Annotated in this window: 49 protein-coding genes and 1 tRNA gene (2 of these 50 running past the window's edge); 18 read left to right on the plus strand and 32 right to left on the minus strand. The window is 56.9% G+C overall.

The features are described from left to right. Positions 1-1,038, plus strand: partial view of a xanthine dehydrogenase family protein molybdopterin-binding subunit gene (locus KEHDKFFH_RS03080; protein ID WP_104320566.1) — the final stretch only. 1,296 nt of this gene lie to the left of the window's left edge; only the last 1,038 of its 2,334 coding nucleotides appear in the window; the start codon falls outside the window, past its left edge; the stop codon is at positions 1,036-1,038. 18 nt (positions 1,039-1,056) lie between these two features. Here KEHDKFFH_RS03080 and KEHDKFFH_RS03085 read toward each other — a convergent pair whose 3' ends face one another. Beyond that, positions 1,057-3,144 (minus strand): sensor domain-containing diguanylate cyclase, encoded by a 2,088-nt coding sequence (locus KEHDKFFH_RS03085; protein ID WP_158253181.1) that lies wholly within the window; start codon positions 3,142-3,144, stop codon positions 1,057-1,059. Between the two features lie 280 nt (positions 3,145-3,424). Between KEHDKFFH_RS03085 and KEHDKFFH_RS03090 the strand changes: the two genes are divergently transcribed. Further along, positions 3,425-4,372: an AEC family transporter gene (locus KEHDKFFH_RS03090; RefSeq protein WP_104320568.1), complete on the plus strand. Its 948-nt coding sequence runs from the start codon at positions 3,425-3,427 to the stop codon at positions 4,370-4,372. On the opposite strand, the gene KEHDKFFH_RS03095 is transcribed toward KEHDKFFH_RS03090, so the two are convergent. Then, on the minus strand, positions 4,369-5,142 hold the full coding sequence (locus KEHDKFFH_RS03095; RefSeq protein WP_104320569.1) for a fructosamine kinase family protein: 774 nt from the start codon (positions 5,140-5,142) through the stop codon (positions 4,369-4,371). The two genes, KEHDKFFH_RS03090 and KEHDKFFH_RS03095, sit on opposite strands and share 4 nt — an antisense overlap. A gap of 88 nt (positions 5,143-5,230) precedes the next feature. On the opposite strand from KEHDKFFH_RS03095, the gene KEHDKFFH_RS03100 reads away from it, so the two are divergent. Both KEHDKFFH_RS03100 and KEHDKFFH_RS03105 read left to right on the plus strand, forming a co-directional pair. Then, positions 5,231-5,506 carry an acylphosphatase gene (locus tag KEHDKFFH_RS03100; protein WP_104320570.1) on the plus strand — a complete coding sequence of 92 codons (276 nt, stop codon included), beginning with the start codon at positions 5,231-5,233 and terminating at the stop codon, positions 5,504-5,506. A 40-nt stretch (positions 5,507-5,546) separates the two neighbouring features. Then, positions 5,547-6,167, plus strand: a complete 621-nt coding sequence (locus tag KEHDKFFH_RS03105) for a DUF938 domain-containing protein (protein WP_104320571.1) — start codon at positions 5,547-5,549, stop codon at positions 6,165-6,167. Between the two features lie 72 nt (positions 6,168-6,239). On the opposite strand, the gene KEHDKFFH_RS03110 is transcribed toward KEHDKFFH_RS03105, so the two are convergent. After that, positions 6,240-6,971 carry a DUF6639 family protein gene (locus tag KEHDKFFH_RS03110; RefSeq protein WP_104320572.1) on the minus strand — a complete coding sequence of 244 codons (732 nt, stop codon included), beginning with the start codon at positions 6,969-6,971 and terminating at the stop codon, positions 6,240-6,242. A 267-nt stretch (positions 6,972-7,238) separates the two neighbouring features. Between KEHDKFFH_RS03110 and KEHDKFFH_RS03115 the strand changes: the two genes are divergently transcribed. After that, positions 7,239-7,583 carry a c-type cytochrome gene (locus tag KEHDKFFH_RS03115; RefSeq protein WP_104320573.1) on the plus strand — a complete coding sequence of 115 codons (345 nt, stop codon included), beginning with the start codon at positions 7,239-7,241 and terminating at the stop codon, positions 7,581-7,583. A 110-nt stretch (positions 7,584-7,693) separates the two neighbouring features. Here KEHDKFFH_RS03115 and KEHDKFFH_RS03120 read toward each other — a convergent pair. Then, positions 7,694-7,784, minus strand: a tRNA-Ser gene (locus KEHDKFFH_RS03120). A gap of 378 nt (positions 7,785-8,162) precedes the next feature. Here KEHDKFFH_RS03120 and KEHDKFFH_RS03125 point away from each other — a divergent pair. Both KEHDKFFH_RS03125 and KEHDKFFH_RS03130 read left to right on the plus strand, forming a co-directional pair. Further along, on the plus strand, positions 8,163-8,693 hold the full coding sequence (locus KEHDKFFH_RS03125) for an isochorismatase family protein (RefSeq protein WP_104320574.1): 531 nt from the start codon (positions 8,163-8,165) through the stop codon (positions 8,691-8,693). 66 nt (positions 8,694-8,759) lie between these two features. Next, positions 8,760-9,419 carry a cupin domain-containing protein gene (locus KEHDKFFH_RS03130; protein ID WP_104320575.1) on the plus strand — a complete coding sequence of 220 codons (660 nt, stop codon included), beginning with the start codon at positions 8,760-8,762 and terminating at the stop codon, positions 9,417-9,419. Between the two features lie 28 nt (positions 9,420-9,447). Here KEHDKFFH_RS03130 and KEHDKFFH_RS03135 read toward each other — a convergent pair whose 3' ends face one another. From KEHDKFFH_RS03135 to KEHDKFFH_RS03160, 6 genes are all read right to left on the minus strand, one after another. Then, positions 9,448-9,813 carry a DUF7352 domain-containing protein gene (locus tag KEHDKFFH_RS03135; protein WP_104320576.1) on the minus strand — a complete coding sequence of 122 codons (366 nt, stop codon included), beginning with the start codon at positions 9,811-9,813 and terminating at the stop codon, positions 9,448-9,450. 110 nt (positions 9,814-9,923) lie between these two features. Then, positions 9,924-10,823: a LysR family transcriptional regulator gene (locus tag KEHDKFFH_RS03140; RefSeq protein ID WP_104320577.1), complete on the minus strand. Its 900-nt coding sequence runs from the start codon at positions 10,821-10,823 to the stop codon at positions 9,924-9,926. A 20-nt stretch (positions 10,824-10,843) separates the two neighbouring features. Next, positions 10,844-11,464 (minus strand): flavin reductase family protein, encoded by a 621-nt coding sequence (locus KEHDKFFH_RS03145; protein WP_241956418.1) that lies wholly within the window; start codon positions 11,462-11,464, stop codon positions 10,844-10,846. Beyond that, positions 11,461-12,657, minus strand: coding sequence for an MFS transporter (locus tag KEHDKFFH_RS03150; protein ID WP_104320579.1), 1,197 nt, complete (start codon positions 12,655-12,657; stop codon positions 11,461-11,463). Before KEHDKFFH_RS03150 ends, KEHDKFFH_RS03145 begins: the two co-directional genes overlap by 4 nt. A gap of 3 nt (positions 12,658-12,660) precedes the next feature. Continuing rightward, on the minus strand, positions 12,661-13,488 hold the full coding sequence (locus tag KEHDKFFH_RS03155; RefSeq protein ID WP_104320580.1) for a CheR family methyltransferase: 828 nt from the start codon (positions 13,486-13,488) through the stop codon (positions 12,661-12,663). Between the two features lie 37 nt (positions 13,489-13,525). Beyond that, on the minus strand, positions 13,526-14,455 hold the full coding sequence (locus tag KEHDKFFH_RS03160; RefSeq protein WP_104320581.1) for a chemotaxis protein CheV: 930 nt from the start codon (positions 14,453-14,455) through the stop codon (positions 13,526-13,528). Positions 14,456-14,643: 188 nt separating this feature from the next. On the opposite strand from KEHDKFFH_RS03160, the gene flgA reads away from it, so the two are divergent. From flgA to KEHDKFFH_RS03175, 3 genes are all read left to right on the plus strand, one after another. Then, on the plus strand, positions 14,644-15,345 hold the full coding sequence (gene flgA, locus KEHDKFFH_RS03165; RefSeq protein ID WP_104320582.1) for a flagellar basal body P-ring formation chaperone FlgA: 702 nt from the start codon (positions 14,644-14,646) through the stop codon (positions 15,343-15,345). A 175-nt stretch (positions 15,346-15,520) separates the two neighbouring features. After that, a complete protein-coding gene (gene flgM / locus KEHDKFFH_RS03170) occupies positions 15,521-15,847 on the plus strand; it encodes a flagellar biosynthesis anti-sigma factor FlgM (protein ID WP_104320583.1) in 327 nt (108 codons plus the stop codon). Between the two features lie 7 nt (positions 15,848-15,854). Continuing rightward, on the plus strand, positions 15,855-16,325 hold the full coding sequence (locus KEHDKFFH_RS03175; protein ID WP_104320584.1) for a flagella synthesis protein FlgN: 471 nt from the start codon (positions 15,855-15,857) through the stop codon (positions 16,323-16,325). Between the two features lie 43 nt (positions 16,326-16,368). Here KEHDKFFH_RS03175 and KEHDKFFH_RS03180 read toward each other — a convergent pair whose 3' ends face one another. Then, complete coding sequence (locus KEHDKFFH_RS03180; protein WP_104320585.1) at positions 16,369-17,100, minus strand: cyclic di-GMP-binding domain-containing protein, MshE-related; 732 nt, start codon at positions 17,098-17,100, stop codon at positions 16,369-16,371. Positions 17,101-17,318: 218 nt separating this feature from the next. On the opposite strand from KEHDKFFH_RS03180, the gene KEHDKFFH_RS03185 reads away from it, so the two are divergent. The 3 genes from KEHDKFFH_RS03185 (at position 17,319) to KEHDKFFH_RS03195 (ending at position 20,533) form a co-directional block, all read left to right on the plus strand. Next, positions 17,319-17,939: a peptidylprolyl isomerase gene (locus tag KEHDKFFH_RS03185; RefSeq protein ID WP_104320586.1), complete on the plus strand. Its 621-nt coding sequence runs from the start codon at positions 17,319-17,321 to the stop codon at positions 17,937-17,939. A gap of 4 nt (positions 17,940-17,943) precedes the next feature. Next, positions 17,944-19,827, plus strand: a complete 1,884-nt coding sequence (mnmC, locus tag KEHDKFFH_RS03190) for a bifunctional tRNA (5-methylaminomethyl-2-thiouridine)(34)-methyltransferase MnmC2/FAD-dependent 5-carboxymethylaminomethyl-2-thiouridine(34) oxidoreductase MnmC1 (protein WP_104320587.1) — start codon at positions 17,944-17,946, stop codon at positions 19,825-19,827. A gap of 73 nt (positions 19,828-19,900) precedes the next feature. After that, positions 19,901-20,533: a CBS domain-containing protein gene (locus tag KEHDKFFH_RS03195; protein WP_104320588.1), complete on the plus strand. Its 633-nt coding sequence runs from the start codon at positions 19,901-19,903 to the stop codon at positions 20,531-20,533. Between the two features lie 12 nt (positions 20,534-20,545). On the opposite strand, the gene KEHDKFFH_RS03200 is transcribed toward KEHDKFFH_RS03195, so the two are convergent. The 5 genes from KEHDKFFH_RS03200 to KEHDKFFH_RS03220 all read right to left on the minus strand — a co-directional run bounded on the left by KEHDKFFH_RS03200 (position 20,546) and on the right by KEHDKFFH_RS03220 (position 30,846). After that, a complete protein-coding gene (locus tag KEHDKFFH_RS03200; protein WP_104320589.1) occupies positions 20,546-23,296 on the minus strand; it encodes a hypothetical protein in 2,751 nt (916 codons plus the stop codon). Between the two features lie 145 nt (positions 23,297-23,441). Next, positions 23,442-25,478, minus strand: coding sequence for an NAD-dependent DNA ligase LigA (gene ligA, locus KEHDKFFH_RS03205; protein WP_104320590.1), 2,037 nt, complete (start codon positions 25,476-25,478; stop codon positions 23,442-23,444). Positions 25,479-25,551: 73 nt separating this feature from the next. Continuing rightward, complete coding sequence (zipA, locus tag KEHDKFFH_RS03210) at positions 25,552-26,544, minus strand: cell division protein ZipA (RefSeq protein WP_104320591.1); 993 nt, start codon at positions 26,542-26,544, stop codon at positions 25,552-25,554. Between the two features lie 122 nt (positions 26,545-26,666). Then, the gene (smc, locus tag KEHDKFFH_RS03215; protein WP_104320592.1) at positions 26,667-30,161 is read right to left on the minus strand and encodes a chromosome segregation protein SMC; all 3,495 of its coding nucleotides are present in this window, start codon (positions 30,159-30,161) and stop codon (positions 26,667-26,669) included. Between the two features lies 1 nt (position 30,162). Beyond that, a complete protein-coding gene (locus tag KEHDKFFH_RS03220; RefSeq protein WP_104320593.1) occupies positions 30,163-30,846 on the minus strand; it encodes a GntR family transcriptional regulator in 684 nt (227 codons plus the stop codon). 286 nt (positions 30,847-31,132) lie between these two features. Here KEHDKFFH_RS03220 and KEHDKFFH_RS03225 point away from each other — a divergent pair, with 286 nt between their 5' ends. After that, positions 31,133-32,059: a GGDEF domain-containing protein gene (locus KEHDKFFH_RS03225; protein ID WP_104320594.1), complete on the plus strand. Its 927-nt coding sequence runs from the start codon at positions 31,133-31,135 to the stop codon at positions 32,057-32,059. Positions 32,060-32,062: 3 nt separating this feature from the next. Here KEHDKFFH_RS03225 and rluB read toward each other — a convergent pair whose 3' ends face one another. The 13 genes from rluB to sdhC all read right to left on the minus strand — a co-directional run bounded on the left by rluB (position 32,063) and on the right by sdhC (position 47,160). Beyond that, a complete protein-coding gene (gene rluB, locus KEHDKFFH_RS03230; protein ID WP_104320595.1) occupies positions 32,063-33,046 on the minus strand; it encodes a 23S rRNA pseudouridine(2605) synthase RluB in 984 nt (327 codons plus the stop codon). Between the two features lie 39 nt (positions 33,047-33,085). Next, a complete protein-coding gene (scpB, locus tag KEHDKFFH_RS03235) occupies positions 33,086-33,724 on the minus strand; it encodes an SMC-Scp complex subunit ScpB (protein WP_104320596.1) in 639 nt (212 codons plus the stop codon). A gap of 42 nt (positions 33,725-33,766) precedes the next feature. Beyond that, entirely contained in the window at positions 33,767-34,600 is an 834-nt protein-coding gene (locus KEHDKFFH_RS03240; protein WP_104320597.1) for a segregation and condensation protein A, read from the minus strand. 59 nt (positions 34,601-34,659) lie between these two features. Continuing rightward, on the minus strand, positions 34,660-35,874 hold the full coding sequence (locus tag KEHDKFFH_RS03245) for a tryptophan--tRNA ligase (RefSeq protein WP_104320598.1): 1,215 nt from the start codon (positions 35,872-35,874) through the stop codon (positions 34,660-34,662). 120 nt (positions 35,875-35,994) lie between these two features. Then, a complete protein-coding gene (gene sucD, locus KEHDKFFH_RS03250) occupies positions 35,995-36,867 on the minus strand; it encodes a succinate--CoA ligase subunit alpha (protein ID WP_064228102.1) in 873 nt (290 codons plus the stop codon). Continuing rightward, entirely contained in the window at positions 36,867-38,033 is a 1,167-nt protein-coding gene (gene sucC, locus KEHDKFFH_RS03255) for an ADP-forming succinate--CoA ligase subunit beta (RefSeq protein WP_104320599.1), read from the minus strand. The genes sucD and sucC overlap by 1 nt, the downstream gene beginning before the upstream one ends. Positions 38,034-38,069: 36 nt before the next feature. After that, positions 38,070-39,512, minus strand: coding sequence for a dihydrolipoyl dehydrogenase (gene lpdA / locus KEHDKFFH_RS03260; protein WP_104320600.1), 1,443 nt, complete (start codon positions 39,510-39,512; stop codon positions 38,070-38,072). A gap of 35 nt (positions 39,513-39,547) precedes the next feature. Further along, positions 39,548-40,777, minus strand: a complete 1,230-nt coding sequence (gene odhB / locus KEHDKFFH_RS03265) for a 2-oxoglutarate dehydrogenase complex dihydrolipoyllysine-residue succinyltransferase (RefSeq protein ID WP_104320601.1) — start codon at positions 40,775-40,777, stop codon at positions 39,548-39,550. Positions 40,778-40,802: 25 nt separating this feature from the next. Then, the gene (locus KEHDKFFH_RS03270; RefSeq protein WP_104320602.1) at positions 40,803-43,640 is read right to left on the minus strand and encodes a 2-oxoglutarate dehydrogenase E1 component; all 2,838 of its coding nucleotides are present in this window, start codon (positions 43,638-43,640) and stop codon (positions 40,803-40,805) included. Positions 43,641-43,952: 312 nt separating this feature from the next. Then, complete coding sequence (locus KEHDKFFH_RS03275; protein WP_104320603.1) at positions 43,953-44,657, minus strand: succinate dehydrogenase iron-sulfur subunit; 705 nt, start codon at positions 44,655-44,657, stop codon at positions 43,953-43,955. Between the two features lie 14 nt (positions 44,658-44,671). Further along, a complete protein-coding gene (gene sdhA, locus KEHDKFFH_RS03280; protein ID WP_008174382.1) occupies positions 44,672-46,444 on the minus strand; it encodes a succinate dehydrogenase flavoprotein subunit in 1,773 nt (590 codons plus the stop codon). A gap of 3 nt (positions 46,445-46,447) precedes the next feature. Beyond that, positions 46,448-46,792: a succinate dehydrogenase, hydrophobic membrane anchor protein gene (gene sdhD / locus KEHDKFFH_RS03285; RefSeq protein WP_104320604.1), complete on the minus strand. Its 345-nt coding sequence runs from the start codon at positions 46,790-46,792 to the stop codon at positions 46,448-46,450. Beyond that, positions 46,786-47,160: a succinate dehydrogenase, cytochrome b556 subunit gene (gene sdhC, locus KEHDKFFH_RS03290; RefSeq protein ID WP_064228094.1), complete on the minus strand. Its 375-nt coding sequence runs from the start codon at positions 47,158-47,160 to the stop codon at positions 46,786-46,788. The genes sdhD and sdhC overlap by 7 nt, the downstream gene beginning before the upstream one ends. 477 nt (positions 47,161-47,637) lie before the next feature. Between sdhC and gltA the strand changes: the two genes are divergently transcribed. Both gltA and KEHDKFFH_RS03300 read left to right on the plus strand, forming a co-directional pair. After that, on the plus strand, positions 47,638-48,912 hold the full coding sequence (gene gltA / locus KEHDKFFH_RS03295; protein ID WP_104320605.1) for a citrate synthase: 1,275 nt from the start codon (positions 47,638-47,640) through the stop codon (positions 48,910-48,912). 116 nt (positions 48,913-49,028) lie between these two features. After that, the gene (locus KEHDKFFH_RS03300; protein ID WP_104320606.1) at positions 49,029-49,901 is read left to right on the plus strand and encodes an NAD(P)-dependent oxidoreductase; all 873 of its coding nucleotides are present in this window, start codon (positions 49,029-49,031) and stop codon (positions 49,899-49,901) included. 55 nt (positions 49,902-49,956) lie between these two features. Here the strand turns inward: KEHDKFFH_RS03300 and topA are convergent, their stop codons facing one another. From topA to fadB, 3 genes are all read right to left on the minus strand, one after another. Further along, positions 49,957-52,599, minus strand: a complete 2,643-nt coding sequence (gene topA / locus KEHDKFFH_RS03305; protein WP_104320607.1) for a type I DNA topoisomerase — start codon at positions 52,597-52,599, stop codon at positions 49,957-49,959. 272 nt (positions 52,600-52,871) lie between these two features. Beyond that, positions 52,872-54,047: an acetyl-CoA C-acyltransferase FadA gene (fadA, locus tag KEHDKFFH_RS03310; RefSeq protein WP_062784509.1), complete on the minus strand. Its 1,176-nt coding sequence runs from the start codon at positions 54,045-54,047 to the stop codon at positions 52,872-52,874. Between the two features lie 33 nt (positions 54,048-54,080). Beyond that, positions 54,081-56,228 carry a fatty acid oxidation complex subunit alpha FadB gene (gene fadB, locus KEHDKFFH_RS03315; RefSeq protein WP_104320608.1) on the minus strand — a complete coding sequence of 716 codons (2,148 nt, stop codon included), beginning with the start codon at positions 56,226-56,228 and terminating at the stop codon, positions 54,081-54,083. Positions 56,229-56,664: 436 nt separating this feature from the next. On the opposite strand from fadB, the gene KEHDKFFH_RS03320 reads away from it, so the two are divergent. Both KEHDKFFH_RS03320 and KEHDKFFH_RS03325 read left to right on the plus strand, forming a co-directional pair. Further along, positions 56,665-57,483, plus strand: a complete 819-nt coding sequence (locus tag KEHDKFFH_RS03320; protein ID WP_104320609.1) for a hypothetical protein — start codon at positions 56,665-56,667, stop codon at positions 57,481-57,483. A gap of 155 nt (positions 57,484-57,638) precedes the next feature. Beyond that, a protein-coding gene (locus KEHDKFFH_RS03325) for a universal stress protein (RefSeq protein ID WP_104320610.1) crosses the window boundary here: on the plus strand, positions 57,639-57,671 show its 5' portion. Its footprint extends 399 nt past the window's final position; the window shows 33 of its 432 coding nt (coding positions 1-33); its start codon is at positions 57,639-57,641; the stop codon falls past the right edge of the window.

Below are 57,671 nucleotides of genomic sequence, written 5' to 3' on the forward strand. Positions count from 1 at the left end.
AAATCCAAACCGGACTTTGCCATTGAAGCGGCCAGCATCGCGGAAGCTTTCCAAGGCCGGCCAATCAGGTTGCAGTGGTCACGGGAAGACGATATTCACCACGCCTATTTTCATGCCGTATCAGTTGACTATCTGGAAGCGGGCCTGGACGACAACGGTCAGGCCACCGGCTGGCTGCACCGGACCCTGTCACCCAGTATCGGATCGCTGTTTGCGCCCGACCCGAAACACAAAGGTGAGTTTGAACTGGGCATGGGCTTTAACACCATGCCGTTCTCGGTGCCGGCCCTCAGGCTGGAAAATCCACCTGCACCCGCCCATGTGCGTATTGGGTGGTTCCGGTCGGTTTACAACCTGCCCCATGCCTGGGCGATCCAGAGCTTTGCCCATGAGATGGCTGTGGCTGCTGGCAAGGACCATCGGGATTACGTTCTCGACCTGCTCGGCCCGGACCGGGAGATTCACAACCTGACGGTAGGCGATGGCTGGAACTATGGCGAAGACCCGGATCTCTACCCCATCGACATCGGCCGCATGCGCAACGTCATCGAGCGGGCGACCAGTGAAGCCGGCTGGGGTAAATCCCCGGGCAAGAATCGCGGGTTGGGCCTGGCCTTTCACCACAGCTTTGTCTCTTACACCGCGATCGTGTTTGACGTGGAAGTGGATGATCAAGGTGAGCTCACCATCCACCGCGCAGACATCGCCTTCGACTGCGGCCCGCAGGCCAACCCCGAGCGGATTCGTTCCCAGCTAGAGGGCGCTATCGTGATGGGCATTGGCATCGCGCTGCAAAGCGAGGTGACCTTTGAGGACGGTGTGGCGCAACAGGGCAACTTTGACAAGTTCCTGATTCCCCGCATGCCGGATGCACCCAAAATGCTTCGAGTCCATCTGGTGGACAACCCCGACGAAGCCATGGGCGGCGTGGGTGAACCCGGCCTTCCCCCGGTAGCGCCAGCATTGTGCAACGCAATCTATGCCGCAACCGGTAAACGAATCAGGCGTTTGCCGGTTGGCGACCAGTTGAAGGGCTAGAGTAATGGCAGGGCCTCGTCAGAGGCCCTGATCCGTTTCTATGCGGTTGCGCCCGCCAGTTTTTGCGGCGTACATGGCCTTGTCTGCACGAGCCACCAGCTCTTTGCGCTTGTCTTCCGGGCGCCAGGTTGCAACGCCTATGCTTGCGGTTACACCCTCCGGCATCTGTGTGATCCGAACCCCGGCGACTGCGGCAAGGATGCGCTCTGCAAGAACCACCCCGTCTGCCCTTGAAGCACCGGTAGCCACCACAACAAATTCCTCGCCACCCCATCGACCGATATGGTCTTCCTGTCTGAGTACGCCCGTCACATCGCAGGCAATGTGTCGCAGCAATTCATCGCCTGCCTCATGGCCCCAGGTGTCGTTGACCTGTTTAAAGTGATCAATGTCCAGCAGCAACACGCAAAACGGTAGTTTGTGCCGACGGGCCTTCGCCAGTTCCTTGTCCAGCTCCTGCTCCGTTCGGTAGCGGTTCCAGATACCTGTCAGCGAATCATGGCTGACCGCTTCGCGAAGTTTTTCATTGGCTCTCGCAAGGGCCTGTTGTTCCTCCCGTAGCATCTCGTTCAGCCGTGTAATTTCGCTGGCGGATGCAAGCAGTGCCAGATCCTCGCCCAGATCCGCCGCAGCCAGCCGCTCAACCGGTTTCCAGTGTTCACTGGTGCCTCGAACTTCCTCTTGCCAGATGCTGAAGGTGCGGCGCAGATCCCTGCCATCCCCGGGCGAACTGACCAGAGCATCCGCTTGCGGCCGCCCAGCCCAGTAAAATGTTCTATCGTGTTCACGGCGAAAAAACATCAACCAGCCCGCGGAATCTTCGCCCGGCATAGGTGCGGCAAGCATTCCACAGCAGCCATTCAGGTCGAGGCCGTCAGAAACGGGGTCATCTTTGAGGCGTGAGCTGAGCCAGACGCCCTGTCCATGGCGCCGCTCAAGCCGTTCGGCAAGCGTGGCAACGGTTTTCAGGGGTGGCGTCAAGCCAATCTCGGATATCTCTCCCTTGGTTTTGCAAGCCAGACCGCCTGCCCGAAAAAGCGCCAACCACTCGCTGCCGTACTTTTGGAGCATGTCCGAGGGTGACAAACCGGCTTTCACATCCTCTACCAGAAAATCCCTGGACTCCTGCACCTGCAAAAGAAAACTGGACTCCATTCTCGCCTTGAGAAGGAACAACCGCTGAGTCGCCATGGTCACCAGGGTCCGGGCAGCGTCCCTGAGTGTTGGTGGCAAAGGCGTCGGCGTTGCCGAAATGCAGGTCACCATACCCCAGAGACCTGTCTGGCTTACGATGGCAACCGATAGCAGGGACCTGGCATTAAAATCGTCCAGAAAATTTCGCTGGCGACGGGACGGTGCCCGCAACACTGTGCCACTGGCATCAATCTCGCGGACCACGCCTTCAGAAAGCGTAGCCGATGACATGACCGGAATCCCATCCGCTCCAAGGTCAGGAATGCTGCGCACTTCCCTTGCGGCAAACTTTTCCCGCTGAGACTCCGGGTAGTCGCTGGCCGCGAATCGCTGCCCCAATACCGGTGACAGACCTTTGGCGAGGCTCTCAGCAAGGCAGACACCGTGCCCTTCGTCATCAAAATGGAACACCAGAACCCGCTCAAACCGGGTGATGTCGCGCACGCCGGCCACCAGAATCTCTATCAAGGAGTCCGGTGTTGGGGCCCGGGAGAGCTTGGTCAGCCACTGGTTGACCGTTCCCATCAAGCGCCGGTTGCCAAGCGGCGTAATCGGTTCAATCTCTACAACGACTGAGTTGCCGGACTGGAAGGCATTAACCTGCAAACGCGTTTTACGCCCATCAATGACTTTCTGGATTGAAAGCGGACCACTGAGACGGTTGGCTGCGCGCAATTCCGTGCGGATCTTGCCTATCAGCCTCTTCCCGAGGGCATGTTCAGGCCTGTGATCGAGCAAATCATCAACGGCCACCCGCAAATATTGCTCCGCGTTCGCACTGCACTGAAGCACCCGGGCGAGGTCTTTATCGAGAACCAGCAGACAGCCGCAGGGCTGGATGCTGAGGGGTGTATCAGGTACAGACGGCGGAACCGACGACTGGAAGGCCTGAACAAGTGTATCGGATTTCAAGGTAAACGGAGGCTCCAGCAAGGCGTAAATACAATAAACCGGGGCCCTGTCCGTGGAGCACAACATCCCTGCAAAACCGGCGTTGAGATGACTTAATTATACAGCTTTCCCGAAGCCAGCCTATGTCGTTTTATCAACTATTTGGTATGACAGTTATTAGTTCAAGCATCGGACCGTTAATCGCCCCTTGAATAGGACCTTCGTGGCATTCCGGTAGCAGGCTAGGTAGTGCAACCCTTATAATCGGTACCCTCAATATCCTCCTGAACGGCCGGCCGTGATGACTCTGATTGACCTGTTCCTGCAAACGATGGAAACAACGCTGCCTGTTTTTGCAATGGTCTTCATCGGGCTCGGGCTGCGCCGCATTGGCTGGATTGATAACGCTTTCGTGAATACCGCGTCTGCCCTGGTCTTCAAGGCGACTCTGCCTACCCTAGTGTTCTTGAGTATCATCCGTGCCGACCTGGATACCGCCTTCAACCCGGGGCTTCTGGTGTTTTACCTGGGTGCAACGTTGGCGAGCTTCGCGATAACCTGGCTCTGGGCCCGTTGGCGGGTTGTCAGGGAAGATCGGGGTGTCTATGTCCAGGGCGCATTCCGGGGCAACTGCGGCATTGTGGGCCTGGCGCTCGCGGCCAATCTCTACGGCGATTTCGGCCTCTCCGCCGGCGGCATCCTGCTCGGGCTGGTCATAATTTCATACAACATACTGTCGGTGATCGTGCTGGTTGCCTACCAGCCGGGCCAGACCACAGACTGGCGAAAGATTTTTCACGACATTGTCCGCAACCCGCTCATTCTGGCAGTGTTTTTCGCCGTTCCCTTTGCAGCATTGGAAATTACCCTGCCGGGGTGGGTGATGACCAGCGGTGATTATTTTGCCTCCCTGACCCTGCCCCTTGCCCTGCTTTGCATTGGTGCAACCGTTTCGCTCAGTGCAATCCGGAGTGACAGCAGGACCGCGTTCAGCTCCAGCCTGATGAAGATGGTGACGTTACCCACCCTGTGTACGGCGGCGGCCTGGTTTACGGGCTTCCGTGGCCCAGAGCTGGGCCTGATGTTCCTGTTCTTTGCCAGCCCGACGGCAGCCGCCAGCTTTGTGATGGTGAAAGCTTTGGGCGGCAATGACCGGTTGGCCGCCAATATCATTGCGCTGACGACCCTGCTGGCAAGTATTACCGTGACTCTGGGGGTCTTTGTCCTTCGCAGCGCAGGTTTGATCTAGATCTCGCCACGCCCTATGGACTCCACAGTGGCAATGCCTGACTGACAGCCGCCAAGGTAACCACCACCGAACAGGTTGTAGTGGTTCAGGTAATGGTAGAGGTTGTAGATCTCCCGCTTGACGTCGTAAACCGGTGTCCGTGGGTATTGCGCGTCGTAGGCCCGGTAGAACGCCTCGCCGAAGCCGCCAAACATTTGCGTCATGGCGATATCCGCCTCACGGTCACCGCAGTAGACGGCCGGATCGATCAGCCACGGGCCGTCGGTGCCGTAGAGCACGTTGCCATTCCAGAGGTCACCGTGGAGCAGGCTCGGGTGCTCACAGTGGGCATTCAGCCAATTCATCAGCGTGCCCCCGTGCTCCTCCAGAGCCTTCTGGAAACGGCTCCTCTGGCCGCTGTTACGGATACGGGAGACCTGGTAACCGAGACGGTCCCGAACAAAAAACTCACCCCAGTTGTCACACCAGCGATTGGGTTGAGGTGACAGGCCAATGTAATTGTCCCGCCCCCAGCCATAGGCGTTCTGACGCAAACCGTGCATTCTGGCCAGCCCTTCGCCCAGCACCGCGCGGGCCTGATCTGAGCCACCTGAAGACCGGATGGCAGTAATTTCGAGTTCGTTTTCGTCCACTCGGTAAACCTTCGGGACACCGATGCCCGTCACCCCGGCCTCATCAAGTGCGCTGGCGAGGCGTTCCAGTCCCTCAGCCTCACAGATCAGGGCATCGGCATAACCGGTGGTGTTGTGTTTCAGATGGGTATTGGCCATCGGCTTTCGCGCTCCTTCTTGAAGTTGTCCTGCCCGAACCGGTAGATTGAAATAAAGCCTGACACGACAGAACTAGCGGGGGCAAACCATGGAGACCAAACGCTGGCAACTTCTCATATCCGGGCGGGTACAGGGAGTTTACTATCGCGCCTCCACGGAGCAGAAGGCATCCTCCCTTGGCCTCACGGGTTTCGCCCGCAATCTGCCCGATGGTCGGGTCGAGATTATCGCCGAAGGGCCAGAAGACCGGCTGGATCAACTGAAAACCTGGTGCACGGAAGGGCCACCGGATGCCAGGGTGGACGCGGTTGATATTTCCCCGGAGCCCCCGACCGGCGAATTCAGCGGTTTCAGTGTGCGCTAAGCGATGCGCCACAAACTGCCATCTTTCGAAAGGTCAGAGCATGCAAAAAGAAAAGCCGTTTTCCCAAGCCTGCGAGAATAATAAAGCGCCGATTCTGGAAAAACTCACGGAGCTTTTCAAACGGCCGGGCACCATTCTGGAAATTGGCACAGGCACCGGCCAGCACGCAGTGCACTTTGCCAGCCACTTGCCGCATCTGGTGTGGCAACCCACTGATCATCCCCAGAATGTCCAAATCTCCCATGCGTGGATCAACGACTCAAATCTTACCAATATCAACGCGCCCATTGCCCTGAACGTATTGAACGGAGATTGGTCCGGCCTGCCGGCCATCGACGGCGCGTTTTCCGCCAATACGGCTCATATCATGGCCTGGGAAGAGGTGGAAGCGATGTTTCGCGGTGTTGCCGGCGCCCTGCCGAAGGAGGGAATCTTCTGTCTGTACGGGCCTTTCAGCTATGGCGGCCGGCATACCAGTGAAAGCAATGCGCGGTTTGATCTGTCGCTAAGGACACAGGCGCCGCATATGGGGATACGGGATATGGAGGATCTCAAGGTGCTCGGTGAAACAACCGGGCTGGTGCTTGCGGAAGATTTTGAAATGCCGGCCAATAATCGGTTTCTGGTTTGGAGGAACACGCTCTCACGGAGGTTACGATAATCCAGCCGAGGCTTAAACAGATCCAATTGATGCGAGCAATCGGCAAGAGGTGAGGATCGCAACAGCCCGCCGCTAATGAGGTGAGCTAACCCAGTTGTTCAGCAGACGCTGAAAAAAGGCTTGAGGATCAGGATGCGCAGAATAATGTCGATAGGCCTTTACCGCAAAAACCTCAGGTTCCAACTGTAGAAAAGTCCGACTTATCTGCCTCTCATGTTGAAACGCCAGATTATCGAATTTCGCCAGCAGCCTACGTCGTAGCGGTTCGGAAAGAGTCGCGATTTGTACCACATAAGCAATGTACTCATGTGCCTCCAATGAAGGCTTTCGCACATTAAAGTTGGCTTGTGCAACAGCGTGAGCTACCTCATGAACTACGAAACTCTGCCACATTTCTTCGCACATATTCATCCCGAAAGGCGGATGGCGCTGTGCCATTACCTGGGCCTGACTAAAACTGGGAACCTCAATGTGAAATCTCTTGGAATCGTAGGTACCTTTTACCTCTGCGCCATGAAGGCTCAGAGAACGATCTACCAGATCGAGTGTAAACCGGATATTAACCTCAAAACCTTGATGACGCATGAACGCTAGTGCTTTGCCCGCCGCTTCGCACGCCAGTTCCCCATCCTCTGCCCGGTCACTGTTTACGGTAACTCCCGGGACCGTGCACACGACAGCCGTAGCGCCATAGCCCTGAGAATGTATCAGCCAGATAGGTGCAAACAGCAGGCAGCGCAGTATTACTGACGTACTTGCCTTGACAGCAACCTCGGCGATCCTGACCAACAGATATCCCTTCATTGTTCCGACCTATGCCCCTATGCTCACGAGCATAGGCGAAGCTTGGCTACATCTAGAGACTGCTCCTCGGAAACAAAAAATGCAAAATGCGACGCATCCGACAAAGACCAGAACGCCACGATCAGATCAAGGGGAAGCTTTATCGCCTGTGTTACTACACGTGCAGCGTTTCTTGGGCTAGATTTATTTAAGAGTTGGCAGTATTGGTTACGACCATTGGCAGTACTCTCGAACCATCAAATGATGATCGAATGAAAGGATGCCGCCATGAAAAGGATTATTGCACCAACAGCGCTTGCAGGCTGCCTCTGCCTTGGCTCGGTAACAGCACTGGCAGACTCCCACGGCAAAGACATGATGAAACTTGCCGAAGATAAACAGTGCACGGTGTGTCATACCAGAAGCGATGACGTGCCTAGATCGCCATCTTTCAACAGCATCGCCCAAAAATATACGAGTGATGATGCTGACAGGCTGGTTGAGGTCGTTCTGACAGGTGGAGAAGATCACTGGGGCTCGGCGAAGATGCCCGAAATGGATAATCGACCTGAGGTCAGCAAAGAAGAGGCAACAAAGCTGGTTAACTGGATACTTGAGATGCGATCTAAATAAGTGAGAAGCTCTGGGATTCAAGAAAAGGCTTCGGTCGAACCCGCGAGGGTTCTTTCTACCCTGCCAATCGGCCAATAAAAAACCCCAGCATTTCTGCTGGGGTTTTGTATTGGCGGAGAGGGAGGGATTCGAACCCTCGAAACGCTATTAACGTTTACACACTTTCCAGGCGTGCGCCTTCAGCCACTCGGCCACCTCTCCAAAACTTTCAATTCTGCCTGTATTTTTCGCGCTGCGCTTGCGCTGCAAGCGTACTTTCCAGGCGTGCGCGTTATTCGGCACTTTGTGCCTCACCCCTTCGGGGCCGTCGTCGCGTTGCTCCGACGTTCAGTCGGCCGTTCCGGCCTTGGTGTCAGCCACTCGGCCACCTCTCCAATAAACTGTTTCAAATCAGCAACGTCGTCGCTCATTTGAGGGCGCAAACTTTAATGGTTTTACGGGCGGTTGGCAACTCCCTGGCGGAAAATCGTCGAAAAAATTCGTGCCTGGGCGTTTTTCGGTTTACCGGTTGAACAGATTCAGGACTATCGTTAACACAAGACTGACGTTATTCATCCAGATTATGTGGAGACAAATAAAATGCTGATGAAAGCCGAGCAATCGACACTGCTGCTCATTGATGTTCAGGAGAAGCTGATGCCGGCCGTAAGCCACGGCGATGAGGTGGTGGACCGGTGTATCGTTCTGGCCACTATTGCCGGGCTTATGGAGGTTCCTGTGTTGGGCACCGAGCAGCTGCCGGACAAGCTTGGGCATAACGTTGAAGCGGTTCGAGAGTTGTGCGACCAGACCCTGGCAAAGCATCATTTTGATGCCTGCCCGGATGGGCTTGTCGACCAGTTGCCCGAGGGCCGACAGCATATTGTCATTGGTGGTTGCGAGACCCATGTGTGCATGATGCAGACCGCCTTGAGCCTGATTGATGCCGGCTACAAGGTATGGGTGGTGGCGGACGCTACCGGTTCCCGTAACGAATTTGATCGGGACGTAGCGCTGGATCGCCTGAGCGAAAGTGGTGCCCGGCTCGTAACGCTTGAGATGGTGGCGTTCGAGTGGATGCGCCACTGCAAGCATCCGCAGTTCCGGAATATCCAGGCCCTGATCAAATAGAGACATCCGCAGGGCGAGTACGCACGTAAAACGTCGCTTCAATTACAGGTGGTTTCGAGGTTCAAAATGCTCAACATGGACTTTTCCAAAAAGGTCGTCATTCGCACCGCCGAGCAGGAGTGGGTTCCCAGCCCCGCCGGTGGCGTCCTGAGGAAGCCACTGGCCCGAGAAGAAGCCGAGCGGGGCCATGCGACCAGCGTGGTCCGGTATGAGCCCGGGGCGTCCTTCAAGCGACACGAGCATCCCCTGGGCGAAGAAATACTGGTTCTGGAGGGAGTATTCTCCGACGAGACCGGCGACTATCCGGCCGGTACTTATTTGCGTAACCCGCCTGGCAGCGGGCACGCTCCGTTCAGCAAGGAAGGCTGCACTCTGCTGGTCAAACTGCATCAGTTCGACGAACGCGATCGGTCCACGGTGCGCATAGACACCCGTAATACAGCCTGGCTTCCGGGTATCGGCGGCCTCGAGGTGATGCCACTACATGAGTTCGAGCACGAACATGTGGCCCTGGTAAAATGGCCTGCAAACGAGGTATTCCAGCCGCATCGGCACTTTGGCGGTGAAGAGATTTTCGTGCTGTCCGGAGAATTCTGTGACGAGCATGGCCGCTACCCCACCGGTACCTGGATTCGCAGCCCGCATTTGACCCAGCATCACCCATTTGTTGACCAGGAAACGGTCATCTGGGTGAAAACCGGTCATCTGCCGATCGAGGCGACATAAAAAAGGGCCCCGAAGGGCCCTGAAGAGGCTAAGAGATCGCTGTGTGTTGCCAGTTGTGCCGGCTGAACGCGTCGTTGCTTGCGCCTTCAGATACCGGGCTGAAGAGTGCCTCTTCATCCGCGGGAACCGCAAAAACGTGGTACGCCTCAGGGCCAAATGGATCCAGTGCCGTATCGAGGTACTCGAAGCTGTCGGGCACGGGTTCTCCCGAGAAAGCGACTCTGAACTGACGCTCAAGGGCTGGTGTGGTTACACTCAGGGGCTGCTCCACCCAAAGGTAAACGGCCTTGTGGGGCACGATGTATTCGCTGCGCACCACCCTGTAACCCTCTTTGAGCGTGAGCGTGGTCGGCTCTTTGCCCGGTTCCAGACGGAATTTGTGGATGGTTTTCATAGCTGCTGCTCCTCTTTGGGTTGCTGCCTTTCACAACTCAATAATGAACAGGAACACGGTTCGATAAAATAAGCTTTTGTGAGCCTTTATCATCGATAAATTCGATGCAATCAGGCTTGCTGGTTTTCTGCGTGAGCTTCAACAATCGCACGAACGCCCTCATGGGCGGTTTTTCGGCCCCGGGTAATGGCAAATAGCTCATCCATGACGTCGTCGATTGAGGCAATTTGCTCAACCTCGTATTGACGACAGACCTCCTTGCGGATTGATGTCGGCGCTGCAAAAACGCCATAGCCCTGGCTGCCGAACACTTTTATCAGGGCGCTGTCGTCTACCCGGGCTACGAGTTTCATGCGAACCCCATTCAGGGAAAACCAGTTCATCAGTCGTTCGAAATATGGCGCATCGGTGGCGTTGGCCAGGAGCGGCTGACCATTGAGGGATTCCGGAAACCCCTGCTTCAGTTTTTTGGCCAGCGCCGGTGCGGCAAACAGACTCATGCTGGAGCCCGCCAGCGGGTGTACCGTGAGATTGCCCTCCTCCTGCAACTTCGGCATCCGGTCTGTCAGCACCAGGTCCAGTTCCTTGCGTTTCAGGCTCAGTACCAGATCTTCGGTACGGCCCGTCTGACACTCGAGCTGGATGGGGCGATCGCCCGCCATGGCTGGCTGCAGCAAGTAATAGGCAATCAACTTGTGAATGGAAGCAGAGACTCCGGCACGCAGCGTCAGCGGGCGCTCGGACGGATCAAGCCGTAGGGTTTCGGCGAGCTCGCCAGTCAGTGCGAAAATATCGTCGGCGTACCCGAGAATCAGACGACCCAGGTCCGTCAGGATCAGCTTGCGCCTTTCCCTGACAAACAGTCGACCACCCACCGAGGCTTCAAAGGTGGCCAACTGGCCGCTCAGGGTCTGTGGTGCCAGTTCCAGGACTTCGCTGGCCCGGGCAATTGATCCTTCGCGGCTGATCACCCAGAAGTAATAGAGATGGCGGAGATTAAGCTGGTCCATTGCTCTGCCCTGTTCCCGGTTCAGGATGGCCGGGGGATCTTCAGAATCTCACCAAAGGTGACATATTCGCTTCCCCCGAGACGGCCGATCGGGTCAATGGCAGCACCATCGAAGGTCAGGCGGTTCTTGTCATCGTATCGCGCTGCCTCATCCGACACCCACACATGGGTAACTTTTCCGAATACCAGCGACTGGGGCCCGGCACCAATTTCCTTGATGTCATAAAGCTCACAGGCAAAGGCTACATGGCAGTCCTTGAGCCGAGGCAAACCTGAACCTTCGAATTCCACCAGCTCCAGCTCAAGATTTTTCAACTCGGATTCGCCATGAGGCAGAGTTCGTGAGGATTCAGTGACCGCTGCGGCGAGATCCCGGTGAGCGATATGAACCACAAAATGCTTCCTCGCCTCGATATTAACCCGGGTATCCTTGGACACACCTGCCGTCGGCTTTTTGCCAACCGAAATCATCAGCAGGGGTGGATTACTGGTGATCGGCGTGAAAAATGAGAACGGAGCCAGATTGAAGTCGCCGTCGGGGTTTTCACTCAACACCCAGGCCACGGGCCGGGGGATAACCGTCTGGGTCAGGATCTGGTAGGCGTCTTTCGGATCCATACCCTCGAAATCTATAAGCATCATTCTCTCCCGTTAACTGCAGCTTCGGTTGCTCGCTCCCGCAACAGCCACACAGTCATCAACAACCCGTGAATTATAAGGAAAGGCACTGCAACCATGACTAGCCCGCCCCAGCCAATCCAGCTCAGGATGGCGCCGGCCGACAGTGCAGCTGTGGCCTGGGAACCAAAGACCATCATGTCGTTCAGGCCCTGCACACGAAAACGTTCTGCATCGCGATAGCCCTGGGGCAACAGCGTTGTGCCGCCAACAAACAGGAAGTTCCAGCCAACACCCAGTAACAGCAGTGCCGAAAGATAATGATGAAAACTCACGCCACTGGCCGCCAGGGCAATGCAGCCCAAATATGCCAGTAATCCCGCTGCCATCATCAGGGGAATGCCCACAACACGGGTCAGCCAACCGCTGATCAGCGACGGCAGATACATGGCCATGATATGCAGCTGGATCACACGTTTGGCATCGTCGAGGTCATGCCCGGCCATCTCGGTCATACTCAGCGGCGTTGCCGTCATTATGAAACTCATTACCGCATAGCCAATGGCGGCCGCACTGATCGCGGCCCAGACCAATGGGTTGGTGAGAATTTCCCGCATGGGGCGTCCGCCGCCTGGCCGTGATTCCTGTACCCGCTCAGCACCCGCCCGATAACCAGCACCCAGAATCAGCAGGGCTGCACCCTGCACCACCGCCAGCGCAACCCAACTGATCAGAAACGGATACTGCTCCGCGGCGCCGCTGCCCAAACCGGCCACTTCCGGCCCGAGCCAGGCCGCCACCAGGCCACCCAGGAGCACCCGAGCGGCGGCAGAGCCAGCCATGCCCGGTGCCACGGATTCCATGGCTGCAAACCGGTATTGATGAACAACAGCAAGGCCGGTACCACCTACGACAGCCGCAAGACACAACAATGAAAACAGTCCGGACCAGGACGCCGCCGCCCCCAGGAGTCCCGCTACGATGCCCATGATCGCGCCCAGTAGCATCACGCGCTTTCGCCCGATGCGTTCCATTAACCAGGTGGCCGGTTTGATGGCAAGCACGGTGCCAACCACCACCAGTCCCACCGGAAGCGTTGCGTATTCGGGCGCCGGGGCGAGCATTCGGCCCTGGATGCTGCCGATAAAAACAATGAAGGGCGCTGTGCACATGGCCAGCGCCTGGGCGGCAACCAGGACCCAGACATTGAGGGGCATGGGCTACTTTTTCCTGTAGATGATGCCGGGATGGCACTGCACCATCTCGTAAAGGTGGGGCAAGCCGTTCAGAGACTCGGAGGCACCCAGGACCAGGTAACCGCCCGGATTCAGGGTGGCGTGCATGCGGGTAAGAATGTCCTTTTTCAGATCCGCGGAGAAATAGATCAGAACATTCCGGCACATCACGATATCAAACTTGCCGAGCATGTAACGCTCCAGCAGGTTCAATTCCTTGAACTCCACCATGCTCTTGATCTGCGGCTTGATCTGCCAGCCACCGTTGAGGGACGGAGTGAAGAACTGCTTTTGTCGCTCTGGTGAAAGGCCCCGGCCAATGGCGATCATCTCGTATTCGCCCTTGCGGGCTACTTCGAGAACGCTTTTGGAGATATCCGTGGCGGTGATTTTCACATCACGGAGCTTCCCGGGCCTTGCGCGCCGGAACTCCTCCACGATCATGGCGATGGAGTACGGCTCCTGGCCTGTTGAGCAGGCCGCCGACCAGATTCGAAGTGGCTGGCCAGAATTGCGTTCAGCGAACTCGGGAAGCAGCTTTTCCTGAAGAATCCGGAAAGGGTGATTGTCACGGAACCACAGAGTTTCATTGGTTGTCATCGCATCGATGACGACTTCCTTGAGGCCGCCCCGTCCGGGACGCTTGAGGCGCTCAAGGAGCTCACCCAGGGTGTTCAGGCTGTTCTCTTCAAGAATCCTGCGCAATCGGCTTTTTACCAGGTACTGTTTATTCTCGCCCAGTAAAATCCCACAGGCATCCTGCAGGAACGATTTAAAGGCTTCATATTCCTGTGGCGTTATTTCCGCTTTCATTGGATCTCTGTTCTGAGTGAATCTTTGAGCGGCCCCATCAACCCTGGTCGATGATCTCCATCACCCGCTCTGCCAGTTCGTCCGGACTGAACTTTGCCATAAAGTCGTCGGCTCCGACCTTCTTCACCATAGCCTGGTTGAACACACCACTGAGTGAGGTGTGGAGCATTACAAACATGTCTGCCAGGGCCGGGTCACCTTTCACCTTGGTGACCAGGGTGTAACCATCCATTTCCGGCATCTCCACATCAGAGATGATCAATGAGAAGTGATCTTTTGCTTTCGACCCGTCAGAAGTCACTTCTTTCAGGTACTCGAACGCCTGCTTGCCATCGTTCTTCGTGACCACTTCCATGCCGATGGCGGTCAGACAACGCTCTATCTGCCGACGGGCCACGGAAGAATCATCCACCACCAGTACCGGAAGGTGGCCAGGTACCCGCTCGGCGCTCTTGCTCAGAACGGCCTCGGTGACATCCTCCCCGAGCGGAGAAACTTCTGCAAGAATCTTCTCTACATCTATGATTTCGACCAGCTTATCATCAATCTTGGTAACGGCGGTAAGGTACACATCCCGGCCTGCGCCCTTCGGGGGAGGCAGGATGTCCTCCCAGTTCATGTTCATGATCCGGTCGACACCGGTTACCAGGAAACCCTGTGTTTTGCGGTTGTACTCGGTAATGATGACAAAGCTGGTAGCCAGCTCTTCCTGGGGGATACCGGGCAAACCAATGGCCATACTGAGGTCGATGATCGGGATGGTTTCACCCCGGATATGCGCGACGCCTCTCACCGTTTGCCGGCTATTAGGAATAGACGACAGCCTGGGGCACTGAAGGACCTCCTTGACCTTGAAGACGTTGATCCCATAGATCTGCCGTCCCCTGAGACGGAAAAGAAGGAGTTCAAGGCGATTCTGCCCGACCAGCTGGGTTCGCTGGTTCACACTGTCCAATACCCCTGCCATTTTGGTTCTCCTGGCTTGCCGGAATTACAACGGCATATATCTTGCTGCTCACTGAATTATGGTCTGATCGACGGGATTCCGTCATATCAGTCGCGGATCAGCCAATTTAACGGCCACTTGCCTCGAATCCTTAGCGTGATCCGGGCTTTTCTGCCCTGATAATGACAGCATAGGACAAACTGATACGTATGCGCATCACCAATTTCGCCCTACTACTGCTAATGTCTGGCTTGAGCGGCCCGCTCCTGGCTGCGACCACCGCTGAGCAGATTCGCAATGCAACTCTGGAATTTCTCGACAACTTTGCCTCTGAACAGGCCAAAGAAGGCTACACCGTTTCCTTCGAGCCAGGTTCGATCGACAACCGGCTTGCCCTCGCCGAGTGCGAGAAGCCTCTGAGTGTCGAATTCAGCGGAGATCCCTGGAAAAGCACCAGTCCTTCGATGCTGGTGGCCTGCGAAGGAACACGCCCCTGGCGGATGTTTGTGACTGCGTCCGTTTCTATCCACGGGCCAGCCCTGGTGGCGGCTCGACCGCTCACGCGGGGAAAACGAATTACCGGTGACCTGCTGAGGCGCCAGTCCGTTGAAGTCAACGCTTCCAGGCGCGGCGTTATCACCACCACCGACCAGGCCATTGGCATGCAGGTGCGGCGGGGGATCAACGCCGGTTCGCTGATCACCCCGGACATGCTCTCTGCCCCGAATGCGGTAGAACGGGGTGACCATGTTATCATCACCGCCAAAACGGGTGGATTTTCAGTGCGTTCCCGGGGCAAGGCCCTGGCAAATGCGAGCGTTGGCGAACAGGTTCTGGTAGAGAATCTGCGATCGTCCCGCACAATAAAGGCCAACGTTGTTGCGCCCGGTCATGTCGAAATTCCGATGTAGGACGGGTTCGGCAAAAGCTTGCCGGAACGGCAAAGCGCTGCCACAAACCCGGCAATAAAAACAGACGAAAAAACGACTGAAAAGTACTAAAGGTTTTCGCGGCGCCGCCGATAAGAAGACATAAACTCGAGTAAGTGCCGCACTAACGTGGCACGACAGGCAAGCAGGTACAGATATGTCAGTTGACTTAAATGGAATTGGCCCCGGCCAGGTCAACACCCAGAGAACCACGGCCGATAAAGGCGCCGGCACTCAGAATACCCAGCCGGCGACCAACGAACAGGCGAAAACCCAGGCCCAGGGCGCCCGGGGTGAGAACGTCAGCCTTAGCAATCAGGCCAAGAATCTCAAACAGCTCGAACAGAAGCTGGGCGATTATCCGGAAATGGATGATGATCGCATTGAGCAGATCCGCTCCGCTCTGGAGAATGGCACCTACAAGATTGACGCCGAGAAACTGGCCCAGAAAATGCTTGAGATGGATGAAAGCATTTTCGGGTGAGTAAATCATGGCCGCAATTGATGATCTGAAGAATCTTCTTTCCCAGGATATCAGCCAGCTGGAAACACTGGCTGATATTCTCGAAAGGGAAAAGACCTGCCTTGCAAGTTCCGACCTCCGCCAGTTGGAAGCTCTGACCAAAGAGAAGAACGAGCTACTGGGTGCCGTTCGTGAACGCGCCAAACAGAAAATCCGGACATTGGTCCAGATGGGGTATCGCCCCGAAAGCGGTGAGCCTTCCCGGTTTATCCGCAGCGCCGGTTTCTCGGAGCTCTTCCAGCTCTGGCAGGATGCGGACCAGAGACTTCGCGCCTGTCAGACCCTGAACCAGACCAACGGCCGGGTGATCAGCCATCTGCAAAAACGCCTGTCCAGGCTTACCGACATCTTCCGTGGTGCCACCGGCCAGCAAAAACTTTACGGCGCCCAGGGGCAGCAGACCACGGTATCCAGCAGCACGGTACTTGCCAGCGCCTGACGATGGCCCTGGCGAGCCAGGCCGGCAGTATGATCAGGTATAGTCATCGGGTATAGATGGTCATCCGGGAGTCCGGATGAAAACGGATGTCATGGATACTCACGTTACCGATTGAAGCACCCTGGCTGCCGCTGACCCGGATATTGTCCATCCGGATTTCCTCGATACGCTCCGGGAACGCCAGCATCAAAGCGCCATCTTCCCTGACCCGGTAACGGGGCTCCCCCTCGCGGTAGTGCACGCCAGAAATGCTCAGGTCTGAATCAATAAAGTTCAGAACCGGTACGAAGATGTTGGTGGTAAGCTTCAGACCCTCGATGACATCCGCCGATCCGTCGCTCGCCGGATTCTCCGCCATACTGCTGACAACGCCGATACGCTCCAGCAGGGTCGGATCCCCCTGGCCGGAAATTGTCGCCAGTTCACTTTCACTCAGTGGGGCCAGATTTCCCCTTTCATAAAGCTCTCCTGCTTCAAGCGCCGATTGTGACGCTTCAGCCGAATTGCTCGCCGCAAAGGTAACCAGGGGCTGAAATGGCAGCGTCACCATCGTGACCAGGGCTGCTGCATTACGATAACGGGATTGGTGCTTGAGGACCCGGTAGAGTTCCTTTTCGCTGATCCAGCCAGCCTGGATGAACACCTCACCCAGGCGTTGCCCGGTTTCACGCTGAAGCCTCAGCCCCTCATCCACCTGCCCTTCAGACAGATAGCCACGATTGATAAGCAGTCGCCCGAGGCGTGATTTCTCTTCAAATCCCTGACGGATTCTCACCCAGTGTCTCCTTTTGAACAGTGAAAACCGTACAACCCGGCCCGGCCAACGTAATCCATGACTTCCGATACCCGGAAGGTTAGACGATCACGACACAATGTGCGTGGATACAGTCACCGTTTTACCATCACCTTCTGGTAAGATCTGGCACCTGGTAACAGAATTCGCTGAATTGTCGCAGGAAAAACACCTGCGAATAACACAGAGAGCGGTTGCAAATGACAAACAAGGTAAAACCCCTGAAAACTGTGACTCCCGTACTGCTTATGGCCCTCACCTTGCTGATGCCGGCCTCCAGGGTAATGGCCCAGAGCAACGACCAATCCGCCAGCGAACTTCTGCCAATGGTTCGTATGGTGACCAGCGAGGGTGCCATTGAACTTCAGCTACGGCCGGATGTCGCCCCGGAGACAGTTGCCAATTTCCTGCAATATGCCCGGGACAGTTTTTTTGATGGCACCATCTTCCATCGTGTCATTCCCGGATTCATGATCCAGGGCGGTGGCTTCACCGAGGACCTCTCACGGAAATCGACCCGGGCGCCCATCCGCAATGAAGCGACAAAGACACTGCCGAACCTCCGTGGAACCATTGCCATGGCGCGGACCAGTGCACCGGATTCGGCAACCTCCCAGTTCTTTATCAACCTTTCTGATAATGGGTTCCTGGATGCCGGCGTGCGCGGCCCGGGCTATGCAGTTTTCGGCAAGGTTACCCAGGGCATGGGCGTTGTCGACGCCATCGCCCGCAAGCAGACCACCCGGAAACAAGGCATGGCTGACGTGCCGGTTGAACCTGTAACCATAGAAACCGTCACCGTGGTTGAATCCGAAGGCTGACAACGTGACACGGCCACCACTGCCCCCGGCGATCGAGCCCGCTGAACTTGTCTGGCACGATGGGGTCCCGGAATCGGAGCGGTTTGGCGATGTCTACTTCAGCCGCGACAATGGCCTGGAGGAAACTCGCCACGTTTTTCTCCTGCATAATCATTTGCCGGAGCGTTTCTCTCAGATTCCCGAGGGCGGAAGTTTTGTTATTGCCGAAAACGGCTTCGGGACTGGCCTGAACTTTCTGGCAGCCTGGCAGGCCTGGCAAAGCCACGCGCCAGTCCATACAGCTACCCTGCACTTTGTCTCCGTTGAACGTTTCCCCCTGACTCGGCAAGACCTTACCCGGGCCCTGGCTTTGTGGCCGGAACTGAAAGCGCTGGCTGACGAATTGCTGCTCCATTACCCGCCACTGGTGCGAGGTGTTCACAGACTGGTCCTGGCCGGAGGACGGGTTCGACTGACGCTGTTTTTCGGCGACATCAATGACGCCTGGCAATCCCTCGATTTTCACGCCGACGCCTGGTTTCTGGACGGTTTTGCCCCTGCCCGCAATCCGGACATGTGGCTGGAAAACACCATCCGCCAGGTCCGAGCCCACAGCAAGCCTGGAACCACCCTGGCGACCTTTACTTCAGTTGGCCGGATCCGTCGCGCCCTGATGGACGCCGGATTCCGTATGGAAAAAACCTCCGGATACGGCCGCAAACGGGAAATGCTGAAAGGCATCCTGGAGGCGGAGGTCCCGGTTCAACTTGAGAGGCCCGGGGCCACTGCCATCCTGGGTGCGGGCATTGCAGGCTGTACCCTGGCTCGCAACCTCGCGGAGCGGGGCCACCCGGTGACACTCGTCGATATTCATGGGCCGGGAGCGGGAGCTTCCGGAAATGCCCAGGGCGCTCTGTATGTGAAGCTTGGGGTGGAGTTCAACGACCAGACTGAACTGGCCCTCACATCCCTGACCTTTGCCCAGCGCTTTTACGGCAACTGGCGCGGCCAGCACTGGCACCCGACCGGGCTGCTCCAGTTGGCTCACAGCCCGCAGGAAGAAGACCGACAGGCGAGATTCCTTCAGCGCAACGATTATCCCCAGGATATTTTCTGGCCCGTCAACCAGGAGCAAGCCACTGCGCTTGCAGGCGTGCCGACACAATCTGGCGGGCTCTGGTTTCCCCGCAGTGGCTGGCTCGAACCGGGAAACCTGTGCAAAGCCCTGGCGGACCACCCGCTGATATCGACTGCGTTCGGAGTTGAGGTTAGCCGGCTGTTGCCCTGCAACGGACAGTGGCACATCTCCATGGCAGAAGGATCACCCATCGTGGCTGACCGGGTGATCCTGTGCTCAGGTCATCTAAGCCCGGACCTTATCCCGGTAAAGGGCCGCTTCCGGCTGAAGGCCATACGTGGCCAGGTGACACACCTTCCGACATCGGCCATCATGAGCCCGAAGGCTGTTATCTGTGGCAATCGGTACATGAACCCGAGTCTCGGCGATTTCGCCGTAACCGGGGCCACCTTTGATCTGCACGACAACAACCCGCTGCCCGCCACCGGAAGCCATGAAGAAAACATCCGCGAACTCGGCTCAATGCTGCCGTCGCTGTTTTCTTCCAATACCGACAAGCCAAGTGCCAAGGATCTGGATGGTCGGGTTGCCTTTCGCTGCACGACACATGACTACCAGCCCGTCGCAGGCCCGGTGTTTGATGGCGAAGGCGCTTGTCTGGATGACCTCTACCTGTTTACAGGCCTTGGCAGCAAGGGCCTGAGCTACGCTCCGCTACTGGCCGAATATCTGGCCGACCAACTTACCGGGCAGCCTGCGTGTCTTCCGGCGAACCTGGTCAAACGTCTGGAAACCCGACGCCTGTACCAGACCGATATGGCGGTTTCGTAATAAACTCCCTCTGAAGTTCCCGGTCAGACTGCCGATAACCTCTGTAAGAGTGGCTTAGTCACGGAGAGAACCCATGTCCATTTATGTCAGCGAACCCGGCCGCCCGGTCGGAACCCGGCTACCGGAGACATTCCGGGCAAGGCCCGTGGGCGATGTCACTGAGCTGGCAGAAACCCAGGCCATCAATCCGGGCAGGAGTGAGGCAACCGACGCCGAGTTTCAGCAGGCAGCCAATGCCGGGCGCTATAAAGCGCTGGAGGAATACGGCGCAGCAGCAGCTGGCGAGCGCCGTGAAGACCGCCCTTACCTGCCCGTGTCCAGTATTTCGTCACCGGCACTGTACACCGTGCCTGCTTCAGCAACCATTTCCGAAGCGCTATCAGTGATGGATGAGCACCAGGTTCATCACCTGGTGATCATGGCGGAAAATAACGTGGCCGGCCTCGTGGATCTTCGCTGGCTCCTTGGCTGGCTTCACGAACATGAGGCCGACGCCATGAGCCAGAGCCTGGTTCATATTGAACTGCCCGCCTTCCTGACGGCCTCTCCCGAGACCGATGCCCACCAACTGGCAAGGCTGATGCTCGCCCACCAATTGAATGCCGCTCTGGTGGTAGACGCCAGGGGCGCAGCCGCGGGCATCGTAACCAGCACGGACTACCTGAGGCTCTACGCCAGCGCCGGTCGCCATGAGGGGACGGTTTAACTCCAGGCTGGATTAGTTCAAGGGCGTCAGCGACTGGCCCTCGGGGCTGAACAGGAGCACGTACCAGTTGCCGCCCATTCTGCTTAGTGCCACGATCTCGTCATCCCGGTAATTCTCCAGATCAAGGATTTCCGAATTGTCCACGGCGAGCTGATAGCGCCAGTCATTCCTGAACCCGGAGTCTTCATCCTCCGTCTCCGCCTCTGGAACCAGCGATACCCGGGCAACAATGCCCTGCTCCATGCCGGACACCACGCCGCCACTGGCAAAGTCTCCGTCCGTGGCGCCCGAGACAACCATGTCGCCGTCAAAGGCGGTCAATCCCTGAAGCGTTTCATCGGCCTGATCGTTGTCGTCATTAAGGGAGAACGCTCGACCAACGATGCCTGATGAGGAATAACCCAGAAGAAAGCCGGCGGTGCTGGAAAGCGACTCCCGCTCCAGTTGAGGGTCCTCTTCGTCCTGCTCCAGCACCGAGTACAACCCATCACTGGCGCCGATCAGCCAGAGCGTGCTGCCCTGAAACAGACCACCGGAAACCGGTTCATCCCCGGCCGTGCCCACCTGGTTGACACTGAGCTCACTGGTTGCACTGGACGCGTTGAAGAAGAAGGCGTCGATGCCACCTATAACCGGAGCCCCTTCCACAGAGCCCGCAGCGGAACCAAACAACCCCGGGCTGATGGACTGGGTACTGCCCCCCGCGACCCTGTCATCGGCAGCCGAGCCGGCCTGGCGGGACCAGGCCACAGCGGGCTGCTGGGTATTGCCGTCAAGTTCGGTGTCAATGCGCTGAAGGAAGCTGTCGATGCCACCCGATGCCTGCTGCTGATCAAACACGCCATTGGTCTCGCCTGCCAGCACCACATAACCGGTGTCCCGATTGATTCCGGCCCAGCGCACCTGATCGTCGGCATCCGTTCCCGTCCGGATCGTCCAGGTTGGAATGTACTCGCCCCCGTTGCTGGCTGAATCAAACCAGTACAGGGATGTTACGGCATCCTGGCCACCAATTGCGGTTGTGCCCTCAACCGTCTGGTCAGTGCTGTATGCAACAACAAACTCGAATCGGTCTACCTTGGTCCCGCCCTGGGTCACCTTACGCTGCACAACGTTGATGACCGGATCTGGCGCGATCAGGCTGTCACCGGCGGAGGATATGGCCACCTGCTGAAGCTTCGCACCACGTTGGTCGAAAATCCGCACCAGCACCCTGTCGTTATCCTGGCTGTCGTAGCCTGCAACAAACAGCCTGCCGTCGTGACCCACGGCAATGTCCGTGGCAACGAAACCATCACCACTATTCAGCACCAGGGGCGATGTCAGCTCGTTAAGGCTGACCCGGATCAGGTTTTCCGATTCAGCGCGGGCATAGTCTTCGCGGCCGGCCTGGAAGTTCTCATTGGTGCCCAGCAATATGAACCGGTCACTGAAGGCCGGATTGGCGTAACTGCCCGCGGGTACCCGGATCCGGAAAGACACTTCGTCGGTCCCCTCAGGGAAAACCAGTTCGTCGTTCTCAACCCAGTTGCCCTCTTCCAGCCGCTCGATAACGAACTCGGAATCAAGCCGCGCCGTGGAGTCTTCGGTATGGCTCAGTTTGGCCAGGATATCCCGGTCTCGGTCGCCGGAGAGCCTGGCAACATACTCACGCACATCACCAACATTGAGAGTGTCCCTGCCTCCCCCTTTTACAGTTTCCAGGGTCAGAACGGGCTCGTTATCCTGAATGGACAGATTGGTGACCACGCCACCGTTACCGCTTCCGAGACCCGCCAGACCGGAACGCACTTCAGTCAGTGCCAGCCTGAGGGATTCAACGGGCTCCGGGAAACTGTCCTCGACCACCTCAAGTGGCAGGTAGCATTCGGTGATACCGGGTTCGAGCGTGATTACACCACGGGTGTAGAAGCCCTGCTCATCAGGCTCATAGTCGATATAGTCGAGTTCGCTCTCGCCGGTCTCATCCCGCGGCAGCGAACTGTTGCTGCCCAATCCAACGATGTCCTCGCCGAGAATGGCATCACCTGCGTTGGAGGCACTGTGGTCACAATTCTGGTGTGGAGGCGAGAATCCGACGTCGCAACTGGACGCGTCGTAATCTGACAGAAGCTCGAAGGCGACCGCAACGCGGGTTACCGAGGGTTGATCCAGGATAACCTTGACGTAAACGCGGCGCGTCGGAAGTGTCAGATCCCTGGTGCCGGACACCGAGCCGTCATCGTTGTACAGGTGAACGGTAAAGCTGTGCTCACCCTCGGTTTCCAGATCCGGCAAGGCGCACTGTTCACGGTTGCTAGCGGGGATTTCCGGGCTCTCACCCTCCGTGAACGGCTCGGCGTCCAGTGACATCACGTTGTATTTCACATCGATATCGAACGGCTGGGCGCCGGCCATGCGGCCGTCGGTTGTTACCAGATTGATGCCTTCGGTCTTACCCAGATCGGCTTCGCCTCTGCTTCCGCCCGTGAGACCGGGAACACCGCGCATAATGATGCCCTGGCGGGCCTTGTTGCTGGTGTCCTCAAGCGCCAGCCAGGACGGCGCATTGGTGAGGGAGTAGTCAAGGATGTCTTCGCCACCGTAGGCCCCGAAGTTGTAGGAGTACTCAACGCCGAGATAGGCAAACACCGGGGGTACGCCGAGAATGGTGGGCTGATCCGGATCTTTTTCCGTCTTGCAGCCAGACAGTCCAAGCGAAAGCAGGACCAGAACGACACGTTGGCGAACGGGATGAATGCGGGAGTAGAAATCGGCGCCCATGAAAAAATCCGTTTCAATCGTTGTTGTTATGGCAGCGACCGCCCGGATGAAGCAGAGAACACCGGACGGTTTACACACCGTTACAGAACAACGCCATGGTAGCCAATTTGATACGCAGGGGATCTGCGCGAGTTCTCAGATTCGATTAGCCCGCGTCCAGGCCATGCTCTTCCAGCAAAGCGACAAGGCCCGCCTCATCCAGAACAGGAACCTCCAGCTGTTCCGCCTTGGCAAGCTTGGAACCGGCGGCCTCGCCGGCTACCACGCAGGCGGTCTTTTTGGAGACGCTTCCGGCCACTTTGGCCCCCAGGGCTTCCAGCTTCTCTTTGGCTTCATCCCTGGTCATTCCGGAGAGTGTGCCAGTAAGCACCCAGGTCTGGCCTTTAAGGGGCTTGTCACCTTTCTGGATCTGCTCTTCCTGCCATTCCACGCCGGCTTCACGCAGGGCGTCGAGGGTTTCCCGGTTATGGGTCTGTTCGAAAAAGCTCCGGATATGGCCGGCAACAATCGGCCCGACATCGGGAACTGTCTGCAGGCTCTCCTCATCGGCTGCGGCAATGGCTTCCAGGGTCCCGAAGTGCCCAGCCAAAGCCTTGGCAGTGGCCTCTCCCACCTCTCGAATGCCGAGGGCGTAAAGGAAGCGCCATAGAACCGGTTTTCTGGCCCGATCAATGGCAGCAACCAGATTGGCAGCCGACTTTTCCCCCATCCGCTCAAGTTTGACCAGATCGTCGGTTGTCAGTCGATACAGGTCGGCGACGGTTTCTACCATGCCCTGATCCACCATGATGTCGATCCACTTGTCGCCCAGGCCTTCAATGTCGAGGGCTTTCCGGGAAGCGTAGTGACGAATGGCTTCCTTTCGCTGTGCGGGGCAGAACAGGCCGCCGGAGCAACGGGCAACCGCCTCCCCTTCGATCTGGATAACATCTGAATCGCAGACCGGACAATGGGCGGGCAATTCCACTTCCCTGGCGCCGGCAGGACGCTTTTCTGGAACCACCTTGACCACCTGCGGTATCACATCACCGGCGCGACGGATAAAGACGGTATCGCCAATATGGACATCCAGGCGGCGGATTTCGTCCATGTTGTGCAGGGTGGCATTGCTGACGGTGACGCCGCCGACAAACACAGGTTTGAGCCGGGCCACCGGGGTGACGGCACCGGTTCGACCAACCTGGAACTCCACGTCTTCTATTACGGTGAGCTCTTCCTGGGCCGGAAACTTGTGCGCAATCGCCCAGCGCGGGGCCCGGGAGACAAAACCCAGGGCATTCTGCTGGTCAAGACGGTTCACCTTGAACACGATGCCATCAATCTCGTAAGGCAGAGCGTCCCGTTTTTCCATCAACTCGCTATAGGCCTCCAGGCATTCCTCGACCCCTTTTGCCTTACGCATCTCCGGATTGATCCGGAAACCCCAGCTTTGAACACGCTGGAGGCCATCCCACTGGGTATCGGGCAGCAGGCTTTCGTCAGTCACAGCCACGCTGTAGGCGCACATTTCCAGGGGGCGCCTGGCCGTTACCGTGGACTTTTTCTGCCTGAGACTTCCGGCCGCGGCGTTTCGGGGATTGACGAAGGTCTTCTCGCCCCGCTCCGCCAGGCGGCGGTTAAGCTGCTCGAAACCATCCTTGGGCATGTAGACTTCACCACGGACTTCCACCAGGTCCGGCACATCGTCTCCGCGGAGCTTCAGTGGCACCGACGGGATCGTCCGGATATTGGCGGTGATGTCCTCCCCGGAATAGCCATCCCCCCGGGTAGCGGCGGTGGTCAAGGCGCCCTTCTCGTAATGCAGACTGACCGCCAGCCCGTCCAGCTTGGGCTCGCAGACGTATTCCACGTCTTCGCTGATACCGAGCCGGTCTTTTACCCGACGGTCAAAGTCACGCAGTTCGTCTTCACTGAAGGCATTGTCCAGCGACAGCATCGGCAGCCGGTGAACTACCTCCTCAAAACTGGTTTCCACGGCACTGCCAACACGCCGGGTCGGTGAATTATCTGAAGCCAGCTCAGGATAATCGGTTTCAAGGGTCTGTAATTCCCGGAACAGCCTGTCGTATTCCGCGTCAGGAATACGGGGGTCATCCAGCACGTAATACCGGTAGTTGTGGTCATCAATAACCGAACGGAGTTCTTCAACACGCTGGATAATGTCGGGCGTGGCTTTGCTCATGGACTGGCACTCTCGTCTCTCAAAAAAATGCCCGGAACGAACCGGGCATCTGGCCATCTTTTACCGCCTGGTTTCAGACTCTCTGGGAACGCTGCTTGCGCTCGAACTCCCGGATTCTCTGGCGACAATGCTCGATCGTTTGAGGGGTCATCACGCTGCGGCGCTCATCCTTCAGTTCGCCGCCGAGGTTGCGAACCACCGCCTGGGCGGTCTCAAGCATGAAGTCAAACGCCTGCAGCGCATTGGTAGGCCCAGGCATACTCATGAAAAAGCTGATCCCGGGCGTTGTCAGGGCCGGCATATCCCCCGGTTTGAAAGTACCGGGTTCCACGGCGTTGGCAACACTGAACTGGACGGGGCTGGTGGTGTCGGATTCTTCATGACGATGGTAGATATCCATGTCTCCGTGCTCCAGACCGCAGGCTTCGAACAACTTCTTGAGAGCCGGTCCCTTGAAATCCTCGCCGCTCTTCGCCAACATGTTGATCACAATAACTTCGCGGGCCTCAGGGCGATTCGCGCCCGCCAGAGGTTGACCTTTAGCCGGTCTGGAGGGCTCGCGCCGGGCGGTGTCCTCTTCCACTTCGGTCGTGACCGTGGGCGGGACTGCTTCCACCTCGTCTTCAATGGCGCCCCAGCCTGAATCGAGCTCGGTTTCATCAGGCTCCTGACTGGACAGTCCGAAATCGGGCTCTGACTCCACGGACTCTTCATAGCGCTCGGCCACTGGTTCGGATTCCGGTTGCGACTCTGGCTTCTCCGATTTGGCAGCGGCCGTCACCGGACGGGTCGGCTTGGGTTTCGGAGACCCGAACCGGCTGGTTTTTTCACGCTTTACATAGCCTCGCTCTTCGAGGGTATCGCGGGAAATGGTCCGTGCGCCGCCGTTGGGCAACTCGGGGTTGTACTCGTCATCAAGTGGCGAATCCTCGAGCTCGTCGGCGCCCATACCGGATGAAATCGCCATGGATTCCTTCCGGGCACGCCGCATCCGGCGCACACCATCAATGACAATGCCGATAATGACCAGGGTACCGATGGCAATTAACCATTCCCTAAGTGACATAGTGCTGCTGTCCTGTTTGCAGATCCCGTAACGTTGCTACTCTAAGAAAAGCCCGTAATGAATACAACGCACACCCGGGCCAGATGGCGTTTTTGTCATGGTTGCCCGATTTCTGAGCAGCCTCAAGCCTCTGCGAGGGCCGCAGCCTCGTCCACGTCGACCGATACCAGACGCGAGCAACCCGGTTCATGCATGGTTACCCCCATCAACTGATCCGCCATCTCCATGGCAATCTTGTTATGGGTAATGTAAATGAACTGAACCTGTTTCGACATTTCCTTGACCATGTTGGCATAGCGCCCCACGTTAGCGTCGTCCAGCGGCGCATCCACCTCATCCAGCATACAGAAGGGTGCCGGGTTCAGCTGGAAAATCGAAAATACCAGGGCGATAGCCGTAAGCGCCTTCTCGCCGCCTGACAACAGGTGGATGGTGCTGTTCTTCTTGCCGGGCGGCCTGGCCATGATCGCAACGCCGGTCTCCAGAAGATCCTCGCCGGTCAGTTCCAGATAGGCGTTACCGCCCCCGAAGACCTTCGGGAACAGTGCCTGCAGACCGCCGTTCACCTGGTCAAAGGTTTCCTTGAAGCGTTGCCGGGTTTCCCGGTCTATCTTCCGTATGGCGTTGTCCAGTGTCTCCAGGGCTTCCATCAGATCTTCGTGCTGGGAATCCAGGTAGGTTTTCCGCTCACTCTGAACCTGGTATTCCTCAATAGCCGCCAGATTGATCGCACCCAGGCGCTGTATGCGATTACCGATACGCTCCAGCTCGTCGGCCCAGTCTTTCTCGTTCGCACCTTCAGGCAGCTGGGACAGAATATCCTGCAGCTTAACGTCCAGCTCCTTGAGCTGCTCGATGTGGTTACCAGACCGGATTTCCAGGGCCTGGGATTCCATTTTAAGTTTTTCGAGCCGGGACCGGACTTCCTGAATGCGATGATCGGTGCCACTTCTGCCCTGTTCCTTTTCGCGGACCTCCCGGTCGATTTCTTCCAGGGAATCGCGGGCCGCCCCAAGTTTTTCCTCTTCGGCCAGTCGGCGGTCCAGCAGCCCTTCAAGCTGCATCTGAAGATCTTCAATGGGTTCCTCGGCGCTTTCCCGGGATTCCCTCAGAATCTCCAGACGCTCATCAATGCGTTCCTTCTGAAGCTGCATCCGGTCGATGGTCTGCCTGAGGCCGTCACGCTGACTGTGAAGAGTCTGAAGCTGAAGCTGCAACTGATGTGCGTGGTCACGGTCGTGCCGGGCTTCCTGACGGAGCCGGTCGAGGTTCTCGCGCAGGCTGTCCCGCTGCTCGAGAAGCCGTTCTTTTTCTTCGTCGCTGTCTTCCGTGGACGCCAGCGCCTGCTGCCACTCTTCCCGGGCCGCCTGCAGACTCTCTTTCTGGCCCTCCAGGTTTTCAGAGACATCTTCAATATCGTCCCGGATTCGCTGCAAACGGGCATCGATCTGCTCGGCGCGGGCTCGCAGGCCGCTAACCCTGGATGACAAGGTCCCCAGCTCACGGTCTGCCTCGCTCAGACGGGTCTGGGCCTCGTCCCGGGCGGATTCCGAGCGTTCGGCGCGTTCCTGCAGTTCGTCCAGTCTCTCGCTGGCCGCCTCCAGTGCTTCCTCGGCTTCAACCAGTTGCGAGGTCAGCTCGGTTACTTTCTTCTGTCGTTCAATCACCCCAACCTGGCCCGCGTCCGAATCCGGCATCAGAACCCAGTCCCGGGATACCCAGACGCCTTCCGGTGTCATCAGGCTCTGGCCATCCTGAAGGGCTGATCGCATGCCCATAGCATCAGAGACGGTTTCTACTGCGTCAATTCCACGGAGCAACGAGGCAATTCCCGGTACCCCTGAGACTTTCGCCGCCAGGCCGGTATTGCCAGTTTCAGCAGCGGCCTCGCCTTCAACGAGGGCCAGCCCCCGTGGTGCTTCTCTCATGGCCGATGAAAGCTGGTCAATGCTGGGGAGACAAAGCCCCTGGGTAAACCGCCCGATCACCTGCTCAACCGCAAACTCCCAACCATCGGCGATCGTGAGCTGGCTGGCCACCCGCGGCATATCGCTCAGGGCGTTTTGCGCAAGCCAGGACTGCAGAACATCATCTCCGGCCCCCATCTGCTCATCCAACAGCGCCTGCTGAGACTCCAGTGACGCGCGAAGACTCTGGACCCGCTGGCGTTCTTCAGAAACGGTCTGCTCGGAATCCCGCTGGTGCTGCCGGGCGTCGTAGAGCTCGTCCTGGATCGCTGCAATGCGCTCGGCGGCTTCCTCGCGTTTCAGTTCCAGCGTTTCCTGCTGCTCCAGCAATTCCTCCAGCTCAGCGCGATCCATCTGGCCTTCCAGCAATTCCTGCTCATCCTGCAGTTTGCGTTGGCGAGTGAGCAATTGCTCAATGGCGTCCTCGAGGGAACGAATCCTTGATTGGGCCAGCTCGGCCTGGCGCCGGGCATCCGAAGAGCGGGCGCTGAAATCTTCCCACTGATGCTGCCATTCGCTCATCGCGTCTTCGGCCTGCCGCAGTTTCTCACCCGATTCCTCTGAGCGCATAGCCAGCGCTTCCTGTTCGGGCTCCATCATGTCCAGTTCTTCCTGGATACCCGCGAGCTTGTCCTCGTCCTGCTCCAGCTCTCTGGCCAGTTCGCGCTGGTTGGCCATTGCCTGGTCCAGCTCCGCGGCCATCTGCCGGCTTCGTTCGCGCTGATGCTCAAGGCTCTGCTCAATTCGGGCGATATCGGCACCGGCTTCGTAATAGCGGGCCTGCGCCCGGTTAAAGTGCTCGGTGCGTTCCTGATGATTGTCTCTCAGGGATTCCAGAGAGGTCTCCAGGCTGACACGCTCGGTCAGGTATTTTTCGAGCTCAAGTTCGGTATCCCGGATCTTGCCGCGCCAGGCTTGCAGGTCATTGTCGAGGGATTGCCAGCGGAGCACTGTCAGTTCGGCTTTCTTCTGGCGCTCTTCCTGCTTGTACGCCTTGTACTTTTCCGCCGCTGCCGCCTGGCGCTCCAGGTGTTGCAACTGCCGGCCCAGCTCTTCCCTCAGATCCGTCAGCCGCTCCAGGTTTTCCTGGGTGCGACGGATACGATTTTCGGTTTCCCGACGCCGCTCCTTGTACTTCGATATACCGGCCGCTTCCTCAATGTAGATCCGGAGCTCCTCCGGCTTTGCCTCAATCAGCCGGGAGATCATGCCCTGTTCAATGATGGCGTAACTGCGAGGACCCAGGCCGGTACCCAGGAACAGATCGGTAATGTCACGGCGCCGGCATTTGGAGCCATTCAGGAAATACTCGGACTGCCCTTCCCGGGAGACCCGGCGGCGAACAGAGATTTCGTTGAATTTAACGAATTCGCCAGGCGCGGAACCATCACTGTTATCAAATACCAGTTCGATGGAAGCCTGGCCAACCGGCTTTCTTGCACTGGAGCCGTTGAAGATGACGTCTGTCATGGATTCGCCGCGCAGATACTTGGCGGAGCTTTCACCCATAACCCACCGAACCGCATCGATGATGTTGGACTTGCCGCAACCATTCGGGCCAACAACGGCAGTCATGTTGGAGGGGAACGGCACCGTGGTGGGATCGACGAAGGATTTGAAGCCGGACAGTTTGATGGACTTCAGACGCATATCAGGCGCTCGCTTCCTGCCGGAGAATCGTCAACACCTGCTGCCGCTGGTGTTCCCCAAAGGCCTGGATTACCGCTTGTAGGCGGTCAGCGTCGTCATCAATGGCCGCATCTGCCAATTGCCGGAAGAAGGTTGCTGTTTCACCAATTTCTTCCCGAAAATGCTCCAGCGCCACAAAGTAGGTGCGGCTGATGGCTGGTCGGAAATTCTCAAGCGTTTCCTCCAGAAAGGGGTTTTCAACCAGCCCGTAGGCGTAGCGCATAACCCCGAATCCGGCGTCAATGACCTGCTCGGCGGCATCCCCGCTGGTGGCGTTGAGGGCGTCGATGACTGCCTGCAATTCGCGAACCTGGCCCATGACTCCGCCAAGCTCCTTTCCGGACCAGCGTTCAAGCACCTTTCGCCCCAGCATGCACAGCAGATCGATGTAGATGTCATAGAGGCTGTTGACGCTCTCGGGCGTCAGGCTTGAGACCACCGCACCCCGGCGCGGGAAAATTTCGATCAGGTGCCGCCTTTCGAGAATAAGAAGCGCTTCGCGCACCGAACCACGGCTGACGTTCAACTCGCCGGACACCTTCAATTCCTGAATGCGTTCGCCGGGTTTGAGATCTCGCGTGATGATTCTTTGCCCAAGATGCTGGGCAATTTGTTCAGACAGACTTTCCGGGGCCTGAAACCTCATAAAGTTGGTCACTCATTCCTGAAGACGGCACGATTTCAAACGCAGAAGTTTACCACAGGGAATCTATTGCCCCATCCCCTTGTCTGACATTTTGCACAGCACAAGGAATCTGCCGGCAAATTACTGCCGGTTTTTTGACGGCAACCAGAAGACCAACACCCAATACTTCAAATCGGGTTGAATTTCTGGTCGCATTTAATTGTTTTTATTGCTCTTTATTAACCAGGCACGGTTTCTGCTTTACACGACCAAAGCACTGTAAACTTCTGCGACAGAGTGAACCGTAGTGAAAAACATACCGTCGATCCAACAGTCTCCCGCCCAGCCCCAGAAGCTAGCTGCGTTGCGTCAGGCACATCAGGACTGGAACAACACGCCGGATGTGCTCACCAGGCTGACCCGCCGGCTTTCTACCACCCTGTCGCTGGAGCAACAGCTGGCCATCCTGGCTGAAGAGCTGGTGGCTATCGTGCCCTTTACCGCGCTTAACTATCGGCACCGGATCGGTAAACAGGATTTCGTCTACGCCACCGGCATGGGCGGCCCCCACCGTTGCGAATACCGCTTGAGCCTGGAAGGCGTCAATTACGGAACACTGGTCCTGCAGCGGCGCCAGCGGTTTTCGGAACAGGAACTGGAAGGCGTCGAGATGATTCTCAGCGCGGCGATCTGCCCGATTCGCAACGCCTGCCAGTACGTTGCGATTGAGCAGGCGTCACTGACCGACTCACTGACCGGCATCCCCAACAAGCGAGCCCTGGATGATGCGCTACAGCGTTCAAGTGTGCTGTCTGAGCGTCACGGCGACCCCTACTCTCTGGTGCTATGCGACCTGGATCATTTCAAAACGGTTAACGACACCCACGGCCATGTCGTCGGAGACCATCTTCTGCAAATTGCCGCAGCCGAGATCGAGAAATCTATCCGCACGTCCGATTCCGTGTATCGTTTTGGTGGCGAGGAGTTTGCCATCTTGCTTCCACACACTTCCGAGCAGGATGCCAAAGATGTGGCAGAGCGGGTTCGAGAGGCGATTGCGGCCATCCGGGTGGACGGCGGCGAGAAGGAACTAAAGGTAACAACCAGCTGCGGCGTCGCCACCTTCTTGCCCGGGGAATCATCCCAGGCGTGGCTGGCCAGGGCCGACGAGGCGCTCTATCGAGCCAAACACCAGGGCCGGAACTGCACCCGGGTGTTTGCCACCATTTCCTGACGATCAGCTCCGGGGCGTTTTGCTCCCGGACCGCTCCGGCCTGGGAGTTCGGCCAGCCGGTTTCGGGGGCCTGCTGTCACTGACGGCCCATTTATTTCCCGTTGTCTTTTTGCCAGAACGACCAGGGCTTTTCCGCCGCTGGCGATCGTGGGCCGCTTTCTCGTTCGGCGTTTTCTGGGGAATCTCAACCGCCTCCAGGCCAACCGTCCGGCTCAGGGTATCCACCGCTCTCTGATCCAGCTCTTCCCATTTGCCCACCGTCAGCCTGCTCGGCAGGAAGATCGGTCCGTAGCGTACGCGCTTCAGACGACTGACGCGAACACCCTGGGATTCCCAAAGACGACGGACTTCCCGATTGCGCCCTTCCAGCAAGGTCACGTGGAACCAGCGATTTATACCGCTACCGCCGGCCGGGGAGATATCGGTGAACTTGGCCATGCCGTCTTCCAGTAGAACGCCCTGAAGCAGGCGCTCAATCATGGCATCGTCCACTTCCCCAAAGATACGTACCGCGTATTCCCGGTCGATCTGGTTGGAGGGATGCATCAGCCGGTTCGCCAACTCACCGTCTGTGGTAAACAGCACCAGGCCAGTGGTATTGATATCAAGCCGGCCAATGGAGATCCACCGATGCTCTTTCAGACGTGGCAGCCGGTCGAACACGGTCGGCCGGCCCTCGGGATCCTTTCGGGTGGTGACTTCGCCCTCTGGCTTGTTGTAGATCAGCACACGGCGCATTACTTCCGCCGCCCCGGATACTTCCAGGCGCTTGCCGTCAAGCTCGAAGCGGTCTTCCACGGTTGCTTTCTGGCCCGGCGCTACCGGCTGACCGTTGACCATCAGGCGGCCGGCTTCCATCCAGCCCTCGATTTCCCGGCGCGAACCGATACCCGCACGGGCGAGCAATTTCTGAATGCGCTCAGGGCCATCCTGGCTGATTTTGTCCAGGGCTGGTCTGGCTGGTTTTTTGGGGCGTTCTGCCGCCATGCAATCAATCCTTAGTTTCTGACTGACACCCGAATGGTATCAATGAAGTGTCTCGCTCGAAGATTCGTCGTCGTTCTCGGCAGGGGTTGATTCGAACTCAATCTCCGCCTGCATGTTCTTTTCAATTTCCCGGCCGATTTCTTCAAGGTCCCGGACTTCGTTCAGGGGCGGCAACTGGTCCAGACCCGTGAGGTTAAAGTAGTCCAGGAACTGTTTCGTGGTCGCATACATGGCCGGACGACCGGGAACATCGCGATGTCCGACAACGCGTACCCACTCTCGCTCAAGCAGTGTCCGAATGATATTGCTGCTTACCGTAACACCCCGGATGTCCTCGATTTCACCCCGGGTGATGGGCTGCCGGTAGGCGATCAGTGCCAGGGTTTCCAGCAACGCCCGGGAGTAACGCTGTGGTTTTTCCTCAAACAATCGCCCTACCCAGGGCGCGAATTCTTCTCGTACCTGAATACGGTAGCCGCTGGCAACCTTCTTCAATTCAAAACCGCGCCCTTCGCAAGCCGCTTCCAGAAGTACCATGACATGTTCCATTACCTGGCGTGCGGGGCGCTCCTCTTCACTGAACAGGTCCCGGAGCTGGTCGAGAGACAAGGGTTTGCCCGCAGCCAGCAGGGCCGCTTCGGCAATCGCCTGTATTCTCAGCAGGTGTTCTTCGTTCATGGTGTCTGATCCGTATTTCCGTGCTTTGAACGTTGGGAGGCCCTAGCTGGCTGCCCTGGCTCGAACATGAATCGGGCCCAGGACCTCGGCCTGGACAACCTCGATCAGCTGCTCTTTGACCAGCTCAAGCGTGGCCAGGAAGGTCACCACGACGCCGAGCCGGCCCTCTTCAATCGTGAAAAGGCTTTCGAATGTCACAAAATGATCATCCTGAAGCACCGACAAAATCGCGGACATACGCTCCCGGGTCGACAGCCTTTCCCGTTCTACGTGGTGGCTGGTAAACAGGTCCGCTCGCTGCAGCACGCCCTGCAGGGCCAGCAGCATTTCGCGCAGATCCACATCCGGATGGGGCTGACTCGACGGCATCTTCGGCAGCGCTGCGGAGGCAGCGAACGTATCCCGCTCCAGGCGTGGCATTTCGTCGATATCTTCCGCTGCCTGCTTGAACCGCTCGTATTGCTGAAGCCGGCGAATCAACTCGGCCCGCGGATCAACTTCTTCCTCGTCGTCGGTCTCCTGTCGCGGCAACAGCATTCTGGATTTGATTTCCGCCAGTGTGGCTGCCATCACCAGGTATTCGGCGGCCAACTCGAAGCGCATGGCCTCCACGGCACCGATGTAATCCATGTATTGCCGGGTAATTTCGCTCACGTCGATATCCAGAATGTTCATATTCTGGCGACGGATAAGATACAGCAGGAGATCCAGCGGCCCTTCAAACGCCTCAAGGAAGACGGCAAGGGCGTCTGGTGGTATGTACAGGTCCTTGGGAAGATCCACCACCGGCTTGCCGGACACCCGCGCCAGGGGCGACTGCTCCGGTGCAGCGTCCTGGGCTTCGGGCATGGCCTGATCGGTGGATTCTTCAGTCATAACCTTTCACTCCGGGTCGGCGCACTGGCTGTATGCATGCGGCACCGACTCCTGCGGATTCAGCGGTAATGAAGCCCCATGGCGGCCCGAACTTCCTCTAGGGTGTCGCGGGCGGCATCGCGGGCGTGTTCGCGGCCTTCCTGGAGAATGGAATGAACCAGGTCCGGATTGCCCTCATACTCCCGGGCACGTTCGTGAAGCGGACGCTGCTCCTCGACAATTGCGTCGATCAACGGTTTCTTGCAGTCCAGGCAACCAATGCCGGCACTGCGACAACCGGTCTGCACCCACTCCTGGGTATCGGCATCGGAATAGATTTTGTGCATTCCCCATACCGGGCACTTCTCGGGTTCACCCGGATCCGTGCGACGGACCCGCTGGGGATCGGTCTGCATGGTGCGAACCTTCTGGGCAACGCTGTCCGGATCTTCCCGCAAACCGATATAGTTGTTGTAGGACTTGGACATTTTCTGACCGTCCAGCCCCGGCAACTTGGACTCCGGCGTCAGCAGTGGCTGCGGTTCCGGCAAAATCACCTTGCCGCCACCCTCAATGTAGCCATAAAGGCGCTCACGATCGCCAAGGGAGATATTCTGCTGCTCTTTCAACAGAGCGCGGGCGGTCTCCAGAGCGTCCATGTCGCCCTCTTCCTGGTAACGCCTCTTGAGATTGCGATAGAGCTTGGCGTTTTTCTTGCCCATCTTGACGATGGCGCCTTCCGCCTGCTCCTCGAACCCTGGCTCACGGCCGTAGATATGGTTGAAGCGACGGGCGATCTCCCGGGTGATTTCGACATGGGAAACCTGATCGGCACCAACCGGCACCTTTCCTGCACGGTAGACCAGGATGTCTGCGCTCTGAAGCAGCGGATAACCCAGGAACCCGTAGGTCGCCAGATCCTTCTCCCGCAGCTTTTCCTGCTGATCCTTGAACGTGGGCACACGTTCCAGCCAACCGAGGGGAGTGATCATCGACAACAGCAGGTGCAGTTCGGCATGCTCGGGCACCTGTGACTGAATGAACATGGTGGACGAGCCCGGGTTCACGCCGGCCGCGAGCCAATCGATCACCATATCCCAGACGCTCTGTTCAATGCCGGAGGGATCGTCGTAATTGGTGGTCAGCGCATGCCAGTCGGCCACAAAGAAAAAGCATTCGAATTCATGCTGGAGTTTAACCCAGTTTTTCAGCACACCGTGGTAGTGGCCAAGGTGAAGCTTGCCGGTCGGACGCATGCCGGACAAAACCCTTTGCTGGGAATCTACAGAACTCAAAGCACGAACTCCTTATTTGGTGTTGGAACCGCCATCATAGTTCAGGCGACCCGGCATTATAAATAAAAAACCCCCGCTCTGCAGGGCAGAAACGGGGGTTTTTACTGAAAGAAGGCCAGCTTACCAGCCAGTGACTTCCTTCAGGGCCTGGCCGATCTCGGCCAGACTGCGGACAGTGCGAACACCGGCGTCTTCCAGGGCGGCAAACTTTTCGTCTGCTGTACCCTTACCACCGGAGATGATGGCGCCAGCATGGCCCATGCGCTTGCCCGGAGGCGCGGTAACACCAGCGATATAGGAGACTACCGGCTTGGTGACGTTCTGCTTGATGTAGGCCGCGGCTTCTTCCTCGGCGGTACCGCCGATCTCACCGATCATCACGATGGCTTCGGTTTCAGGATCTTCCTGAAGCAGGGCCAGAATGTCGATGAAGTTGGAGCCCGGGATCGGGTCGCCACCGATGCCGATACAGGTGGACTGACCGTAGCCGAAGTCAGTGGTCTGCTTGACCGCTTCGTAGGTCAGGGTGCCTGAACGGGACACGATACCAACCTTGCCCTTCTTGTGGATGTGGCCGGGCATGATGCCGATCTTGCACTCGTCCGGAGTTATAACACCCGGGCAGTTGGGACCAATCATGCGAACGCCCTTGCGATCCACGTATTCCTTGGCGTACAGCATATCGATGGTCGGGATACCTTCAGTGATACAAACGATCAGCTGAATGCCGGCATCTGCCGCTTCGATGATGGCGTCCTTACAGAACGGCGCCGGTACGTAGATAACGGTCGCTTCTGCGCCAGTTGCTTCAACGGCGTCACGCACGGTGTTGAACACCGGCAGGCCCAGATGCTCGGTACCGCCCTTGCCGGGGCTGACGCCGCCAACCATCTTGGTACCGTAGGCAATCGCCTGCTCTGAGTGGAAGGTGCCCTGCGCGCCGGTAAAGCCCTGACAGATAACCTTGGTGTCTTTGTTAATCAGGATGCTCATTATTTACCCCCTGCGGCTTTAACAACTTGCTCTGCCGCATTCGACAGACTGGTAGCGGCGATGATGTTCAGGCCGCTCTCGGCGAGTACCTGAGTACCCTTCTCCGCGTTGTTGCCTTCAAGGCGAACCACAACAGGAACCTTTACACCGACTTCCTTCACGGCACCAATGATGCCCTCTGCAATCATGTCGCAGCGAACGATACCACCGAAGATGTTGACCAGAACCGCCTTGACGTTGGAGTCAGACAGGATGATCTTGAATGCCTCGGAAACACGCTCCTTGGTTGCACCGCCACCAACGTCCAGGAAGTTGGCAGGCTGGCCGCCGGACAGCTTGATGATATCCATGGTACCCATGGCCAGGCCGGCACCGTTAACCATGCAGCCGATGTTGCCTTCCAGAGCCACGTAGTTGAGCTCCCACTTGGCCGCTTCCGCTTCACGGGAATCTTCCTGGGAGGGATCGTGCATCTCGTGGATCTTCTTCTGACGGTACAGCGCGTTGCCATCAACACCTACTTTGGCGTCCAGACAATGCAGATCACCAGCCGGGGTAATAACCAGCGGATTGATTTCTACCAGCGCCAGATCACACTCTTCGAACAACTTGGCCAGACCAATGAAGATCTTGGTGAACTGACCGATCTGCTTGCCCTCGAGACCCAGCTTGAACGCGAGCTCGCGGCCCTGGTACGGCTGTGCGCCCACCAGCGGGTCGACTTCAGCTTTCAGGATCTTCTCGGGGGTTTCTTCGGCAACCTTCTCGATCTCAACACCGCCTTCGGTGGAGGCCATGAACACGATACGACGGGTGCCACGGTCAACGACCGCGCCCAGGTACAGCTCCTGGTCGATGTCGGTGAGGGATTCAACCAGAATCTTGCTTACCGGCTGGCCATTCTCATCTGTCTGATAGGTTACCAGGTTCTGACCCAGCCACTTCTCGGCAAACTCACGGATCTCTTCTTTGCTCTTGACCAGCTTTACACCGCCAGCCTTACCACGGCCACCTGCGTGAACCTGGGCTTTCACAACCCATGCATCACCGCCGATTTCACCAGCTGCGTCCACAGCTTCCTTCGGAGTATCACAGGCAATGCCCTTGGATACTGGCAGGCCATATTCAGCGAAAAGCTGTTTGCCCTGATATTCATGCAAATTCATAGTTAATGTCCCGAATTAAAAAATTCCTGGTTTGCGTTACTTCTTCTTGCGGCGATTGGCGATATGAATCGCGCCACCACCGACGGCCAGAGCTGCTTCGTGCACGGACTCGGACAGAGTCGGATGTGCAAAGCAGGTCAGGGCCAGATCTTCGGCGCTGGAACCGAATTCCATGGCAATTACGCCCTGGGCAACGATTTCAGAGGCCTGGGGACCCACTACATGGAAACCGACAATGCGGTCAGTTTTCGCGTCAGCGATGATCTTGACCAGACCAGATGCCGAGTTTGCAGCCATGGCACGGCCGTTGGCTGCAAACGGGAAGGTACCAACGTTGTATTCCTCACCCTCGGCCTTCATCTGCTCCTCGGTTTTTCCAACCCAGGCAACTTCCGGGAAGGTGTAGACAACGTTCGGGATGCAGTCGTAGTTGACCTGGGGCTTGTGCCCGGCAATACGCTCCGCAACCATGATGCCTTCTTCAGACGCCTTGTGGGCCAGCATCGGTCCACGAACCACGTCACCGATCGCCCAGACACCCGGCGCTTCGGTTTTACAGTTGTCATCAACGAAGATGAACCCACGCTCATCCATCTGGACGCCGGAATCTTCAGACAACAGATTGTCGGTGTAGGGCCGACGGCCAACAGCGACAATCAGCTTGTCGAACTTGGCTTCATGCTTGCCCTTGGAATCTTCATAGTTCACGTTGACCAGCTTGCGCTTCACTTCCGCGCCGGTCATGCGTGCACCCATGACAATGTTCAGACCCTGCTTCTGGAACTGTTTCAGGGCATCCTTGGCCACCTGCTGGTCAACAGCGGGCAGGAAGGTGTCCTGTGCTTCCAGAACGGTTACTTCAGCACCCAGGCGAGCCCAGACACTACCGAGCTCAAGGCCAATAACGCCGGCACCGATAACACCAAGACGCTTGGGCACTTCGGTGAATTCCAGCGCACCCTCGGAATCCACGATGTATTCACCATCGAACGGTGCGGGCGGAATCTGGATCGGCTTGGAGCCGGTCGCCAGAATGATATTTTCCGCCTCGTAGGTCTTGGACTTACCGTCCTTGTCGGTTACTTCCACCTTCCGGTTTGCCAGCAGTTTGCCGTGGCCGTGGATGGAGGTAACGCCATTGGACTTGAACAGACCGGCGATACCGCCGGTCAGCTGCTTAACAATGCCGCTCTTGCGCTCCATCATCTTGCCGATGTCCATTTTGACATCCTTGGCGATGATGCCCTGCATCTCGAAATCGTGGCTGGATTCCTCAAACTTGTGGGAAATCTCCAGCAACGCCTTGGAGGGAATGCAGCCAACGTTGAGGCAGGTACCGCCAAGCACCTGTGCCTTGCCGTCTTCTGCAGTCCAGGATTCGACACACGCGGTCTTCAGACCCAGTTGTGCCGCTTTAATGGCCGCTACGTAGCCCCCGGGGCCTGCACCAATGACAATGACGTCGTACTTATCAGACATACTTTTATCCTGTTTCCGATTCGTTAAATGTCGGCTCAGACGTCCAGCAGAATACGTGCCGGGTCTTCAAGCATTTCCTTGATGGCAACAAGGAACTGCACCGCTTCCTTGCCATCAATCATTCGGTGGTCGTAAGAAAGCGCCAGATACATCATCGGCTGAATTTCCACCTTGCCGTTCACGGCCATCGGACGCTCCTGGATCTTGTGCATGCCCAGGATCGCAGTCTGCGGCGGGTTCAGGATCGGAGTGGAAATCAGCGAACCAAAGATACCGCCGTTGGTAATGGTAAAGGTACCGCCGGTCATATCTTCAATAGCCAGCTTGCCCTCTTTCGCCTTGGTGCCGTACTCGACGATCTTCTTCTCGATGTCGGCCAGGCCCATGGCGTCGGAATCACGGAGGACCGGAACCACCAGGCCGCGATCCGTGGACACTGCTACGCCGATGTCCTGGTAGCCGTGGTAAACCATGTCGTTACCGTCGATGGATGCGTTCACCGCAGGGAAACGCTTCAGGGCTTCGGTGGCAGCTTTGGTAAAGAAAGACATGAAGCCAAGCTTGATACCGTGACGCTTCACAAAGCTGTCCTGGTACTGCTTGCGCAGCTCCATGATCGGCGCCATGTTCACCTCGTTAAAGGTGGTCAACATGGCTGCGCTTTGCTGCGCATTGACCAGACGCTTGGCAATGCTCGCACGCAGGCGGGTCATCGGCACGCGCTTCTCGGGACGCTCGCCCTGGCTGACGTTGACTTCCGGCATACCAGCCGCAGGCTGGGGCGCAGAAGCACCGCCGGAGGACTTGGCGCTGTCCACGTGATTCTGAACGTCTTCCTTGGTTACGCGGCCATCTTTGCCGGTGCCCTTGATGCTGTTCGGATCAACGTTATTTTCCTCAGCCAGCTTGCGGGCCGCCGGGCTCAGGATCGCTTCACCTGAAGATGCTTCAGTCGCGGCTTGCTCTTTCGGAGCCTCTTCCTTGCTTTCTTCTTTATTGCTTTCGGCAGGCTTGGATTCGCCCTTGGCGCCTTCCTTGAATTTGCCGACTACCTCACCGCTCTCAACGGTATCGCCTTCGTTCTTGATGATTTCTTCAATCACACCGTCTGCCGGCGCAACAACCTCAAGAACAACCTTGTCGGTCTCGATATCGACAATCAGCTCGTCACGGGAGCAGGCTTCACCCGGCTGTTTGTGCCAGGTCGCGACGGTACCCTCTGCGACCGACTCCGGGAAAACGGGGGCTTTAATCTCAGTTGACATTACAGATCCTTAGTTCGGTAGCTCGTCAAATTTCAAACGCGTCGTTAACCAGTTTCTTCTGCTCTTCGATGTGGACAGACATATGGCCACAGGCAGGAGCAGCCGAAGCGTCACGACCGGCATACTGAAGGTACAGCTTGGGATTCTTGCGATGCAGTGCATTACGCATGTGATGCTGACTGCAGTACCAGGCACCCTGGTTCATCGGTTCTTCCTGACACCAGACAACGTGCTTGAGCTTGGTGTACTCGCTCAGGAGTTCGTCAAGGTCGTCTCCGGGGAAAGGATATAGCTGCTCGATCCGAACGATGGCGACGTCATCGCGCTCGTCAGATTTCTTCTTCTCCAACAGATCGAAATATACCTTGCCAGAGCACAGAATCAGGCGGGTGACTTTCTTCGGATCGGACGGCTCTTTCTCCGGCAGCACGGTCTTGAAGGTACCTGAGGTCAAGTCATCAAGATCAGACGTCGCTTCCTTGTGCCGCAACAAGCTTTTGGGCGTGATCGCTACCAGCGGCTTACGCAGCGGGCGCTTGACCTGGCGACGAAGCATGTGGAATACCTGGGACGGCGTGGTCGGCACGCAGACCTGGATATTATGCTCGGCACTCAGCTGCAGGAAACGCTCAAGGCGAGCGGAACTGTGCTCCGGGCCCTGCCCTTCGTAACCATGGGGTAACAGCAGGGTCAGACCGCACAGGCGTCCCCACTTGTGCTCACCACTGGTCAGGAACTGGTCGATCACGACCTGGGCGCCGTTGGCGAAGTCGCCGAACTGCGCTTCCCACACTACAAGGCCATCAGGCGCGGTGGTGGCGTAGCCGTATTCGAACGCCATGACGGCTTCTTCCGACAGCAGCGAGTCGTAAATTTCGAATTTCGGCTGGTCTTCCGACAATTGCTCAAGGGCAATATGAGTCGAGCCGTCTTTCTGGTTGTGCAACACGGCGTGGCGGTGCGAGAAGGTGCCGCGACCGACATCCTGGCCGGTTATGCGAATCGGATGCCCCTCATTGAGCAGCGTTGCATAGGCCATGACTTCACCGTAGCCCCAGTTAATAGGCAGAGCACCGGCGGTCATTTTCTCACGGTCGGAAACAATCTTGGAGACCTGGCGCTGGATACTGAACCCTTCAGGGACCGAGGTCAGTTTCTTGCCCAACTTCTGGATGGTCTTCAGCGCAACACTGGACTTGCACTTGGCAGTCCACTCGTGACCGAGGTACGGAGTCCAGTCAACGTACAGTTCTTTGTTGGGCTCCTTGACCAGGGATTTGACCACGTGCTCGCCATTGTCCAGGGCGTCACGGTAGTCGTTCTCCATCTGCTTGGCTTCTTCCTCGGTGATCACACCGGCTTCCACCAATTGATCCACGTACAGGTTGCGGGTGGTCTTCAGCTTGCGGATCTTCTCGTACATGACCGGCTGGGTTGCCGCCGGCTCATCCGCCTCGTTGTGGCCGCGACGACGATAGCAGACCAGATCGATCACCACGTCGTTCTTGAATTCGTTGCGGTAATCCATGGCCATCTGCGTCACGAACATGACCGCTTCCGGGTCGTCCGCATTCACATGCAGAATCGGCGCCTGGATCATCTTGGCCACGTCGGTGCAGTATTCCGTGGACCGCGCATCTTCCTGCTTGCTGGTGGTGAAACCAACCTGGTTGTTGATGACGATATGAATAGTGCCACCAACGCCGAAACCGCGGGTCTGGGACATCTGGAAGGTTTCCATTACCACGCCCTGCCCGGCAAATGCCGCGTCGCCGTGCATGATAATCGGAACAACCTTGGTGCCCTCGTCATCGTTACGGCGGGTTTGACGAGCCCGGACAGAGCCCTCAACAACCGGTGAAACAATTTCCAGGTGCGACGGGTTAAACGCCATCGCCAGGTGAACTTCGCCGCCCGGAGTCATCACGTTGGATGAGAAGCCCTGGTGGTATTTCACGTCACCGGAGCCGGAATCGGCGAGCTTCTTGCCTTCGAATTCGTCAAAGAGCTCCCGCGGATTCTTGCCCAGGGTGTTGACCAGAACGTTCAGGCGACCACGGTGAGCCATGCCCAGGACAATTTCCTTGGCACCGTAGGAACCGGCGCGCTGAATCAGCTCGTCGAGGCAGGGAATCAGCGTCTCGCCACCCTCAAGACCAAACCGTTTCACGCCCGGATAACGGGATCCCAGGTACTTTTCAAGACCTTCGGCAGCCGTCAGGCGCTCAAGGATGTGCTTACGGGTGCTATTTTCGTAGGCAGGACGTGACCGAACCGGCTCCATGCGTTGCTGGAACCAACGCTTAATGCGGGTATCGACCACATGCATGTATTCAGCGCCGATGCTTTCGCAGTAGGTCTGGCGCAAACCATCGACAATGTCTCCGAGTTTCATGGTCTCGGAGCCGAGGTTCAGGGAGCCGGTCTGGAATTCCAGATCGCGATCAGAGTCGGATAGCTCATGAAATTCGGGATCCAGGTCTTCAACCTTGGGACGCTGCCATACGCCGAGCGGGTCCAGCTTCGCTTCCTGATGACCGCGGAAGCGGTAGGCGTTAATCAGCTGGAGAACACGAATCTGCTTTTTGTCCGCATCAGACGTTGCACTGGCGGGAACGCCGCCGCTGGCAAGAAAGCGCTGATTACGGGAAATGTGTTCAAACTGTTCGCGGATGGAAGAGTGGACAATGTCACGGCCCTTGTAGCCATCGACACTGGGAAGCTTGTCAAAATAGCTGCGCCACTCTTCGGGAACGGCATTGGGGTCTGTCAGGTAGGTTTCAAAAAGCTGTTCAACATAGGCGAGATTTCCACCCTGCAGGTGGGAAGTCTGCCATAACTGCTCCATTATGCTTTCGTGCATCTTGAATAGCTCACCTTGGGCTGGTGCGGGGAGCCCGATATGGTCGGCCAGGGGTATTTCTCAGTCAATACGGGTTTTTACGGGATCGACTTTGGCCACCACACCCGACATGGATGTTTTCCATTCCCCGGTGGTTTTTATACTCAGCAAAACAGGGAGAAAACTTTATAAGTTCCCGCCACGGCTTGCGTAGTGTGCACCCGGGTAAGACTTTTGACTATAAGCCTTTGGTTGAAGGCCCCGCAAACTTGCGAGGCCTTCCGGGTACTAACCTGATCAGAACAGTATAGCGTCTGTCGCAAATCCTGCTGCTTAAGTCGCCCTTTGCAGCAGAAGATTCCGAATGTGGCCGATAGCCCTTGTGGGGTTGAGGCCTTTCGGGCAGACACTGACACAGTTCATGATGCCCCGGCAGCGAAATACACTGAACGGGTCATCAAGGCTGGCAAGTCGCTCGTCCTGGGCGGTATCCCGGCTGTCCGCCAGGAAACGGTAGGCCTGCAGCAGGCCGGCCGGGCCGATGAACTTGTCCGGGTTCCACCAGAATGAAGGGCAGGAAGTGGAACAGCAGGCACAGAGGATACACTCGTACAGGCCGTCCAGCTTCTGGCGGTCTTCCGGAGACTGCAGCCGCTCGATTGCCGGAGCAGGCTTGTCGTTGATCAGATAAGGCATGACCTTTTCGTACTGCTTGTAGAAAAGGCTCATATCTACGACCAGATCACGGATAACCGGCAGACCCGGCAGCGGGCGCAGGACCAGCTTGTCGCCTTTCACCACCTGGGAGACAGGCGTGATACAGGCCAGGCCGTTTTTGCCGTTCATGTTCATGCCGTCGGAGCCACAAACGCCCTCACGACAGGACCGGCGATAGGCCATTGAAGGATCCCGTTCCTTGATCAGGTTCAGTACATCAAGAACCATGAGATCCTTGCCTTCCGGAATTTCGACATCCACGTCCTGCATGTAAGGCGCGTTGTCGGTCTCCGGGTTATAACGATAAAGGCTTACTAACATTTTCGGAGTCCCCCTTAGTAAGTCCGGACCTTCGGCTCGAACTTGTCCACCGTTTTCGGCGCAAAGTTCACATCACGCTTGCCCACACGCTTTTCCAGCGGGAAGTACATGGAGTGCTTGAGCCAGTTCTCATCGTCACGCTCGGTAAAGTCGTTCCTGGCGTGCGCGCCACGGCTTTCCTTACGCTCAAACGCAGAAATCGCAGTAGACAGCGCCACCTCATAAAGGTTGTCCAGCTCAAGCGCCTCAATTCGGGCGGTGTTGAAGGCGTTGCTGGTATCAGCCAGCTTGGTGTTGCGAACACGCTCACCAATCGCTTCCAGCTTCTTGAGACCTTCTTCCATGCTCTTGCCGTCACGGAAAACACCAAAGTAGAGCTGCATGCAGTTCTGAAGATCCTTGCGAACCTCCGCAACGCTTTCGCCCTCGGACGCATTATTCAGGCGATCGAGCCGCGCCATGGCGCGCTTGATGTCATCCTCACTGGCACCATCAACTTCAAAGCCGCCACGCAGCTGCTCTTCAATGTGCAGGCCAGCCGCGCGACCGAAGACAACCAGATCCAGCAGGGAGTTGCCACCCAGGCGGTTGGCACCGTGCACAGATACACAGGCCGCCTCACCACAGGCGAACAGCCCGGGAATCGGCTTGTCTTTGCCATTCTCGTCCTGGGTCAGAGCCTGGCCACCAACGTTGGTCGGAATACCACCCATCATGTAGTGACAGGTCGGCACTACAGGGATCGGCTCTTTAACCGGATCGACGTGCGCAAAGGTACGGGACAGCTCACAGATGCCCGGCAGGCGCAGGTTCAGGGTTTCTTCTCCCAGGTGATCAAGCTTCAGCAGAACGTGATCCTTGTCGGGACCGCAGCCACGGCCTTCCAGAATCTCGATAACCATGGCCCGGGCAACAACGTCCCGACCCGCCAGGTCTTTCGCGTTCGGAGCATAGCGCTCCATGAAGCGTTCGCCTTCGGCGTTGATCAGGTAACCACCCTCACCCCGGCACCCTTCGGTGACCAGCGTGCCGGCACCGTAAATACCGGTCGGGTGGAACTGCCACATCTCCATATCCTGCATCGGGAAGCCGGCGCGCAGCGCCATGCCGATACCATCGCCGGTATTGATCAGGGCGTTGGTGGTTGAGGCATAAATACGGCCTGCACCACCGGTCGCCAGAACGGTCGCCTTGGACTTGATATAGGCGACTTCGCCAGTCTCTACCTCGATGGCAACCACACCAACAACCTCGTCCTTGCTGTTCTTGACGAGGTCTACCGCGTACCACTCGTTCAGGAAGGTAGTACCGCCCTTGATATTGGCCTGGTAAAGAGTGTGAAGAAGTGCATGACCGGTACGGTCAGCCGCGGCACAGGTACGTGCTGCCTGGGTCGGATTATCCGGACCCTTGGACTGGCCACCGAAAGGACGCTGATAGATGCGGCCCTGCTCGGTACGGGAGAAAGGCAGCCCCATATGCTCCAGCTCGAATACCGCCTGAGGGCCTACGGAACACATATACTCAACGGCGTCCTGGTCGGCGATGTAGTCCGAACCCTTTACCGTGTCATACATATGCCAGCGCCAGTCGTCATTCGGATCCGCACTGGCAATCGCACAGGTGATGCCACCCTGGGCAGAGACCGTATGAGACCGCGTTGGAAATACTTTGGTGATACACGCGGTATTGACGCCGGACTCGGTCAGCTGAAGCGCGGCGCGCATGCCGGATCCGCCACCACCGATAACAATCGCGTCAAAGGACATGGTCTTGATATTAGCCATCGATTAAAGCCCCCAAAGAATCTGAATGCCCCAAACCACATAGACGAACATGGTCAGCCCACAAGCTGCCTGCACGATAAACCTGGGACCCATGGCCTTGATGTAGTCCGTAGTTACCGTCCAAAGCCCTACCCAGGCGTGAGCACCAATTGAAAGCAGTGCCATCAGGGTAAAGATACGGAACCAGGTCTGGTCAAAAAGCGCACTCCAAGTCTCGTAGTTGACATTCGAGGTCAACAGGAAACCGAGCAGGAAAATTGTATACAAAGCAAGTACGTAGGCGGTTACCCTCTGGATCAGCCAGTCATAGACACCACTGCGACCCAGGTTCGTGACGCTGTTTACCATACCCAGACTCCTGCCAGAACGATGAGAATGACGGAAACCACAATCGTGATCTTCGAGGCGAGGCGGCCGCTCTCGAGCTCTTCACCAATGCCCATATCCATGAACAGGTGCTTGATACCCGCAACCAGGTGGTACAACAGAGCAGACAAGATGCCCCAGATAATCAGCTTGGCAAGGAAGCTGTCCAGCAGTTCATTTACACGGCTGAAGCCCTCTTCCCCGGACAGGGAAAGCTGAAGTCCGTAAAGCAGGAACGCAACACCAACAAAAATGATGATGCCGCTGATACGGTGCAATATGGACGTAATGGCTGGCAGCGGAAAATGAAACTTGCCGAGATCGAGATTTACTGGTCGTTTGCTATTCACAGCGCTCTCACACTCTCTCTTGGTTCCGCGGGACCGGAAAACCGGATGCGGATGGTTGGTATGTAAGGATCGGCGTGCTGATACGAAACCGGCACACGATTGGCTTGGAAGGAAGAAAACCTCAACGGCAACCCACTATTTACAGGCAGCGGGAGAAGGTTTATCCCCAATTCCGGGCTAGGGATTATAAGGAGTACCCTAACCAATTACAAACCTGCAACATCGCTCAGGCCGCGTATTTCAGGGGGTTAAGCAAGCTATAAGGATGATTGACAAATCCTTTTCTTCCCCAAGCCCACTGTTATTCGGGATATCCCTCATTTACAACGAATGTCAAATTCCGGCTTTTCCCGACTCTTCCATTGACAAAAAAAGCCAACGCCCTATATTTTGCCGCCAGTTTTGCGATAATACGCGCCTTCTAGCGCATCTATAACTGTAGATAAAGCTGTCAAAGCTGATAAATAGGAGAGCACCATGACCGACAGGAAAGCCACGCTCTCGGTGGGGGACAAGTCCATTGAGGTACCGGTTTATTCAGGCACCGTCGGCCCTGACGTTATCGACGTACGAGGCCTAGTCCAGGAAGGCGTTTTCACATACGATCCCGGATTCGTATCCACAGCAGCCTGCGAATCGGCCATTACCTACATCGACGGTGCAAATGGCGTTCTCCTGCACCGCGGCTACCCGATTGAGCAGCTTGCCGAACATTCCGATTACCTTGAAGTCTGCTACCTCCTCCTTCACGGCGAGCTTCCGAGCGCCGAGGAGAACCAGAAGTTCCATGACACCATCAAAAACCACACAATGCTGCACGACCAGATGCGGAACTTCTTCCAGGGCTTCCGTCGTGACGCACACCCGATGGCCATCATGTGTGGTGTGGTGGGCGCTCTATCCGCCTTCTACCACGGCGAAATGGACGTAGCCAGCCAGGAGCAGCGGGAAATCACCGCGCATCGTCTTATTGCAAAAATGCCGACCATTGCCGCCTGGTGCTACAAGTACGCCATTGGCCAACCTTTCATTTATCCGCGTAATGACCTCTCGTACTCCGAGAACTTCCTGCAGATGATGTTTGGCGTTCCCTGTGAGGAATACAAGCCGAACCCGATCCTCGCCAAGGCAATGGACAAGATTTTCATCCTGCACGCGGATCATGAGCAGAACGCTTCAACCTCCACTGTGCGTCTGGCCGGCTCCACCGGTGCCAACCCGTACGCCTGTATCGCCTCGGGCATCGCCGCTCTGTGGGGCCCTGCACACGGTGGCGCCAACGAAGCGGTTCTGGATATGCTGGCCGAGATTGGCGACGAATCCAACATCGAGAAATTCATCGCCAAGGCCAAGGACAAAGACGACCCGTTCCGCCTGATGGGCTTCGGCCACCGGGTTTACAAGAATTTCGACCCGCGCGCCAAGGTGATGGCAGAAACCGCGCACGAAGTTCTGACCGAGCTGGGCCTGGAGAACGACCCGCTGCTGAAGATCGCCCAGCGTCTCGAGAAGATCGCGCTGGAAGACGAATACTTCGTCAAGCGCAAGCTGTATCCCAACGTGGATTTCTATTCCGGTCTAATCCTCAAGGCCATCGGAATCCCCACGTCGATGTTCACGGTTATCTTCGCCCTGTCGCGGACCATTGGCTGGTTCTCGCACTGGAACGAGATGGTAAGCGGCGACTACCGCATCGGCCGTCCCCGCCAGCTCTACACTGGCTCGGATTCCCGGGATTATCCGACGAAATAAATACGATTTTCCGGATAAAGCACGCAAAGGCCGCTGATTCAGCGGCCTTTTTTATGGCGTGCTGTCCGGCTCTTCTGTGCTAACTTAAACCGACAAAAACATAAGAGGAGAAAGCAATGACTACAGCAGCATTTATCGGCCTCGGCGTTATGGGCTACCCGATGGCCGGCCACCTGGCCAAGGCAGGGCTTAAAGTCAGAGTCTGGAACCGGACCTCCGCAAAAGCCGAGCAGTGGGCAAGCGAATACGATGGAACCAGCTGCAGCACCATTGCTGAGGCCGTTACAGGAGCCGACATCGTTCTGACCTGTGTTGGCGCCGATACCGATCTTGAAGCCGTTTACGAAGGCGGAGGGGGCATTCTCGCCAATGCGCCCGAGGGTGCAGTGCTGGTGGACCACACGACTGCTTCGGCCGGCATTGCCGAATATCTGGCCGATGCCGCTCGCCAGAAGAACATGGGATTTGTTGATGCGCCCGTGTCGGGCGGCCAGCAAGGCGCCGAGAACGGCAAGCTGACCATCATGTGCGGAGGATCCGAACAGGACTACGCCAAGGCCGAGCCGGTCATGGAACATTATGCCCGGGCGCTCAACCGAATGGGGCCGGCTGGCAGTGGCCAGAAAACCAAGATGGTAAACCAGATTGCCATTGCCGGTCTGGTGCAGGGTCTTTCAGAAGCGCTGCACTTTGCCGAGCAGGCCGAACTGGACGTAGCGAAGGTGGTGGACGTGATTTCCAAAGGCGCAGCCCAGTCCTGGCAGATGGAAAACCGCTCGGGAACCATGATTGCGGGGGAATTCGAGCACGGCTTCGCCGTTGACTGGATGCGCAAGGACCTGGGGATTTGCCTGGAAGAGGCAAGAAAAGTGAACGCGTCTCTACCGGTTACCGCACTGGTGGATCAGTTCTATGCGGATGTGCAGTCTATGGGCGGTAAACGCTGGGATACATCCTCTCTTATCCAGAGACTGAGGAAGTTCCGGTAAGGTTTTGAAGTAGAGGCCAGATGAAAGCTTTCATCTGGCCTCTACTTCATGACAATTACTTTTTCTTGTCCTGCGGCTGCCACTTGCCGTTCACATACCACGCTGACCAGCCAGTCGCCTTGCCCTCTTTTTCGGACATGACGTACTGCTCCTTACTCTTGCGGCTGTAACGGATAACCGTCGGATTGCCTTCTGGGTCCCGCTCGGGTGCGTCCATCAGGTAATCGTATTTTGGATCGATCTCCTTCCGGTGGGGTTTGATCTCCATCACCAGGGGCGGCCGCGTTTCCCGGTTTTTCGGGAACTTGCTGGCAGCCAGGAACAAGCCGGACGCACCATCCCGAAGAACGTAAGTGTCATCAACCTTCTGGCATTGAAGCTCCGGCATAGGCACCGGGTCCATCTTGGGCGGGGCTGGCTCGCCATTTTTCAGGAGCTTACGAGTATTCTTGCACTCGGCATTGGTGCAACCGAAATACTTTCCGAAGCGCCCCGTTTTCAGTTGCATCTCGGAGCCGCACTTATCGCACTCCAGGGTCGGGCCATCGTAGCCCTTGATGCGGAACGTGCCCTTTTCAACCTCGTAACCCGAGCAATCAGGATTGTTACCACAGACACGCAGCTTGCGGGTCTCGTCAACCAGGTAACTGTCCATGGCAGTGCCACACTTGGGACAACGCCGTTTCTTGCGCAGCAGACGGGTTTCACCCTCACCTTCCACATCATCGTCAGCGCTGACCACTTCGTCGCCGGAAACCAGGTTAATGGTAGTCTTGCAACGCTCCTTCGGTGGCAGTGAATAGCCGGAACAACCCAGGAAGACACCGGTGCTGGCCACGCGAATCTGCATATTCCGGCCGCAGCTCGGGCATGGGATATCGGTTTCGGTGGGCGTATTGGCACGCATGCTGCCGTCTTCACCACTCTCGGCTTTTTCCAGTTGTTGCCGGAAACGGCCGTAAAAATCGTTCAGGACTTTCTTCCACTCGACATCGCCTTCGGCAATCTCATCAAGCTCGTCTTCCATCCTCGCGGTGAAGTCGAAGTCCATCAGGTTCGGGAAAGATTCTGACAGGCGCTCGGTAACAATCTCGCCCATCTTCTCGGCATAGAACCGGCGGTTCTGCAGCCTTACGTACCCGCGATCCTGAATCGTGGAAATGATCGAGGCATAGGTAGACGGCCGACCAATGCCCTGTTTTTCAAGTTCTTTTACCAGACTTGCCTCAGTATACCTGGGTGACGGTTTGGTAAAGTGCTGACTGGGATCCAGCTTCTTGAGATCCAGTACTTCATCCACCTTGATATCGGGCAGAGCGATGTCTTCATCTTTCTTGGCGGCCTGGGGAGCCGCTTTAAGGAAACCGTCGAACTTGATGATCCGGCCCCGGGTACGGAGCTCGTAATCGCCGTTGGCCACCACAATGGACGTGCTCAGGAATTCGGCATCGGACATCTGGCAGGCAATAAACTGGCGCCAGATCAGGTCGTAGAGCTTTTCGGCATCCTTCTCAAGACCGCTGATATCCGCCGGGCGACGGCTGACTTCGGTCGGACGAATAGCCTCGTGGGCCTCCTGGGCGCCCTCTTTACTTCCGTAAACACGTGGCTTCTCCGGCAGGTATTTGTCGCCAAACTGCTTCTCGATGTAGGTTCGGCAGCTGCTAACCGCATCCTGACTCAGGTTAGTGGAGTCGGTACGCATGTAGGTAATGAAACCGGCCTCATAAAGACGCTGGGCGAGCATCATGGTCTTCTTGACGCTGAACCCCATCCGGTTACTTGCCGCCTGTTGCAACGTGGACGTAATAAAAGGCGCTGAAGGGCGTGAACGCGTGGGCTTGTCTTCCCGCTTGGCAACCTTGAAAGTGCCCGCTTTGAGGCGGTTGACGTGCTCGGTGCTCTGCTGCTCATTGACCGGTCGGTAAGGCTTGTCATCATGCCGGGTCACCTCAAAGCGAACCGGCTGATCCGCCTTCGCAGACGCGAGATCAGCGTGCAACTGCCAGAACTCTTCCGGAATAAACTTCCGGATCTCCCGCTCCCGCTCCACGATCAACCGCACGGCAACTGATTGCACACGGCCGGCTGACAGGCCTCGGGCAATCTTGGCCCAAAGCAGTGGCGATACCATATAGCCGACAACCCGATCGAGGAAGCGACGAGCCTGCTGTGCATTCACCCGGTTGTTGTCAAGATTGCCGGGATCCTTGAAGGCTTCCTGAATGGCGCGCTTGGTGATTTCGTTGAACACCACGCGCCGGTATTTCTCTGGCTCGCCTCCAATGGTTTGCTGAAGGTGCCAGGCGATAGCCTCCCCTTCACGGTCCAAATCCGTTGCCAGATAGATATGGTCTGCTGATTTGGCCAGCCGTTTGAGTTCGCTGACCACCTTCTCCTTGCCGGGAAGGATCTCGTAACGTGCACTCCAGTCCTGATCAGGGTCGACACCCATCCGGGCGACCAGCTGTTCGCGGGCCTTGCGCTTTTTGTGCACCGCCTTTTCTTCGGGGCTCATCTTCCGGGTGAGCGCGGCCTGCTTGGCACGCTCTTTGGGATCGGACTGGGATCCACTGCCACTGACGGGAAGATCACGAATATGCCCGACGCTCGATTTGACGATGAAGTCAGAGCCCAGGTACTTGTTGATGGTCTTCGCTTTCGCTGGTGACTCGACAATTACGAGACTTTTACCCATATCGGAGTTCTGTATCCTTGGCGATAAATCGGTCAATTAATCAGCAAACCGTAAACTCGCTGTAAAATCAGTCGGCTAGAAAACACACATACGCCGCCAATCTGTATAGGCTCACTGTTTTACAGGGTCAAGAATAGCAAGACAACCCATTCTTTGGTTTCAATCCTGCTTTTTTTCACATTCTGGAAGCCTGTCCAGGCCGCCGATTGAAACAGAAAGGCCCGGCATTTGCCGGGCCTTCTGAAACCGCGTACTGAAAACCGCTTAACGGATTACAGACGCTCCCAGACCGTCGCAATGCCCTGGCCCAGACCGATACACATGGTGGAAACACCAAGCTTACCGCCTTTGGCCTGCATTACATTCAGCAGGGTTGTGGAGATACGTGCACCGGAGCAACCCAGCGGATGGCCAAGGGCAATCGCGCCGCCGTTCAGGTTCACTTTCTCTTCCATAACGCCCAGCAGCTTCAGGTCCTTGAGGACAGGCAGGGACTGGCCGGCAAAAGCCTCGTTCAGTTCCCAGAAGTCGATGTCTTCGACTTTAAGGCCTGCACGCTTCAGGGCTTTCTTGGTGGCAGGCACCGGGCCATAGCCCATGATCGCGGGATCGCAACCGGCAACGGCCATGCTGCGGATCTTGGCAATCGGCTTAAGCCCCAGGGCTTCAGCACGCTCTGCGGACATCAGCACCATTGCAGCCGCACCGTCGGTCAGCTGGGAGGAAGTACCAGCAGTCACGGTACCGTTCTTCGGATCGAACGCTGGCTTCAGCTGACTCAGCGACTCGGCAGTGGTCTCGGGACGAATGGTCTCGTCTTCCTCGATCAGCACCTTGAAGCCATTCTCGTCGTGACCTTCAATCGGCACGATTTCGTTCTTGAAACGGCCTTCTACGGTCGCTTCATGGGCCAGGCGGTGGGAACGAGCACCGAATTCGTCCTGCTGCTCACGGGTAATCCCGTGCATCTTGGCCAGCATTTCCGCGGTCAGGCCCATCATGTTGGACGCTTTTGCGGAGTACTTGGAAGCAGCCGGGTTATGGTCGAAGCCTTCGGTCATGGGTACGTGCCCCATATGCTCGACACCACCTACGAAGAACACATCACCGTTACCGGTCATGATGGCCTGCGCTGCAGTGTGAATCGCACTCATGGCCGAACCACACAGACGGTTCACGGTCTGCGCTGCAGACTCGTGGGGAATGCGGGTCAGCAGGGAAATCTGACGCGCCACGTTGAAGCCCTGCTCCTTGGTCTGGTTTACACAGCCCCAGATAACATCTTCAACTTCTTTCGGGTCGAGCTTCGGGTTGCGCTCAAACAGTGCTTCGATCAGATTGGCGGACAGGGTCTCTGCACGCACGTTCCGGAAACAACCGTTTTTGGCACGACCCATCGGAGTCCGCACGCAATCGACGACGACAACGTCTCTCGGATTAAGGCTCATAGATCTTTCTCCGTTCGGAAATCTCTTTCAGGGTTAGCCAAAGAACTTTTTGCCAGTCTTGGCCATTTCACGCAGCTTCTCGGTCGGGTGATAAAGAGCACCAAGGTCTGCAAACTTGTCTGCCAGTTCGACGAACTTGTCCACACCCATGTCGTCGATATAGCGCAGGGCACCACCCCGGAACGGCGGGAAGCCGATACCGAAAATCAGGCCCATATCAGCATCTGCCGGATCTTCGACAATGCCGTCTTCCAGGCAGCGAACGGTTTCCAGACACAGAGGAATCATCATGCGGGCGATGATGTCTTCTTCGCTGAATTCGTTCTTACCCTGAACAACCGGCTCGAGCAGCTTGTAGGTCTCTTCATCGACAACCTTCTTCTGCTTGCCCTTGCGGTCCAGTTCATACTTGTAGAAGCCCTTTTCGTTCTTCTGTCCGTAACGGTTGTTATCGAACATCACGTCAATGGCGGTTGTGCCTTCGTGCTTCATGCGATCCGGGAAGCCGTCTGCCATCACTTCACCGGCGTGCTTGCCGGTATCCATGCCGACAACGTCAAGCAGGTAGGCAGGGCCCATCGGCCAGCCGAACTTCTCCATGACCTTGTCAACGTGCTGGAAGTCAGCACCGTCACGCACCAGACCGATAAATCCGCCGAAGTACGGGAACAGAACGCGGTTTACCAGGAAGCCCGGGCAATCGTTGACAACGATCGGGGTCTTGCCCATGGCCTTGGCGTAAGCCACGGTGGTCGCGATCGCACGATCACTGGTCTTTTCGCCACGAATCACCTCAACCAGCGGCATCATGTGTACCGGGTTGAAGAAGTGCATGCCGCAGAAATTTTCCGGACGCTTCAGGTTCTTCGCCAGCAGATCGATGGAGATAGTAGACGTGTTGGAGGTCAGGATGGTGTCCTCGCGAACCGCGTCTTCGGTTTCACGAAGAACTGCGTCTTTTACCTTCGGGTTCTCAACAACGGCTTCGACTACCAGATCGACGTTCTTGAAGTCGCCATAGTTCAGGGTCGGCGTGATGCTATTGAGCACGTCGGCCATCTGATCCGGCTTCATCTTGCCCTTTTCAACGCGCTTGGCCAGAAGCTTCTTGGCTTCCTTCAGACCCAGGGCGATACCGTCCTGGTTGATGTCCTTCATGATGATCGGCGTGCCTTTCAGGGCAGACTGGAAGGCAACACCGCCACCCATGATACCTGCGCCGAGTACTGCGGCCAGGTTCACATCATTGGCTTCTTTCTCCCAGGCCTTGGCCTTCTTCTTGAGCTCCTGATCATTCAGGAACAGGCCAACCAGGCAAGCCGCAACGTTGGTCTTGGCCATCTTGGCGAAGCCTTTGGCTTCCACTTCGATTGCCTTGTCGCGGGTCATACCGGCATGCTTCTGCATGACCTTGATGGCCTCAACAGGAGCCGGGTAGTTCTTGCCAGCCTTGCCGGCAACAAATGCCTTGGAGATCTCGAATGCCATCATGCTTTCCATGGCATTGAGCTTGATCTTACCCTTCTTCTCTTCGCGACGAGCTTCGTAATCCAGCTTGCCTTCGTTGCACTGGTTGATAATGCCAACAGCAGCGTCAACCAGTTTGTCTGACTCGAGCACGGCATCCACAGCACCGACTTTCAGCGCAACATCTGCACGGTTCTCAGTGCCACCACTGATCCACTCAACCGCATTGTCGACACCCACCAGACGGGACAGACGCACGGTACCGCCGAAGCCAGGGAAGATGCCCAGCTTCACTTCCGGAAGACCGACTTTGGCCTTCTTGTCCATCACCCGGTAGTCGGTTGCCAGGCACATTTCGAAACCGCCACCCAGCGCCATACCGTTGATCGCGGTAACTGTGGGGAACGGCAGATCTTCAACGGCGTTAAAGACTTCGTTGGCCTTGAGGTTGTTGGCTACCAGATCCTCTTCCGAGCCCGCAAACAGCTCGGTGAATTCGGTAATATCGGCACCAACAATGAAGCTGTCCTTGGAGCTGGTCACTACCAGACCCTTCAGGTTCTTCTGCGCTTTAAGTGCGTCAGTCGCGGCGCGGAGCTCTTCGATAGTAAGACGGTTGAACTTGTTTACTGACTCGCCCTGCAAGTCGAAGTTCAACTGAGCGATCCCGCCTTCGATCTCTTTAACCGTGATGGCTTTACCTTCGTAAATCATCAACTGATCTCCAGTCTGTGTTTGGAACTGCTTCCAGCCGAGCGGTACTTTTTGATTCACCGGCGCGGCTGTTTGTGCAGCGAGATTTCGGTCACTGCCCGATCATCCGATCCAAAAATTCATACAGTCGTTTGAATCGTGAGGGCACACGATGAAAAAAAACGGCGCATTTGTCAATTTGTTTCTTTCAGGAGGGCTGCAAAAGTCCCCAAATTGCCGGGGGCAACCGAAAAAATTCGAGCGGAATTGTTATGTTTCAGTGAACTGGAAGCCACTGCTCAGGGAAAACCGGAACTTCGTCACGCAAATTTCAAAGTTATTTACATTTACGGGCGACAACGCCGCCAAAACTGCTTGATTGGCTGACGCAGTTACTTTACCTTCGATCTACGACTTTGGTCCACAATAATAAAACCGCATTACGGAGACCCATCCGATGAAAGACGCTAACCTGCGGATACGTTCCCTTGTAGCCGCGCTTATTCTTCTTGCACTAACGTCCATGGGTGCCCGCGCCCAGGACAGCGCCGACGGATTTCTCTCCGACCTTCATAGTTTCCGGGTCAGCAACTACATGGCTCTGGATGCCTACTACCGTTTCAGCGGAACCGGGGATACCGATACCCTGAACGAGATTGTACAGGGCATCAACTCGGCCAATGACTCCATGAATTCCATTGCTGGCAGCGATTCCGGCGTACTGTCTGCCGAGGAAGTAGAAGGGCTCAACCAGGAGTTTGATAAATTCAAGAACCTGATGCGCGACAACATCAACGATGTGCGCAATCAGGGTTATCCAGACCTGCGCCTGGTCTCTGATATGGCCAACCAGGCGCTGACCATGAACGAGAAAGCCACCGAACTGTACCGGGTGGCCCAGGAAAGCTCCCAGACCGATACCAATCCGAGGGTTGAAGCCGCCCGTTTGGCTGCTGTAAAGATGGCCCAGATGATGGCCAAGTACTCGGTCAGGACCAACTCCTCAGTTGCCCAGACCTTCCAGGGCTCTTCTACCGAAACACCGCTCGACGAGCAGGCCCGGGAGCTGGATCAATTGCTGGCGTCCGTTATACAGGGCCAGGGAACACCGGAGCTTAAAGCAGCACTTAACGATATCTCATCCAAGTGGCAGTTCATTCGCGGATCGTACATCAACTACAACGAAAACAACGTAGGCTTTGTGATCGACCGGTACTCCAAGGGCATCCTCAAAGGCCTGGCCACAACGATTGAACTTCTTCAGGGTAACGCCTGAACACCTGCCCTCCTCTTCTGGCAGGCGTAATTGCCTGCCGGAAAAGCAGTTTTCCGTCCCCGTTTTTGATACCTGTCAGTTTCCCGCTACACTTTCCCGACCGGTTTTAAGGTACTATTCTCAGAACAATACCCCGTGTGCGAAGGAGCGATACGATGTCTGCCTATAAAAAGATGCTTGTTGCCATT

This window comes from Marinobacter maroccanus (assembly GCF_002933275.1).
Taxonomy (GTDB): Bacteria; Pseudomonadota; Gammaproteobacteria; order Pseudomonadales; family Oleiphilaceae; genus Marinobacter; species Marinobacter maroccanus.

Bases quoted from the DNA above. Each gene is read 5' to 3' on its own strand.
- KEHDKFFH_RS03090 (WP_104320568.1), top strand. From the start codon at position 3,425: ATGACTCTGATTGACCTGTTCCTGCAAACGATGGAAACAACGCTGCCT.
- KEHDKFFH_RS03095 (WP_104320569.1), bottom strand. From the start codon at position 5,142: ATGGCCAATACCCATCTGAAACACAACACCACCGGTTATGCCGATGCC.
- KEHDKFFH_RS03100 (WP_104320570.1), top strand. From the start codon at position 5,231: ATGGAGACCAAACGCTGGCAACTTCTCATATCCGGGCGGGTACAGGGA.
- KEHDKFFH_RS03105 (WP_104320571.1), top strand. From the start codon at position 5,547: ATGCAAAAAGAAAAGCCGTTTTCCCAAGCCTGCGAGAATAATAAAGCG.
- KEHDKFFH_RS03110 (WP_104320572.1), bottom strand. From the start codon at position 6,971: ATGAAGGGATATCTGTTGGTCAGGATCGCCGAGGTTGCTGTCAAGGCA.
- KEHDKFFH_RS03115 (WP_104320573.1), top strand. From the start codon at position 7,239: ATGAAAAGGATTATTGCACCAACAGCGCTTGCAGGCTGCCTCTGCCTT.
- KEHDKFFH_RS03125 (WP_104320574.1), top strand. From the start codon at position 8,163: ATGCTGATGAAAGCCGAGCAATCGACACTGCTGCTCATTGATGTTCAG.
- KEHDKFFH_RS03130 (WP_104320575.1), top strand. From the start codon at position 8,760: ATGCTCAACATGGACTTTTCCAAAAAGGTCGTCATTCGCACCGCCGAG.
- KEHDKFFH_RS03135 (WP_104320576.1), bottom strand. From the start codon at position 9,813: ATGAAAACCATCCACAAATTCCGTCTGGAACCGGGCAAAGAGCCGACC.
- KEHDKFFH_RS03140 (WP_104320577.1), bottom strand. From the start codon at position 10,823: ATGGACCAGCTTAATCTCCGCCATCTCTATTACTTCTGGGTGATCAGC.
- KEHDKFFH_RS03145 (WP_241956418.1), bottom strand. From the start codon at position 11,464: ATGATGCTTATAGATTTCGAGGGTATGGATCCGAAAGACGCCTACCAG.
- KEHDKFFH_RS03150 (WP_104320579.1), bottom strand. From the start codon at position 12,657: ATGCCCCTCAATGTCTGGGTCCTGGTTGCCGCCCAGGCGCTGGCCATG.
- KEHDKFFH_RS03155 (WP_104320580.1), bottom strand. From the start codon at position 13,488: ATGAAAGCGGAAATAACGCCACAGGAATATGAAGCCTTTAAATCGTTC.
- KEHDKFFH_RS03160 (WP_104320581.1), bottom strand. From the start codon at position 14,455: ATGGCAGGGGTATTGGACAGTGTGAACCAGCGAACCCAGCTGGTCGGG.
- flgA (WP_104320582.1), top strand. From the start codon at position 14,644: ATGCGCATCACCAATTTCGCCCTACTACTGCTAATGTCTGGCTTGAGC.
- flgM (WP_104320583.1), top strand. From the start codon at position 15,521: ATGTCAGTTGACTTAAATGGAATTGGCCCCGGCCAGGTCAACACCCAG.
- KEHDKFFH_RS03175 (WP_104320584.1), top strand. From the start codon at position 15,855: ATGGCCGCAATTGATGATCTGAAGAATCTTCTTTCCCAGGATATCAGC.
- KEHDKFFH_RS03185 (WP_104320586.1), top strand. From the start codon at position 17,319: ATGACAAACAAGGTAAAACCCCTGAAAACTGTGACTCCCGTACTGCTT.
- KEHDKFFH_RS03195 (WP_104320588.1), top strand. From the start codon at position 19,901: ATGTCCATTTATGTCAGCGAACCCGGCCGCCCGGTCGGAACCCGGCTA.
- KEHDKFFH_RS03200 (WP_104320589.1), bottom strand. From the start codon at position 23,296: ATGGGCGCCGATTTCTACTCCCGCATTCATCCCGTTCGCCAACGTGTC.
- ligA (WP_104320590.1), bottom strand. From the start codon at position 25,478: ATGAGCAAAGCCACGCCCGACATTATCCAGCGTGTTGAAGAACTCCGT.
- zipA (WP_104320591.1), bottom strand. From the start codon at position 26,544: ATGTCACTTAGGGAATGGTTAATTGCCATCGGTACCCTGGTCATTATC.
- smc (WP_104320592.1), bottom strand. From the start codon at position 30,161: ATGCGTCTGAAGTCCATCAAACTGTCCGGCTTCAAATCCTTCGTCGAT.
- KEHDKFFH_RS03220 (WP_104320593.1), bottom strand. From the start codon at position 30,846: ATGAGGTTTCAGGCCCCGGAAAGTCTGTCTGAACAAATTGCCCAGCAT.
- rluB (WP_104320595.1), bottom strand. From the start codon at position 33,046: ATGGCGGCAGAACGCCCCAAAAAACCAGCCAGACCAGCCCTGGACAAA.
- scpB (WP_104320596.1), bottom strand. From the start codon at position 33,724: ATGAACGAAGAACACCTGCTGAGAATACAGGCGATTGCCGAAGCGGCC.
- KEHDKFFH_RS03240 (WP_104320597.1), bottom strand. From the start codon at position 34,600: ATGACTGAAGAATCCACCGATCAGGCCATGCCCGAAGCCCAGGACGCT.
- sucD (WP_064228102.1), bottom strand. From the start codon at position 36,867: ATGAGCATCCTGATTAACAAAGACACCAAGGTTATCTGTCAGGGCTTT.
- sucC (WP_104320599.1), bottom strand. From the start codon at position 38,033: ATGAATTTGCATGAATATCAGGGCAAACAGCTTTTCGCTGAATATGGC.
- lpdA (WP_104320600.1), bottom strand. From the start codon at position 39,512: ATGTCTGATAAGTACGACGTCATTGTCATTGGTGCAGGCCCCGGGGGC.
- odhB (WP_104320601.1), bottom strand. From the start codon at position 40,777: ATGTCAACTGAGATTAAAGCCCCCGTTTTCCCGGAGTCGGTCGCAGAG.
- KEHDKFFH_RS03270 (WP_104320602.1), bottom strand. From the start codon at position 43,640: ATGCACGAAAGCATAATGGAGCAGTTATGGCAGACTTCCCACCTGCAG.
- KEHDKFFH_RS03275 (WP_104320603.1), bottom strand. From the start codon at position 44,657: ATGTTAGTAAGCCTTTATCGTTATAACCCGGAGACCGACAACGCGCCT.
- sdhA (WP_008174382.1), bottom strand. From the start codon at position 46,444: ATGGCTAATATCAAGACCATGTCCTTTGACGCGATTGTTATCGGTGGT.
- sdhD (WP_104320604.1), bottom strand. From the start codon at position 46,792: ATGGTAAACAGCGTCACGAACCTGGGTCGCAGTGGTGTCTATGACTGG.
- gltA (WP_104320605.1), top strand. From the start codon at position 47,638: ATGACCGACAGGAAAGCCACGCTCTCGGTGGGGGACAAGTCCATTGAG.
- KEHDKFFH_RS03300 (WP_104320606.1), top strand. From the start codon at position 49,029: ATGACTACAGCAGCATTTATCGGCCTCGGCGTTATGGGCTACCCGATG.
- topA (WP_104320607.1), bottom strand. From the start codon at position 52,599: ATGGGTAAAAGTCTCGTAATTGTCGAGTCACCAGCGAAAGCGAAGACC.
- fadA (WP_062784509.1), bottom strand. From the start codon at position 54,047: ATGAGCCTTAATCCGAGAGACGTTGTCGTCGTCGATTGCGTGCGGACT.
- fadB (WP_104320608.1), bottom strand. From the start codon at position 56,228: ATGATTTACGAAGGTAAAGCCATCACGGTTAAAGAGATCGAAGGCGGG.
- KEHDKFFH_RS03320 (WP_104320609.1), top strand. From the start codon at position 56,665: ATGAAAGACGCTAACCTGCGGATACGTTCCCTTGTAGCCGCGCTTATT.